Source organism: Mesorhizobium sp. L-8-10, assembly GCF_016756635.1.
GTDB lineage: Bacteria > Pseudomonadota > Alphaproteobacteria > Rhizobiales > Rhizobiaceae.
The window spans coordinates 7,780,604-7,837,295 of sequence record NZ_AP023263.1 but is presented as its reverse complement, the minus strand read 5'-3'; the positions used below and the strand labels follow the sequence as shown (position 1 = coordinate 7,837,295).

54 protein-coding genes and 1 pseudogene (2 of these 55 cut by a window edge) are annotated in these 56,692 nt (G+C 64.4%); 37 read left to right on the top strand and 18 right to left on the bottom strand.

Features of this window, described 5'->3' with window-relative positions:
- Together JN280_RS36410 and JN280_RS36405 are read right to left on the bottom strand one after the other, a co-directional pair.
- Positions 1-625, bottom strand: the 5' end (the start) of a protein-coding gene (locus tag JN280_RS36410; protein WP_202309028.1) for a sensor histidine kinase. 749 nt of this gene lie to the left of the window's left edge; only the first 625 of its 1,374 coding nucleotides appear in the window; the start codon lies at positions 623-625; its stop codon lies off the left edge, out of view.
- Positions 622-1,296 (bottom strand): response regulator transcription factor, encoded by a 675-nt coding sequence (locus JN280_RS36405; protein WP_202309027.1) that lies wholly within the window; start codon positions 1,294-1,296, stop codon positions 622-624. The genes JN280_RS36410 and JN280_RS36405 overlap by 4 nt, the downstream gene beginning before the upstream one ends.
- Positions 1,297-2,112: 816 nt before the next feature.
- Here JN280_RS36405 and JN280_RS36400 point away from each other — a divergent pair.
- Genes JN280_RS36400 through JN280_RS36390 form a run of 5 tightly spaced genes read left to right on the top strand, consistent with a single transcriptional unit; the run spans position 2,113 to position 4,280 of the window.
- Positions 2,113-2,712: a class I SAM-dependent methyltransferase gene (locus tag JN280_RS36400; RefSeq protein ID WP_202309026.1), complete on the top strand. Its 600-nt coding sequence runs from the start codon at positions 2,113-2,115 to the stop codon at positions 2,710-2,712.
- Entirely contained in the window at positions 2,709-2,873 is a 165-nt protein-coding gene (locus JN280_RS39860; protein WP_244742606.1) for a hypothetical protein, read from the top strand. The genes JN280_RS36400 and JN280_RS39860 overlap by 4 nt, the downstream gene beginning before the upstream one ends.
- On the top strand, positions 2,858-3,175 hold the full coding sequence (locus tag JN280_RS39855; protein WP_244742603.1) for a hypothetical protein: 318 nt from the start codon (positions 2,858-2,860) through the stop codon (positions 3,173-3,175). The genes JN280_RS39860 and JN280_RS39855 overlap by 16 nt, the downstream gene beginning before the upstream one ends.
- The gene (locus tag JN280_RS39850) at positions 3,175-3,330 is read left to right on the top strand and encodes a hypothetical protein (protein ID WP_244742600.1); all 156 of its coding nucleotides are present in this window, start codon (positions 3,175-3,177) and stop codon (positions 3,328-3,330) included. Before JN280_RS39855 ends, JN280_RS39850 begins: the two co-directional genes overlap by 1 nt.
- Positions 3,331-3,371: 41 nt before the next feature.
- Positions 3,372-4,280: a LysR substrate-binding domain-containing protein gene (locus JN280_RS36390; RefSeq protein ID WP_202309025.1), complete on the top strand. Its 909-nt coding sequence runs from the start codon at positions 3,372-3,374 to the stop codon at positions 4,278-4,280.
- A 526-nt stretch (positions 4,281-4,806) separates the two neighbouring features.
- Here JN280_RS36390 and JN280_RS36385 read toward each other — a convergent pair.
- The 5 genes and pseudogenes from JN280_RS36385 to JN280_RS36365 form a co-directional block, all read right to left on the bottom strand.
- Positions 4,807-5,079, bottom strand: a pseudogene (locus tag JN280_RS36385) (TSUP family transporter); the annotation flags it as partial.
- A gap of 245 nt (positions 5,080-5,324) precedes the next feature.
- On the bottom strand, positions 5,325-6,842 hold the full coding sequence (locus JN280_RS36380; protein ID WP_202309024.1) for a tripartite tricarboxylate transporter permease: 1,518 nt from the start codon (positions 6,840-6,842) through the stop codon (positions 5,325-5,327).
- Positions 6,843-6,845: 3 nt separating this feature from the next.
- Positions 6,846-7,346, bottom strand: a complete 501-nt coding sequence (locus tag JN280_RS36375) for a tripartite tricarboxylate transporter TctB family protein (RefSeq protein ID WP_202309023.1) — start codon at positions 7,344-7,346, stop codon at positions 6,846-6,848.
- 38 nt (positions 7,347-7,384) lie between these two features.
- The gene (locus tag JN280_RS36370) at positions 7,385-8,383 is read right to left on the bottom strand and encodes a Bug family tripartite tricarboxylate transporter substrate binding protein (RefSeq protein WP_202309022.1); all 999 of its coding nucleotides are present in this window, start codon (positions 8,381-8,383) and stop codon (positions 7,385-7,387) included.
- 29 nt (positions 8,384-8,412) lie between these two features.
- Positions 8,413-9,996, bottom strand: a complete 1,584-nt coding sequence (locus tag JN280_RS36365; RefSeq protein WP_202309021.1) for a sulfatase — start codon at positions 9,994-9,996, stop codon at positions 8,413-8,415.
- Between the two features lie 98 nt (positions 9,997-10,094).
- Between JN280_RS36365 and JN280_RS36360 the strand changes: the two genes are divergently transcribed.
- The 21 genes from JN280_RS36360 to dhaK all read left to right on the top strand — a co-directional run bounded on the left by JN280_RS36360 (position 10,095) and on the right by dhaK (position 31,234).
- Positions 10,095-10,988, top strand: a complete 894-nt coding sequence (locus JN280_RS36360) for a LysR family transcriptional regulator (protein ID WP_202309020.1) — start codon at positions 10,095-10,097, stop codon at positions 10,986-10,988.
- A 374-nt stretch (positions 10,989-11,362) separates the two neighbouring features.
- Complete coding sequence (locus JN280_RS36355; protein WP_202309019.1) at positions 11,363-12,517, top strand: ABC transporter substrate-binding protein; 1,155 nt, start codon at positions 11,363-11,365, stop codon at positions 12,515-12,517.
- Positions 12,518-12,736: 219 nt separating this feature from the next.
- A complete protein-coding gene (locus JN280_RS36350) occupies positions 12,737-13,735 on the top strand; it encodes an ABC transporter ATP-binding protein (protein ID WP_202309018.1) in 999 nt (332 codons plus the stop codon).
- Complete coding sequence (locus JN280_RS36345; RefSeq protein WP_202309017.1) at positions 13,732-14,700, top strand: ABC transporter permease; 969 nt, start codon at positions 13,732-13,734, stop codon at positions 14,698-14,700. Before JN280_RS36350 ends, JN280_RS36345 begins: the two co-directional genes overlap by 4 nt.
- Positions 14,690-15,505: an ABC transporter permease gene (locus tag JN280_RS36340; RefSeq protein WP_202309016.1), complete on the top strand. Its 816-nt coding sequence runs from the start codon at positions 14,690-14,692 to the stop codon at positions 15,503-15,505. Before JN280_RS36345 ends, JN280_RS36340 begins: the two co-directional genes overlap by 11 nt.
- Positions 15,506-15,567: 62 nt before the next feature.
- A complete protein-coding gene (locus tag JN280_RS36335) occupies positions 15,568-16,995 on the top strand; it encodes a gamma-aminobutyraldehyde dehydrogenase (RefSeq protein WP_202309015.1) in 1,428 nt (475 codons plus the stop codon).
- Between the two features lie 59 nt (positions 16,996-17,054).
- Positions 17,055-17,546, top strand: coding sequence for an ester cyclase (locus JN280_RS36330; RefSeq protein ID WP_202309014.1), 492 nt, complete (start codon positions 17,055-17,057; stop codon positions 17,544-17,546).
- Between the two features lie 145 nt (positions 17,547-17,691).
- Complete coding sequence (gene gabT / locus JN280_RS36325) at positions 17,692-18,972, top strand: 4-aminobutyrate--2-oxoglutarate transaminase (protein WP_202309013.1); 1,281 nt, start codon at positions 17,692-17,694, stop codon at positions 18,970-18,972.
- 672 nt (positions 18,973-19,644) lie between these two features.
- Positions 19,645-20,970, top strand: coding sequence for an ABC transporter substrate-binding protein (locus JN280_RS36320; protein WP_202309012.1), 1,326 nt, complete (start codon positions 19,645-19,647; stop codon positions 20,968-20,970).
- Positions 20,971-21,035: 65 nt separating this feature from the next.
- Complete coding sequence (locus JN280_RS36315; protein ID WP_202309011.1) at positions 21,036-22,034, top strand: carbohydrate ABC transporter permease; 999 nt, start codon at positions 21,036-21,038, stop codon at positions 22,032-22,034.
- Positions 22,031-22,978, top strand: a complete 948-nt coding sequence (locus JN280_RS36310) for a carbohydrate ABC transporter permease (protein WP_202309010.1) — start codon at positions 22,031-22,033, stop codon at positions 22,976-22,978. The genes JN280_RS36315 and JN280_RS36310 overlap by 4 nt, the downstream gene beginning before the upstream one ends.
- Before the next feature lie 232 nt (positions 22,979-23,210).
- Entirely contained in the window at positions 23,211-23,408 is a 198-nt protein-coding gene (locus JN280_RS36305) for a hypothetical protein (RefSeq protein ID WP_202309009.1), read from the top strand.
- Positions 23,409-23,411: 3 nt separating this feature from the next.
- Positions 23,412-24,509 carry an ABC transporter ATP-binding protein gene (locus tag JN280_RS36300; RefSeq protein WP_202309008.1) on the top strand — a complete coding sequence of 366 codons (1,098 nt, stop codon included), beginning with the start codon at positions 23,412-23,414 and terminating at the stop codon, positions 24,507-24,509.
- Positions 24,502-25,518: an ABC transporter ATP-binding protein gene (locus JN280_RS36295; protein ID WP_202309007.1), complete on the top strand. Its 1,017-nt coding sequence runs from the start codon at positions 24,502-24,504 to the stop codon at positions 25,516-25,518. Before JN280_RS36300 ends, JN280_RS36295 begins: the two co-directional genes overlap by 8 nt.
- A gap of 259 nt (positions 25,519-25,777) precedes the next feature.
- Positions 25,778-26,653: a sugar phosphate isomerase/epimerase family protein gene (locus JN280_RS36290; RefSeq protein ID WP_202309006.1), complete on the top strand. Its 876-nt coding sequence runs from the start codon at positions 25,778-25,780 to the stop codon at positions 26,651-26,653.
- Positions 26,650-27,258: a dihydroxyacetone kinase subunit DhaL gene (dhaL, locus tag JN280_RS36285; RefSeq protein WP_202309005.1), complete on the top strand. Its 609-nt coding sequence runs from the start codon at positions 26,650-26,652 to the stop codon at positions 27,256-27,258. The genes JN280_RS36290 and dhaL overlap by 4 nt, the downstream gene beginning before the upstream one ends.
- Positions 27,255-27,644 carry a dihydroxyacetone kinase phosphoryl donor subunit DhaM gene (gene dhaM / locus JN280_RS36280; protein WP_202309004.1) on the top strand — a complete coding sequence of 130 codons (390 nt, stop codon included), beginning with the start codon at positions 27,255-27,257 and terminating at the stop codon, positions 27,642-27,644. The genes dhaL and dhaM overlap by 4 nt, the downstream gene beginning before the upstream one ends.
- A gap of 39 nt (positions 27,645-27,683) precedes the next feature.
- Positions 27,684-27,986 carry an HPr family phosphocarrier protein gene (locus JN280_RS36275; RefSeq protein ID WP_202309003.1) on the top strand — a complete coding sequence of 101 codons (303 nt, stop codon included), beginning with the start codon at positions 27,684-27,686 and terminating at the stop codon, positions 27,984-27,986.
- 207 nt (positions 27,987-28,193) lie between these two features.
- The gene (locus tag JN280_RS36270) at positions 28,194-29,792 is read left to right on the top strand and encodes a phosphoenolpyruvate--protein phosphotransferase (RefSeq protein WP_202309002.1); all 1,599 of its coding nucleotides are present in this window, start codon (positions 28,194-28,196) and stop codon (positions 29,790-29,792) included.
- Complete coding sequence (locus JN280_RS36265) at positions 29,789-30,220, top strand: hypothetical protein (protein WP_202309001.1); 432 nt, start codon at positions 29,789-29,791, stop codon at positions 30,218-30,220. The genes JN280_RS36270 and JN280_RS36265 overlap by 4 nt, the downstream gene beginning before the upstream one ends.
- 27 nt (positions 30,221-30,247) lie before the next feature.
- Positions 30,248-31,234 carry a dihydroxyacetone kinase subunit DhaK gene (gene dhaK / locus JN280_RS36260; RefSeq protein WP_202309000.1) on the top strand — a complete coding sequence of 329 codons (987 nt, stop codon included), beginning with the start codon at positions 30,248-30,250 and terminating at the stop codon, positions 31,232-31,234.
- A 181-nt stretch (positions 31,235-31,415) separates the two neighbouring features.
- Here dhaK and JN280_RS36255 read toward each other — a convergent pair whose 3' ends face one another.
- From JN280_RS36255 to JN280_RS36225, 7 genes are all read right to left on the bottom strand, one after another.
- On the bottom strand, positions 31,416-32,654 hold the full coding sequence (locus tag JN280_RS36255) for an adenylate/guanylate cyclase domain-containing protein (protein ID WP_202308999.1): 1,239 nt from the start codon (positions 32,652-32,654) through the stop codon (positions 31,416-31,418).
- A gap of 258 nt (positions 32,655-32,912) precedes the next feature.
- Positions 32,913-33,176 (bottom strand): formate dehydrogenase subunit delta, encoded by a 264-nt coding sequence (locus JN280_RS36250; RefSeq protein WP_202308998.1) that lies wholly within the window; start codon positions 33,174-33,176, stop codon positions 32,913-32,915.
- Complete coding sequence (gene fdhD / locus JN280_RS36245; protein WP_202308997.1) at positions 33,166-33,990, bottom strand: formate dehydrogenase accessory sulfurtransferase FdhD; 825 nt, start codon at positions 33,988-33,990, stop codon at positions 33,166-33,168. The genes JN280_RS36250 and fdhD overlap by 11 nt, the downstream gene beginning before the upstream one ends.
- A 34-nt stretch (positions 33,991-34,024) precedes the next feature.
- Positions 34,025-36,922 (bottom strand): formate dehydrogenase subunit alpha, encoded by a 2,898-nt coding sequence (gene fdhF / locus JN280_RS36240; RefSeq protein ID WP_202308996.1) that lies wholly within the window; start codon positions 36,920-36,922, stop codon positions 34,025-34,027.
- 11 nt (positions 36,923-36,933) lie between these two features.
- Complete coding sequence (locus JN280_RS36235; protein WP_202308995.1) at positions 36,934-38,490, bottom strand: formate dehydrogenase beta subunit; 1,557 nt, start codon at positions 38,488-38,490, stop codon at positions 36,934-36,936.
- The gene (locus JN280_RS36230) at positions 38,487-38,966 is read right to left on the bottom strand and encodes a formate dehydrogenase subunit gamma (protein WP_202308994.1); all 480 of its coding nucleotides are present in this window, start codon (positions 38,964-38,966) and stop codon (positions 38,487-38,489) included. The genes JN280_RS36235 and JN280_RS36230 overlap by 4 nt, the downstream gene beginning before the upstream one ends.
- Before the next feature lie 253 nt (positions 38,967-39,219).
- Complete coding sequence (locus JN280_RS36225; protein ID WP_202308993.1) at positions 39,220-40,119, bottom strand: LysR family transcriptional regulator; 900 nt, start codon at positions 40,117-40,119, stop codon at positions 39,220-39,222.
- Between the two features lie 422 nt (positions 40,120-40,541).
- On the opposite strand from JN280_RS36225, the gene JN280_RS36220 reads away from it, so the two are divergent.
- The 9 genes from JN280_RS36220 to JN280_RS36180 all read left to right on the top strand — a co-directional run bounded on the left by JN280_RS36220 (position 40,542) and on the right by JN280_RS36180 (position 51,265).
- Positions 40,542-40,742 (top strand): hypothetical protein, encoded by a 201-nt coding sequence (locus JN280_RS36220; protein WP_202308992.1) that lies wholly within the window; start codon positions 40,542-40,544, stop codon positions 40,740-40,742.
- A gap of 349 nt (positions 40,743-41,091) precedes the next feature.
- Positions 41,092-42,048 carry a helix-turn-helix domain-containing protein gene (locus JN280_RS36215; RefSeq protein ID WP_202308991.1) on the top strand — a complete coding sequence of 319 codons (957 nt, stop codon included), beginning with the start codon at positions 41,092-41,094 and terminating at the stop codon, positions 42,046-42,048.
- Positions 42,049-42,476: 428 nt separating this feature from the next.
- Positions 42,477-42,968 (top strand): hypothetical protein, encoded by a 492-nt coding sequence (locus JN280_RS36210; protein WP_342216144.1) that lies wholly within the window; start codon positions 42,477-42,479, stop codon positions 42,966-42,968.
- Positions 42,965-47,206 carry a YadA-like family protein gene (locus JN280_RS36205; protein ID WP_202308990.1) on the top strand — a complete coding sequence of 1,414 codons (4,242 nt, stop codon included), beginning with the start codon at positions 42,965-42,967 and terminating at the stop codon, positions 47,204-47,206. Before JN280_RS36210 ends, JN280_RS36205 begins: the two co-directional genes overlap by 4 nt.
- Before the next feature lie 5 nt (positions 47,207-47,211).
- Positions 47,212-47,787: an invasion associated locus B family protein gene (locus tag JN280_RS36200; RefSeq protein ID WP_202308989.1), complete on the top strand. Its 576-nt coding sequence runs from the start codon at positions 47,212-47,214 to the stop codon at positions 47,785-47,787.
- Positions 47,788-47,801: 14 nt separating this feature from the next.
- The gene (locus tag JN280_RS36195; RefSeq protein WP_202308988.1) at positions 47,802-48,482 is read left to right on the top strand and encodes a hypothetical protein; all 681 of its coding nucleotides are present in this window, start codon (positions 47,802-47,804) and stop codon (positions 48,480-48,482) included.
- An 11-nt stretch (positions 48,483-48,493) separates the two neighbouring features.
- Complete coding sequence (locus JN280_RS36190; RefSeq protein ID WP_202308987.1) at positions 48,494-48,973, top strand: DUF4189 domain-containing protein; 480 nt, start codon at positions 48,494-48,496, stop codon at positions 48,971-48,973.
- Positions 48,974-49,198: 225 nt separating this feature from the next.
- Positions 49,199-49,654 carry an invasion associated locus B family protein gene (locus JN280_RS36185; protein ID WP_244742595.1) on the top strand — a complete coding sequence of 152 codons (456 nt, stop codon included), beginning with the start codon at positions 49,199-49,201 and terminating at the stop codon, positions 49,652-49,654.
- Positions 49,655-49,663: 9 nt separating this feature from the next.
- On the top strand, positions 49,664-51,265 hold the full coding sequence (locus JN280_RS36180; RefSeq protein ID WP_202308986.1) for a methyltransferase regulatory domain-containing protein: 1,602 nt from the start codon (positions 49,664-49,666) through the stop codon (positions 51,263-51,265).
- Positions 51,266-51,390: 125 nt separating this feature from the next.
- Here JN280_RS36180 and JN280_RS36175 read toward each other — a convergent pair whose 3' ends face one another.
- The 3 genes from JN280_RS36175 to JN280_RS36165 form a co-directional block, all read right to left on the bottom strand.
- Positions 51,391-51,882 carry a hypothetical protein gene (locus tag JN280_RS36175; protein ID WP_202308985.1) on the bottom strand — a complete coding sequence of 164 codons (492 nt, stop codon included), beginning with the start codon at positions 51,880-51,882 and terminating at the stop codon, positions 51,391-51,393.
- A 21-nt stretch (positions 51,883-51,903) separates the two neighbouring features.
- Positions 51,904-52,113 (bottom strand): hypothetical protein, encoded by a 210-nt coding sequence (locus tag JN280_RS36170; protein ID WP_202308984.1) that lies wholly within the window; start codon positions 52,111-52,113, stop codon positions 51,904-51,906.
- 104 nt (positions 52,114-52,217) lie between these two features.
- Positions 52,218-52,631 carry a VOC family protein gene (locus JN280_RS36165; protein WP_202308983.1) on the bottom strand — a complete coding sequence of 138 codons (414 nt, stop codon included), beginning with the start codon at positions 52,629-52,631 and terminating at the stop codon, positions 52,218-52,220.
- Between the two features lie 214 nt (positions 52,632-52,845).
- Here JN280_RS36165 and JN280_RS36160 point away from each other — a divergent pair, with 214 nt between their 5' ends.
- A complete protein-coding gene (locus JN280_RS36160) occupies positions 52,846-54,027 on the top strand; it encodes an Mrp/NBP35 family ATP-binding protein (protein WP_202308982.1) in 1,182 nt (393 codons plus the stop codon).
- A 154-nt stretch (positions 54,028-54,181) separates the two neighbouring features.
- On the opposite strand, the gene JN280_RS36155 is transcribed toward JN280_RS36160, so the two are convergent.
- A complete protein-coding gene (locus tag JN280_RS36155) occupies positions 54,182-54,634 on the bottom strand; it encodes an SRPBCC family protein (protein ID WP_202315263.1) in 453 nt (150 codons plus the stop codon).
- 557 nt (positions 54,635-55,191) lie between these two features.
- Between JN280_RS36155 and JN280_RS36150 the strand changes: the two genes are divergently transcribed.
- Positions 55,192-56,692: the 5' portion of an IlvD/Edd family dehydratase gene (locus JN280_RS36150; RefSeq protein ID WP_202308981.1), read on the top strand. Its footprint extends 305 nt past the window's final position; the window shows 1,501 of its 1,806 coding nt (coding positions 1-1,501); the start codon lies at positions 55,192-55,194; the stop codon falls past the right edge of the window.

Below are 56,692 nucleotides of genomic sequence, written 5' to 3'. Positions count from 1 at the left end.
GTTCGGCGCGGGCCGCCGCCCGGCGAAGTCCAGTCAGGATGCCGCGCACCACCAGCGGGATCGTCACCAGCGACGCCAGCGCCATGATGCCGCCGATCGGCAGGATGACCTGCACGAAGAGCTCCGGCGTCACCGCCAGCAGCGCGGTGATGCGGAAGCGGCCTTGTGCGCCGGTGAAGATCTGCACCCGCCCGGCCTTGGTGTCGAACCATTGCACCACGGCCGCGGGCAGGGTGGTGCCGAGCTTCCACACCAGCTTGGCGCTGTCGATATGGTCGAGCGCTGCGGCCATCCTGGTGAACTGCGGCGGGACGGTGCCTTCCGACAGCCGGTGGCCTTCTTCGTCGCGGATGATGAACCAGAGGTCGGGGACCTCCTCGCGCAGCTCGGCAAGGTCGCTGCCGTCCTTCAGCACGAGTTCGCCATCGGCGTCGCGCCGCACCTGCTTTGTCAACACGTCGAGCGCGCGGCCCTCATAGTTCTGGGGAATCCAGCCAGTCACCAGGAAGGCCCCCAGGATCAGCGCGACCAGCAAGGTGAGAAGCACCACCTGCAGCAGCACCATGCGCCAGACCAGGCGCCATTTGAGCGAGCGTGGGCGCCTCAGCAAACGTCTGAAATTCATGGCGTCTCGCGCAGAAGGTAGCCGACGCCGCGCACGCCGTTGATGGTCAGCCCGCTGTCGGTATCGGCAAGCTTGCGGCGCAGGCGCGACACATGGGCGTCGAGCGCGTTGGACTGGATCTCGTCGTCGAGGCCGAACACCGCCTCCATCAGGGCGCCGCGCACCACCATGCGTCCCATTCGCCGAACCAGCGCCTCCAGCACGAGCAGTTCGCGACGCGGCAGCGGCAGCGCTTCGCCGCGCACCGAGGCCTCGCGGTGACCGAAATCGAACACCAGATGGCCGGCGCGGATCGACTGCGACTGGATCGAGGTCGGACGCCGCAGCAGCGCGCGCATGCGCGCCAGCAGTTCCTCGAAGGCGAAGGGTTTCGCCAGATAGTCGTCGGCGCCCATGTCGAGGCCTTCCACCTTGTCGGCGATATCGCCGCGAGCCGTCAGCATCAGCACCGGCGTCGCATTGCCCTTGCTGCGCAGTTTGGGCAGCAGCGACAGGCCGTCGCCGTCGGGCAACTGCCGGTCGAGCAGGATGGCGTCGTAGGTGTCGATGCTGACGAAATCCTCCGCGGCCTCCAGCGAGCCGGCATGGTCGACAACCATGTCGTGCCGCTTCAGGGCCGCGCGCAGTGCCGACACCATCTCGGGCTGATCTTCGACGAGCAAGATACGCATGTCTTATTCCTTACGCGTTGTGACCCTGCTCCGCGGGGGGCGCGCGGCACTCATGCGGATCCGGATTCCCGCCACGATTCGCGATCGGGCAGCTTCGGCCGTGGCCGGCCAAAGCATGTCTCCCGAAAGCGGGTACCGGTTTCGGGACAAAGACATGCGTCAAATCAAAGACCTACAGTGTGTTGCGTGAATCCTTTCACAGTACACGACAGAATGGTCGCGGGCGGCAACATATCCGCTTCGTCATCCACGGGCGAGCGCACGCAGCGAAGCGCAGGGCGCGATGACCCGTGGATCCATGCCGTGACCGACCCGAAGGCCGGAGACGGTCGAGGAAGAGGATGGCTCCCCTATCCACCTGCCCAAGCCCGCTTTGCACCGAAGCAGTCGTCCGCGATTTCACGGCATGGATTCTCGGGTCACCTCGCCCACGCTTCGCGTAGGCTCGGGCCCGAGAATGACGAAGATAGGGCGGCGCTGTTTCCGGGACGCCAAACCGCTGCGCACTTTTGCTGGAATTGATCCAGGCCTCGGGTAGCCGAGGGCGCCATGATGTGGTGAGTCCTAGCACTCCCGACCTTCGATGTATCCAGCATGTCATGCGGTCCCGACTACTGTCGCGTACCGTGATCCGTTTTCACGCAACACGCTGTAGCGAACCAACATTGCGGAAGCATTGCGCCGATCGTCGCCATGGAAGGCAGTCTGATGCCGCGAATGCGGGCCCGACGCAATGCCTCCGCAATGCAGCCGCTGCAAATGGCGCAGCGACGATGACGGGCGATTCGCCCAAGCCGGAATGCATGGGGATCGAAAATGTCGGCAAGCGATACCTTGTCCTTTCTCATGGCCTGGGCCGCCGCACCGCTGCGGGTCGGCTCGGTCGCGCCGTCGGGGGCGACCCTCGCCGCGTTGATGACGCATGAGGTCGATGCCGCGGCGGGCCCCGTGCTCGAACTGGGGCCAGGCACCGGCGCCTTCACCCGCGCTTTGTTGGCGCGCGGGGTTAAGGAGGAGGACCTGACACTCGTCGAGGCCGATGCGGATTTCGCGGCCCTGCTGCGCCGCCGTTTCCCCACAGCGCGTATCGTCGAATGCGACGCCGCGTCGATCCGCGCTCTGCCGCTCTTCGATCGGCCCGTGGTCGGCGCCGCCGTCAGCGGCCTGCCTTTCAGGCTCATCCCGCCGCGCAAGGCAATGGCGATCCTCGAAGGCGTCTTCGCCAATATGCGGGCAGGTGGCGCCCTCTACCAGTTCACCTATGGCCGCCGTTGTCCGATCGATCAGGTGGTTCTCGACCGTCTCGACCTCGAGGTGAGGCGCGTCGGCTCGACGTTGCGCAACTTCCCTCCTGCAACCGCTTATTGTATCTCGCGCATGAACACGACCGCGCGATGGGACTGGCGCTACGCATGATGGATCACCTGTCCTCCGTATTGGGCCTCGGCCTGTTCGGTGTCGGACTGCTGGCCCTTGCGGAAAAGATCCTGCCCGTGCCGCCCTCCCATGTCCTGCTGCTCTTCCTCGGCATGACGTCGGCTCCAACGGCCGTGCGCTGGCCGTGCCGCTCGCGGTGACGATGCCGGGCTCCGGCGTCGGCGCGCTGTTCCGGTACGGGCTGGGCCATCGGCTGGGAACCGAACGCGCCGACGCGCTGGCGGAGCGCTTCGGGAAATTCCTGCGCCTCGAAACCTATCGCAGGCTGGCGGACGCCTACCGGCGCAACCACTTCCGCGTCTCCCTGGCCGCGCAGCTCGTTCCGACGGTGCGCAACGACCTGCCGTTGGCGGCCGGGGCGCTGCGCCTGCCGCCTTCGCCGTCGCCAGCCTGCTCGGCATCCTTCTGTGGAATGCCGGTTTCCTTCTCGCCGGCTATCTGATGCGTGAGGCCGGCCGGAAGCCGGCCGAAGTCGGCTTGCGCATCATGGTCCTCGTCCTCGTCGTTGAGATCACCTTCCTGGCCTCGCTGCGGCTTGGCGCTTTCGGCCGGCTTCCCGTGGCGCGGCGCGCGCGGCTGACGCGCAGGATGGGCTGACGCCTCTTTCCAATCCGATCACGCCCGTGTTTAGTCGGGCGATGGCATTCACCCTCCGGCAGTTGCAGTATTTCGTGGCGGTGGCCGAGCAGGGCACCGTCTCGCGCGCCGCGCAGAACCTGTCGATCTCGCAATCCTCCGTCACCGAGGCGATCAAGGAGCTCGAAGGCGATCTCGGCGTCGAACTTTTCGAGCGTCACCCGCGCGGCCTCACCGTCACCCACAAGGGCCACCAGTTCCTGCGCCATGCCACCAAGATCCTGGCCGATGTCTCCGATGCGCGGCTGGCCTTCTCCCGCGACCAGGAGATCGTCGGCGGCAGGCTGCAACTCGGCGTCACCTCGCTGGTGGCGGGCTACGTCCTGTCCGATCTCCTCGCCCGCTACCGGCGCGCCTTTCCGGCCGTCGATGTCTCGGCCATCGAGGACAACGGCGACTATCTCGAGCATCTGCTGGTCGGCGGCGAGCTCGACGTGGCCGTCATGGTCATCTCCAATTTGCGCGACCGCATGGCGCTGCAGGCCGAAATCCTCGAGGTCTCGCCCTATCGCCTGTGGCTGCCGCTCGGCCATCATCTCGCCGGCGCCGACATCATCGGCATCAACGACATCGCGGCCGAGCCGCTGATCATGCTCACCGTCGACGAGATCGAGGAGAATACCGGCAAGCTCCTGATGGCGCTCGGCGCGCGGCCGCATGTCGCCTTCCGCACACGTTCCGTCGAGGCGGTCCGCAGCCTGGTGGCGACAGGCGCCGGCGTGGCGCTCCTGCCCGACCTCGTCTACCGGCCCTGGTCGCTCGAAGGCGACCGCATCGAATCCCGCGACATTTCCGGCGCGCTGCCGATGGTGCAGGTCGGCATGGTCTGGCGCCGCGGCTCCGGCCTGTCGCAGACCGCGCGCGATTTCATCGGCATCGCGCAGTCCCACCGGGCGGTGCGGCAGAGGTAGGGTGGAGCGACCACACGAAGCCACGCAGAACTGTCGAGGCTCGGTACTCATCGGTCAGGGCCAGAAGATAACGACAGCGGCGATGCAGATCGCCGAATACAAATGGACAAGTTCTCCTGCCAATGTTGATTCATGATTTTGGACTACACGAAATCCTGAACCGATACAGGACCGCAATGCGCCAAGGAGCAGACATCTCGTTCAGGAAGTCGCGACGTCTTGATCGGGGGCCGACTCCCGACAGTCCGGTTCGGATCGACAGCCCGCGACAAGCGGACACAACGTGACAAGCAACATGCGCACTTCCCCATTGTCGTGGACCCACCCGCAATGCTGGAGGGCTTTGCCTAACTTCGGGACTTCGAAAGCCGGGGCTACATGGTTGTCCCGAGGCATGACCCGCTGGTGCTGTGCAAAGGCCGCGCCCATCTGCCCGGCATCGCGCAACTTGGCTGACGTTTCCTGCCGACCTTGGCATGCTGCATGAACGCTCTGATGGTGAGGGCATTCACCGGACGAGGCGGTGCAAACCAGTTCTGATGAGATAGAGCGCCAGGTGCAGGTCAATGCCGCCGCGCCGATAGTGACTGAGCGCGCCCGATGTCGAGGCGGCCACCACCTGTCCGGTGACCGAGGCGACCGCCACCGAGGTCGGAACGCCCGAAAAGATCAGCAGCGGCGTCAGAAGGAACCCACCGCCGACGCCAAACAGCCCGGATAGAAAACCCACCGCACCGCCGATCCCGGCCAGGAAGAAAACGTTGAGCGAGAGTTCGGCGACCGGCAGATAGATGTTCATCGTGGGCCAGGGGAAGTCGTCGGGTGGTGCGAGACGTTGAAGACTGGGTTGTTGTGTCCCTGTTGTGCGAACTGACACCAACCGGGTTCTGAACCTGACTGCGGCACCCGCCAGAGGAGCAAGCAAGCTGGTCACCGCTTGCAGAGCGGCGGTTTGGCAGCAGCATGCCCATCGCGGCCAACGGCATCTTCGCGACCAAGGTCCAGATGGCCGTTAAAGTTGGAGTGGATTTCGGGTCAAGACAATCAACCCCCGGCTTCCGCCAAAGGTGTGGCATCGCGGCTGGTCCGACGGCGGATGGCCCAATAGACGGCACAAGCGATAAGAGCGCCATTCGCGACCACCAGAGCCAGCGAGACAGGCCGGTCGACGAATATCCAGTAACCCTCACGCGAAATCAGCAGTGCGCGGCGAAGATTGTTCTCCAGAAGCGGGCCGAGAATCACGCCGATCACCAGCGGCGCAAGCGGGTAACCAGCATTTCGCAGCGCCAGGCCCAACAACCCGAATCCCATCATCACCCACAAATCGAAAACCGAACTCTGCAGAGCGAATGTGCCGATGGCACAGAGGAGCAGAATGATCGGAATGAGATAGCTCTTCCGAAGCCGCAGGACCCAGACGAAGACAGGGGTCGCCAGTATTCCAACGACCAGCAGCGAGACGTTGGAAAAGAGATAGACGAGGAAGACGCCTCCAGCAATCTCGGGCTGCTGCGCAAACAGCGCCGGACCCGGAAAGAAGCCGAGGATGAGCATGGCCCCGATCAGTACTGCCGACGAAGCCTCGCCGGGGATACCGAGCGCCATTGTGGGCACGAGGGCGCCACCGACTGTCGCGTTGTTGGCGCTCTCAGTTGCCACCACACCGCCTTCCGCTCCCGCTCCGTAGCCTTCTTCAGGTCTGGAGAGCGCCTTGGCGACGGCATACGCGGCAAAGCTTGAGATTGTCCCACCCACGCCCGGAAGCGCGCCAAAGGCCGCGCCGATCGTCGAGGAGCGGAGCAAATTCTTCCAGTGTAGAAGCGTCATGCCTAGGGTCCGGAAGCCTGGCCGCACGAGGCTTACATTAGGCTTGTCGTTCAGGCCACCCGCATGAACCTGATGTGCCATCTCGGAGATCGCGAAAATGCCCACAACGATGGCGACGATGTGGAAGCCGTTCAGCAACTCGTAAATGCCGAAGGTGAAACGGAAGCCCGTCGAAAACTCGTCGGTTCCGATTGTTGCAATCAAGAGCCCCAGAGAGCCGGTCATGAGCCCCTTGAGAAGCGATCCGTCAGACACTACCGCGATGGCGGTCAGCCCGGTAAGGGCCAGCATCGCATATTCCGGCGGCGCGAAATTGGAAGCGAAATCGGCAAGAACCGGCGCTGTCAGGATCAGCACCAATCCGCCGAACAGGCCCCCGAGTGCCGAAGCCGAAATCGCAATTCCGATCGCGTCGGCTGCCCGGCCCTTCTGTGCAAGCGGATAGCCATCGAAAAGGGTGGCGGCGGCGAGCGGAGTTCCCGGAATTCGCAGGAGGATGGCTGAAATCGAGCCTCCACAGGAGCCGCCGACACCTATCGCAATAAGGAAGCCCATGGCCGAGACCGGCGGCAGGTCGACCGCGAAGGGCAACATCAAGACGATGCCCATGAGAGGTCCCAGACCGGGCAAGGCCCCGACTACGAGGCCGAACACGACGCCGAGGGTCGTGAGCAGCAGGGTCAAGGGTGTGAGAAACTGGTCGAGGCCAGCAGCAAGCGACTGCGTGAGCATGGATCACCAAGCAACATTGATGTGCAGGAAACCACCAGGAAGCACGATCTTCAGCCAAGCTTCGAACACATAGGCAAAACCGAACGAAATCAGGATGGCAGGAAGCAGGATCGCCAGAGGTCTTCGGATGCCGCTGAGCACCATCAGCGCCGCGAGCATGATCGGCGTCGCGATGTGGTAGCCGAGCACGTCGAGGCACCCGAGATAGACGGCGAAAATGACAACCAGTGCGGCGGGACGCACAAGCTGGCGCAACGGCACAGGATTGCCATCGTCGTCTGGAGCGATCCGGGAGCGGATCAGCTGGATCATCACTTGAGCGAAGGTCAAGATGCCGAGAACGATGGCGATCGTCTTTGGATAGGCAGCCGCGTTGTCATAGGGACCACCAGAGGCGATCCCCTGCGCGGCCATGTCCGTGGCGGCCTGTTGGAAAACCAGTCCGACCACGGCGACAAAGAGGATAACCACGAGCCATTCGGCCAGCGCCTTGTTGATGGTCACGGTTATCCTCCTCATCCTCCGTCTCGCTGCAGCACAATTCACTGCTTGGCGAGCTGTTCTTCTTCCCATTTCAGGGCGTTACCCATCGCTTCCAGCTGATCAGCCACCGGACTGACGATTTCGTCATATTTGTCCCAGTCCCATTTGAGGAATGAGAATCCCAGGGACTCAGCTTTGGCCTGCACTTCGGGCCTTTCAATCGCTGCCTTCATCGCCCTGCGCAGTATCTCAAGGCGATCCGGCGGGGTATCCTTGTGGACCAACCACCAGTTCCAGCCCAATGGTGCGAGTCCGCTCAGCCCCAGATCGATATCCAGATCCGCGATAGAAGGCGCTCCGCCAAACGCGGCCACACTTTCCGGCAGTTCGGACAGTACGATCAGGATGTTGTAATCCTTCGGGTTCTGCTGGAAGTCGCCAACATTGATGAACCCGAAATCAAGCACGCCGTTCTTGAGGTCGGACATGGCGTCCGCATTGGCGGTGTACGGGATATTTTGAGCCACACAATTGTAGCTCTGCAAGGCTTTGGCGGTAACCATGTGGGGCAGGTTGTTGCGCGATCCCGTCGTATAGCGCAACTCGCCGGGATGCTCCGCGCAGTAGTGCATCATGTCCTCGAAACTGGCCCAGCGGTCATTTCCCGCCGCCGTGCCCAGCGCAAATGCGTTCGAGAATGCGGCATGAAGCGGGACGAAATCGTTGTAGTTCCAATCGGCTTTCCCCAGCACAGGCTGCAGCACCAGCGGAGCGACGTAGCCGTCTATGATGGTGTAGCCGTCGGCCGGCTTGTTCATGGCGATGAGGAATGCCTTGGTCCCGGATGCGCCGGGTGTCGAGATGACCGGGATCGATACGCCGATCTCGTCCGACATCGCGTCGGCGAGTATCTGGCTGCTGGACATGGCGTTGCCCGGCCCCCAAGGGAAGATCAACTCGATCGTGCGCTGGGGAAAATCCTCTGCCTGGGCTGTCAACGGGACGACGGCAGCGGCGGCAATTGTGGCCAATGCCGGTATGATGGTGTTTCGGTTCATGCGCTCCTCCTTTGGTATTTTCTTGCGGATCACCGCCCGACGCGAATCGCTCCTTCGGCGCGTGTGAGGCCGTAATGCGCGTAGAGTTCCTGCGGCGCATCATGCGCTTCGAAATGCTCGGTGATTGCGATTGACAGGCGCGCTTCGATTTCGGGCGCCTTGATGGGTGTTGTCTGGCCCGGGTCGGATAGCAGGTCGTAAAGTACGTTTCCGGCATTCCAGTTGGCCAGGATGTTCATTCCGGATTCTCCAACCTTGTTCGACAGCGTGACGCGCAACATCGGCGCACCCTTCGTGAAATCGAACGCTTCGACCAACTCGGCAGTCGCGAGATCCCGGACTGAAAACAGCTCTTCCAGATGACTTGGCATCAGGGTGTAGACCGGAAGCGCAGACGGATCGTCGGTCAGCGGAAACCTGAAATAGGCGTATCGGCCGTCCGTCACGCACACGGGACCTCCGAACATCCCCAGGATCGCAGTGTCCCGCCCGGAGGGGCGCCCTTTCAGCAGAGGGAGCAGAGAATGTGCGCGCGATTCCTCAGGCGATGCGACTTCATGCAGTCCCAAAATCGTCGGCATCAGGTCGGTTGTCTGCGTGAGCGCAGAAACCCTCATACCGCTTTTGGGTCCGTTGTCAGGGCGCCAGACCATCAGGGGGATATGCGAGATCTCCTCGTAGTAAGGCATCCGGTTCTTTGCCCACCACTCGTGCTCGCCAAGCAGGTAGCCGTGGTCGGTCGTCAGGATCAGCGCAGTGTCTTCCCAGGCTTCGTTTGCATCCATCCAGTCAAGCAGTCGCCCGAAATGATCGTCGCACATTGCCACGACCGCTGCGTAATTCGCCCGGATTTCGGCGATCTCTTCGGCTGAATTCGTGCATCGCTCGTAGAGCGGCCAATCCAGAATGGGGCCCTCGTAACCCGTCGCAAACCTTGCCTTGTACTTGTCCGGTGCGTCGAAAGGTTCGTGCGGATCGAAGCACTCGATCTGAAGGAACCAGTCGTCGCTTTTGCTGTTCCTGTTCAGGAACTCGAACGCCCGCGCAAAGCATTTTGCCGTTGGATAGTCAGCATCTTCCCAGGGGTCGATCTTGTTAATCGCGTGGCGTGAACGCTTCCAGACATCCTTTGGCGACGTCCAGCGCGTGGCCGTACGGCCCTCCTCCATCGCTTCCGTCGGGTAGTGGCGAGGATCGAAGGCTTCGCGAATCCGCTCGACGGGGGGAACAGTCAACACCGTCAGGGGATCGTATTCCTGTCCGCGAATAAATTCCCAGCTGTCGAACGCCTGGGAGTAACCCCAGCCGCCATTCTCAAAATAGTGCAGATGATCTGAGATCAGATGAGTGTAGACGCCCGCGGCACTCAGGATCTGCGCGTAGGAATTGTCGAAGGGCTCGAGCGGCCCCCAGGGCCGGTGTGTGAAATTCAGCCGCCCGGTCTGCATGTCCCGGCGCGCAGGCATGCATGGCAAAGACCCAACATAATGGGTGTCGAAGGTGACAGCCCGTTCCGCGAACCGGTCGAAATTCGGCGTCGGAATCGCCTTGCTGCCATAGGCACCGAGCGCGGTCCTGTTCAATGAATCGAAAAGTACGAAGATCGTGCGCACATACTCCTCCCTTCGTACGGCGCCATTAACTTGTCAAAAGTCAGGGGTTCTGTAAAATCGATTTTTGAAGCCGCTATGATAGAAAAAAGGAATAGCTGGTGGACCGGAATTTGAGGGCGTTTCTGGCGATCGCCAAGGAGTCCAATCTCTCTGCGGCGGCTGACACGATTGGTTTGACTCAGCCGTCATTGACCAAGCGGCTGGCCAATCTCGAGGAAGATCTAGGCGGCAAACTCTTCGAGCGCCATCGTCGCGGGATGCGCCTGACTGCGGCCGGACGGCTCTTTCTTGTGCGTGCGCGCCGGATCGAACATGAGTACGATCAGGCCAGGGAGGAAATCCGTGCGCTCACTGGAATGGGGCTCGAAACGATACGGGTCGGCGCCGGCCCTCTATTTCACCTGCGCTATGCCGCACCGCTTTTCGCGCAGCTGCGCAGCCGGTTTCCGGCATTGGGTTTTGACCTTATCGCCGACCAGAATTCCGTCACGTTGCCGATGCTGCGTGACGGCCGCATAGACGTGGTGCTGGGGGCCATAGAGCCGTTGGAGCCGGACTCGCTGATAACCGCCATTCCGGTGGCCGAAGTCGAGCAGTCCGTCGTTATGGCGGCGGACGACCCTGCTGCGCAAAACGCAGTCCTGCGCCCGGAGGATCTGGAAGGCTTGAGCTGGGTGGCCTACAGCGGGGCGGCGGACAACATACCTCTGCTGCGCCGTTATTTCTCCGAACACAGTCTGAGCGCGCCACGTATAGTCGCGCATTCGACTTCGTTTGCCGCCGCACTCGACCTAACCCGCGAACTCGGAGCAAAGCTCATGGCTCCGCTGCAACTCGCAGAATATGTCGAAGCCGTGGGTCTCGTTGTCCGCCCGACGAATCCGCCGATCAGCCGGCTGTCAACCGGCGCCTATGTCCGGCAAAGTTCGATGAACATTCCGGTCATTCGACAGCTGCTGGAGGATTTGATGGATCTGGCCGGAAGATCATGAACGACGCGTGAGGCCTCGAGGACCAACTCGCGAACGAACTGAATTTCTCGCATGCCTGGGGCTGGCGTCCTGGTATCGGTGACGCATCGTCTAAGGACGTTTCGCGGTCGATCTGGGAAAGTTCAATTTGGGGGGCGCAGTTGTCCGTCCGCCGGCGTGAAGAGTTTCAGCTGCCGATGGGCGCCCGAAGTCCCCGAAGAACGAACCCGCGAGCCACCAGGCGCTCGGCCCTTTCTCCTTTCCAAATGATATCGGAAAAACCGATTCCGGCCTTCTCGCAAATGAAATTGCGAAACCGAACTTTTGCGCGCACTCTTCTCCCCAGGGATCATGCCGCCATGGAGAGCGGTTTTCCTCAAATGGGAGACGTCACGATGAAATCGTTCCTGAAATCCTGCACGGCGCTCGCGCTCGCGCTCAGCATTCCCGGCCAGGCCTTCGCCCAGCTGAAGGAAATCGGCGCGGCCGAAGGTCAGGTCAACATCATCGCCTGGCCCGGCTACATCGAGCGCGGCGAGACCGACAAGAAGTTCGACTGGGTCACCAAGTTCGAGGAGGCCAGCGGCTGCAAGGTCAATGTCAAGACCGCCAACACATCCGACGAGATGGTCGCGCTGATGAACGAAGGCGGCTTCGACCTCGTCACGGCGTCGGGCGACGCCTCGCTGCGTCTCGTCGCCGGCGAGCGCGTGCAGCCGGTCAATGTCGACCTGATCAAGAGCTGGTCGACCGTCGACGACCGCTTGAAGGACGCGCCCTGGCACACGGTCGACGGCGTCCACTACGGGGTCCCCTATATGTGGGGACCGAACGTGCTGATGTACAACACCGACGTCTTCAAGGAGGCGCCCAAGAGCTGGAGCGTGGTCTTCGAGGAAACGACGCTGCCGGACGGCAAGTCGAATGTCGGCCGGGTCCAGGCCTATGACGGGCCGATCCACGTCGCCGACGCCGCGCAGTACCTGATGCACAACAAGCCGGAACTCGGCATCAAGAGCCCCTATGAGCTCAATGCGGACCAGTACAAGGCGGCACTCGACCTCCTGCGCCAGCAGCGCAAGCTGGTCGGACGCTACTGGCACGACGCCTTCATCCAGATGGACGATTTCAAGAACGAAGGTGTCGTCGCGTCAGGTTCGTGGCCTTTCCAGGTCAACATCCTCAAGAGCGAGAACCAGCCGATCGCCTCGACCATCCCGGTCGAAGGAGCAACCGGCTGGGCCGACACGACGATGATGCATGTCGATGCCGCCAATCCGAACTGCGCCTATATGTGGATGGAACACACGCTGTCGTCCAACCTCCAGAGCGATCTGTCCGTCTGGTTCGGCGCCAACCCCTCGGTCCCCGCGGCCTGCACCGACGGGCGCGGCATGCAGACCAAGGAAGGCTGCACCACCAACGGCATGGACGATTTCGAGAAGATCAGGTTCTGGCAGACGCCGGTGTCGAAATGCGCCAGCCAGAGCGAATGCGTGCCCTATTATCGCTGGGTGTCGGATTATATCGGCGTGATCGGCGGGCGCTGACAGCGCCGCTTTGACCCGGTTCGGCGGCTTCGTGCCAGGAGCCGCCCTCATCCGCCTGGCCGCACCTTCTCCCTGGAAACGGGAGAAGGACGATGCGGTGCCGCCGAACCTCCTTCTCTCCGTTCGCGAGGAGAGGGTGAGCGGCTTTGCCGAACGGCGGGGGCGCAATAAAAGCCCGGCTGGCTCTGCGCAGCGGGCAAACGGCCTGTCGGATATGTCATGACCCCTGCTGTCTCCTTCCGCAAAGTCTCCCGCCATTTCGGCCAGGTGAGGGCAGTCGATGCCGTCGATCTCGACATCCGGCCCGGCGAGTTCTTCGCCATGCTCGGCCCGTCCGGCTCCGGCAAGACGACCTGTCTGCGCCTGATCGCAGGCTTCGAGCAGCCGACCTCGGGCCATATCGAGATATCGGGGGAAAGCGCCGTCGGCGTTCCGCCCTACCGGCGCAACGTCAACACCGTCTTCCAGGACTATGCGCTGTTCCCCCATCTGAACGTGCTCGACAATGTCGCCTACGGCCTGATGGTGAAGGGGGTCGGCAGGGCCGAGCGCCTGCGGGCCGCCGAGGACGCGCTGACGCTCGTGCAACTGCCGGGCTACGGCGCGCGCCGGCCGGGGCAGCTCTCCGGCGGCCAGCGCCAGCGCGTCGCGCTCGCCCGCGCGCTGGTGAACCAGCCGCGGGTGCTCCTGCTCGACGAGCCGCTCGGCGCGCTCGACCTGAAGCTGCGCGAAAACATGCAGGAGGAACTGAAGGCGCTGCAGAAGTCGCTCGGCATCACCTTCGTCTTCGTCACCCACGACCAGGGCGAGGCGTTGTCGATGGCCGACCGGGTCGCGGTGTTCAACGAGGGCCGCATCATGCAGGTCGGCACGCCCGAGGAGATCTACCAGAAGCCGCAGACACGTTTCGTCGCCGATTTCGTCGGTTCCTCCAACGTGCTGCCGCCCGATTTCGTCCAGCGCTGGTCCGGGCAGCGCCGCTGGGGCAGCCTCCGGCCCGAGCAGATCCGCATCCTGCGCCAGGCCACGGGCGACGGCGTGCCGGCGCGCGTGGTGTCGATGCACTATCTCGGCGCCGCCACCAGGATCGCGCTGGAGAGCGACGGGCTGAGGCTCCATGCCAGCATCCCGGCCGGCCAGGCCGTGCCGCAGGCCGGCGAGGGCGTGCTGCTTGCGTTCAACCGCGACCAGCTTCACCTGATGGACGAGCCGGCATGAGCATGGAGCTTGCTATTCCCGCCACCGGCGCGCCGGCGATACTGCCGGCCAAGGGCGGTTTCTTCGGCACGCTCTCGGATGCCTTCTGGCGGCGCCCGGGGCTGCTTCTTCTCCTGATGCTCACGCCGCCGGTCCTGTGGCTCGGCATCGTCTATCTCGGTTCGCTGTTCGCGCTGCTTCTGCAGAGCTTCTTCTCGATCGACGAGTATTCGGGCCTCGTCAATCGGGAGTTCACGCTGAAGACCTATGGCGAGCTGCTGCAGCCGTCCAACCTCGACATCATCCTGCGCACCGTCGTCATGGCGGCGCTGGTGACGCTCGCCTCGGCGGTGATCGCCTTTCCGATCGCCTATTACGCGGCGCGCTACGCTCGCGGCCGATGGAAGGCGCTGTTCTATCTCGGTGTCATGCTGCCCCTGTGGTCGAGCTACCTGGTGAAGATATACGCCTGGAAGCTGATCCTGGCCAAGGAAGGCATCCTGACCTGGCTGTTCGGCAAGCTGCATCTGAGCTGGCTGCTCGACGCCTGGCTGGCCTTGCCCGTCGTCGGCGGCAACTCGCTCTCGGTCTCCTTCACCGGAACCTTCATCGTCTTCGTCTATGTCTGGATGCCCTTCATGATCCTGCCGATCCAGGCCGCCCTCGAGCGGGTTCCGACCAATCTGGTCGAAGCCTCGGCGGACCTCGGTGCCTCGCCGCGCCAGACCTTCGCCAATGTCATCTTCCCGCTGGCGCTGCCCGGCATCGTCGCCGGCTCGATCTTCACCTTCTCGCTGACGCTGGGCGACTACATCATCCCGCAGATCATCGGCACCTCGCGGCTGTTCATCGGCCAGGCCGTCTATGCCCACCAGGGCACCGCGGGCAACATTCCGCTTGCCGCCGCCTTCTCCGTGGTGCCCATCGTGGTGATGGGGTTCTATCTGTGGGCCGCCAAGCGCATGGGAGCTTTCGATGCGCTCTGATCGCAACCGGTCCGCACCGCTCGGCCTGAAGATAGCCGCCGCCGCGGGCCTCGCCTTCCTGCATCTGCCGATCCTGCTGATCTTCGTCTATGCCTTCACCACGGAGGAGAGAAGCTATCAGTGGCCGCCGCCCGGCCTGACGACGCAATGGCTGGGCGTCACCTGGAACCGGCCGGACGTCTGGCAGGCCCTGGCGTTGTCGGTGAAGGTCGCGGCCATCTCCACGACGGTCGCCCTGGTGCTCGGCACGCTCTGCGCGGCCGCCGTCAGCCGCACGAAATTCTTCGGCCGCGAGACGATCTCGCTGCTCGTCATCCTGCCGATCGCGCTGCCCGGCATCATCACCGGCATCGCGCTGCGTTCGGCCTTCAGCCTCGCCGAGATCCCATTCTCCTTCTGGACGATCGTGCTCGGCCACGCGACCTTCTGCGTGGTCGTCGTCTACAACAATGCCGTCGCGCGCTTCCGGCGCACTTCGGGCTCGCTGATCGAGGCCTCCTACGATCTCGGCGCGGATGGTTTCCAGACCTTCCGCCATGTGATCCTGCCCAACATCGGCACCGCGCTTCTGGCCGGCGGCATGCTCGCCTTCGCGCTGTCTTTCGACGAGGTCATCGTCACCACCTTCACCGCCGGCCAGCAGCAGACCGTGCCGATCTGGATGCTGGAGGAACTGGTGCGTCCGCGCCAGCGCCCGGTCACCAATGTCGTCGCCATGGTCGTCGTGCTGGTCACGCTGCTGCCGATCCTGGCCGCCTACTACCTCACCCGCGACGGCGACCAGGTCGCCGGCATGGGCAAATAGACCTGTGGGCCATGACGGCGGCTGAGCGCCGTCACGGCCGAATTGATTGAAGGAGGATCCTCATGGAAACCGCAATGCTGATCGGTTCGAAATTCGAGAAGGGCACCGAGACCGAGGAGCCTATCCTCAATCCGAAGACCGGCGAAACCATCCTCAACCTTCCCGAAGCGAGCCAGGCGCAGATCGAGGCCGCGGTCGCGGCCGCCGAAAGGGCTTTCGTGGAGTGGTCGCGGACGACGCCCGCCCAGCGCTCCGCCTATCTCCTGAAGATCGCCGAGCGCATCGAGGCCGAGGCGGCGGAGTTCGCGGCGCTCGAAGCCCTGAACTGCGGCAAGCCGATCAACGCCGTGCTGAACGACGAGATTCCGGCGATCGTCGATTGCTACCGCTTCTTCGCCGGCGCCGTCCGCACGCTGCCCGGCGCCGTCGCCGGCGAATATCTGCCCGGCTTCACCTCCATGATCCGTCGCGATCCGATAGGGCTGGTCGCCTCCATCGCGCCATGGAACTATCCGCTCATGATGATGGCGTGGAAGCTGGCGCCGGCGCTCGGCGGCGGAAACACGGTCGTATTCAAGCCCTCCGAGCAGACGCCGCTCACGGCGCTGAAGCTGGCGAAGATCCTGGCCGAGGTGCTGCCGGAGGGCGTCGTCAATGTCGTGCTCGGCCGCGGCGAGAGCGTCGGCAACGCCCTGATCAACCACCCCAAGGTCAATATGGTTTCGATCACCGGCGACGTCGCCACGGGCAAAAAAGTGCTGCAGGCGGCCGCCAAGACGGTGAAGCGCACCCATCTGGAACTCGGCGGCAAGGCGCCGGTCATCGTCTTCGACGATGCCGATCTCGACGCCGTGGTGTCGGGCCTGCGCGCCTTCGGCTACTACAATGCCGGCCAGGACTGCACGGCCGCCTGCCGCGTCTATGCCGGCAAGGGCATCTATGACCGGCTTGTGGCGGACCTGTCGTCGGCCGTCTCGACCATCCGCTACGGCCAGGCCGACGACACCGAAAACGAGATCGGCCCGCTGATCTCGCAGCGCCAGCGCGACCGCGTGGCGAGCTTCGTCGAGCACGCGCAGGAGCAGAAGCACATCGAGATCACCACCGGCGGCAGGCCGGGCGAGGGCAACGGCTTCTTCTACCAGCCGACCGTGGTGGCGGGCGCCCTGCAGGAAGACGAGATCGTGCGGCGCGAGGTCTTCGGGCCGGTGGTCTCGGTCACCCGCTTCTCGGATGTGGACGAGGCCGTGGCCTGGGCCAACGATTCCGATTATGGCCTCGCCTCATCGGTCTGGACCAGGGATGTCGGGCGGGCGATGGCCGCGGCCGCGCGCCTGCAATATGGCTGCACCTGGATCAACACCCACTTCATGCTCACCAACGAGATGCCGCATGGCGGGCTGAAACAGTCCGGCTACGGCAAGGACATGTCGCTCTATGCGCTGGAGGACTACACGGCGGTGCGGCATGTGATGGTGGCGCATGGCTGAGCGGCCGATGCGCCGCACCGGGTAGGCGTGGCAGGGGCATCAACCGGAAGGAAACCGTCATGAAACGTCGTCAGTTCTTTGCCGTCGCGGCGCTCGCGGGTATGGCCGCCGCGCTGCCATTATCGTCCGCTCTGGCGGACGATACGGCGCAATCGGTGGTCGAAGAATATCTCGCCGCCTGGAACGCGCATGATTCCGCCAGGGCGGCGGCTTTCCTCGCCGACGATGTCGTCTATTACGATGCCTCGGTCGGCAAGCCGATCGAGGGCAGGGAAGCCGCCAAGGCCGGCGTCATCGACAACTTCCTGAATGCCGTCCCGGATGCGGCCTGGACGATGCGTGGAGCGCCGGTCATCCAGGGAGACCGCGTCTCGTTCGAATGGGAATTCGCGGGCACCAATACCGGCGCCTGGGCGGACGGCACGGCTGCGACCAACAAGAAGTTCAAGCTGGAAGGCGCTTCGATGTTCACCGTCAAGGACGGCAAGATCACGGTGCAGAATGACTATTACGATGCGCTCAGCTTCTACAAGCAGCTCGGCCTGATGTAGCCTCGGCGACTTCGCGGGCCCGCAGCCCGCTCCGGCCACGCAGTCCGCTGGCTTGGACGTCGCCGGTCGCAGGCCCTATACAGTCACCAGCCAACCCCCTAAGCGTTGCCGCCGACAACAGGCTGCCGCATCCGGAGAGACCATCATGACCAACAATGCCTCGCTTCAGTCCCGCCGTGTGGCCGCCGTGCCGCGCGGCGTCGGCACCGCATTTCCGGTCTTCGCCGAGCGCGCCGAGAACGCCGAGGTATGGGACGTCGAGGGCAAGCGCTACGTCGATTTCGCCGGCGGCATCGCCGTGCTCAACACGGGGCATCGCCATCCCAGGGTCGTGGCTGCGGTGCGTGAACAGCTCGACAAGTTCACCCATACCTGCTTCCAGGTCCTGCCCTACGAGCCCTATGTGGCGCTGGCCGAGCGGCTGAACGCGCTGGCCCCGTTCAAGGGCGACGCCAAGACCATCTTCTTCTCGACGGGCGCGGAAGCGGTCGAGAATGCGGTGAAGATCGCGCGCGCCGCGACCGGCCGTTCCGGCGTCATAGCCTTCACCGGTGCCTTCCATGGCCGCACCATGATGGGCATGTCGCTCACCGGCAAGGTGGCGCCCTACCGCAAGAAGTTCGGCCTCGGCTTGCCGGGCATCTATCACGTGCCGTTCCCGGCCGACGGCGTCACCGTGCAGGAGAGCCTGCGCGCCATCGAGTTCCTGTTCCGTGCCGACATCGAGCCGGGCCAGGTCGCGGCGATCATCATCGAGCCGGTGCAGGGCGAAGGCGGCTTCCATCCCGCTCCGGTCGAGCTGCTGGAAGCGCTGCGCAAGATCTGCGACGACCACGGCATCCTCTTGATTTCCGACGAGATCCAGACCGGCTTCGGCCGCACCGGCAAGATGTTCGGCATCGAGGCGAGCGGCGTCGAGCCCGATCTGATCACCGTCGCCAAGTCGCTGGCCGGTGGCTTCCCGCTGTCGGGCGTCATCGGCAGGGCGGCGATCATGGATGCGGCCGAGCCGGGCGGCCTCGGCGGAACCTATGCCGGCAGCCCGATCGCCTGCGCTGCCGCACTCGCCGTGCTCGACGTGTTCGAGGAAGAGAAGCTGCTCGACAAGGCGAACCGGCTCGGCGAGAAGGTCAAGGCCGCGGTCGCGAAGACCGCGCAGCGCAACGACACGGTAGCGATATCGGGGATACGCGGCCCGGGCGCCATGATCGCCTTCGACATCATGAAGAAGCGCGGCGGCACCGAGCCGGATGCCGATGCCACGAAGCGCGTCACCCAGGCAGCGATCGCCGACGGCCTCGTCCTGCTCTCCTGCGGCGTCCATGGCAACACGATCCGCATCCTCGTGCCGCTGACGGTCGAGGACGACGTGCTGGACGAGGGCCTCGCCAAGCTGGAAAAGGCGCTGATCGCCGCCAACGTGTGAGGCGAGGCGGCGGCCACGTCCGCCGCTCCCGCGCGCCTTTGCCAACCGGCCCGCAACTTCGACCGTCGCGCTGCCCCTTGTATCTGCCTGCCGGCATCTTGCGCTTGCGGCTAGGGGATGCACAGATCGCGGAATACCCCTCATCCGACCTCGCTTCGCGAGGCCACCTTCTCCCACAAGGGGAGAAGGTCGGAGCTTGGCGTTGTCGGCTCGGCAGATCGCCAATGTCGACGACTGGCAGAAGCGTTGCCGCAGCGTCCCCTTCTCCCCTTGTGGGAGAAGGTGGCCTCGCGAAGCGAGGTCGGATGAGGGGTATTCCGCGATGGTGCGTGCCCTAGTCCAGGGGTGGAAGCAACGTCCGAGGCTGCCTCCATATGCACTATTTGTTTAGCTGAGGCCGGACCGAGACCCTGGCAGTCATCCGCCGCACAGCCCACTGTTTCCCCACCACAATCCCCGAAGAACGTCACTATCACTGACCAAACTAGCACCACACCCTGCGCCGCACTTGCTGCGCCGCAGCATCGATTCCGCTTGCGATGTTTAGTGAAATTTGCATCACTAAACAAATTACTCAACATCGCTCACGCCCGGCCGCAAGGCTGGAACCTTGGAGGAAGGGTGACGATTCGAGGGCCGTCATCCCGACGGCCCGATCAACGGGAGGAACGCATGAAGACACTATCGAAAGTGACTTTCGGCCTGGCGTCGGCGCTGTTCGCCTCGACGGCCTACTCCAGCACGGCGACGGCCGACGAACTGACCTTGTGCTGGGCCGCCTGGGACCCGGCCAATGCGCTGGTCGAACTCTCTAAGGAGTTCACGGCGGCGACCGGGACCGAGATGAAGTTCGAATTCGTGCCGTGGCCGAATTTCGCCGACCGCATCCTCAACGAGCTGAATTCCGGCGGCAAGCTCTGCGACCTGTTGATCGGCGACTCGCAATGGCTCGGCGGTTCGGCCGAGAACGGCTACTACGTCAAGCTGAACGACTTCTTCGACAAGGAGGGCATCAAGATGTCCGACTTTGCCGATGCCACCGTCTATGCCTATTCGACCTGGCCGAAGGGCACGCCGAACTACTGGGCGCTGCCGGCCATGGGCGACGCCAATGCCTGGTTCTATCGCAAGGACTGGTTCGCCAGGCCCGAAATCCAGGCCGAGTTCAAGCAGGCTACGGGCCGCGACCTTGCAGTGCCCAAGACCTGGCCGGAACTAATCGAGACGGCGAAGTTCTTCCAGGGCAGGGAGATAGAGGGCAAGAAGGTCTACGGCGCCGCCATCTTCACCGAGCGCGCCTCCGAGGGCATCACCATGGGCGCCACCCAGGCGCTCTACGCCAACGGCTTCCAGTACGAGAAGACGTCGGGCAAATACGACATGGAGGGCGCGGTCAACTCCGCCGACGCGGTGAAAGGGCTCGAGGAATACAAGGAGCTCTACAAATGCTGCACGCCGCCCGGCTACACCGACGCCTATATGGGCGAGACGCTCGACGCCTTCAAATCCGGTCAGGCGGCCATGGCGATGAACTGGTTCGCCTTCTTCCCCGGCCTCTACAAGGACGAGAATGTCGGGGGCGACAAGATCGGTTTCTTCGTCAACCCGAAGGGAACGGCCGAGGCCTCCACGCTCGGCGGACAGGGCATCTCGGTGGTCGCCAACACCGACAATATGGACGGCGCGCTGGCCTACATCAAATGGTTCGCCCAGCCCGACATCCAGAAGAAATGGTGGGCGCTGGGCGGCTATTCCTGCCACAACGCGGTGCTCAACGATCCGTCCTTCAAGGACAGCCAGCCATTCGCGGCCGATTTCCTGGTCGCCATGAACCAGGTCAAGGACTTCTGGCAGGAGCCGTCTTACGCGCAGCTTCTGCAGGGGATGCAGAAACGGCTGCACGACTATGTCGTGGCCGATCAGGGTACGGCCCAGGAGGCGCTCGACAAGCTGATCGCCGACTGGACCGAAGTTTTCCAGGATGACGGCAAGATGTAGGGTGGGGGCATCCTCCCGAGCCCGTCCCGCGCCGTGATATGATGGCGCGGGACGGAGAGTTCGCCATGCAGGACAAGCCCAGCGGAAAGCCTCTCGTGACCGATACCAACCTCTCCATACTGGACCGGGCGGCGGCGTCCGCCGCGCGTGCCACGCCGGAACCGCTGGCGCGATCGGTCCGGGGCCTGTCGGACCGGATGGTCGCCTGGCTGTTCATCGCGCCGACCATCATCCTGCTGCTCGCCATCAACATCTTTCCGCTGATCTGGGCGATCCGCCTTTCCTTCACCAACTACCGCGCCAACCGGCCGAATGCCGAGGTCGCCAATGTCGGGCTGGAAAACTACCGGCGCATCCTGACCGACAGCGACATCTGGATCGCCATGCAGACGACGGCGCATTTCGTGTTCTGGACGATCCTGCTGCAGACGTTGATCGGCTTCACGCTGGCCTATCTGATCGACCGCAAGTTCCGCGGCCACGCCTTCTGGACGACCATCATCCTGATCCCGATGATGCTGTCGCCGGCCGTCGTCGGCAATTTCTGGCGCTTCCTCTACCAGCCCCAGATCGGGCTCTTCAATTACATCGTCTCCTTCTTCACCGGCATCGATCCGTCGTCCTTCGAGATGCTCGGCTCCGTCCGGCTGTCGCCCTGGTCGATCATCATCGTCGATACCTGGATGTGGACGCCCTATGTGATGCTGATCTGCCTGGCCGGGCTGCGCTCGATCCCGGACTACATCTATGAAGCCGCCGAGGTCGACCGAGCCTCGAACTGGCGCCAGTTCTGGTCGATCACGCTGCCCATGGCGCTGCCCTTCATCATGCTGGCGGTGCTCTTCCGCGGCATCGAGAACTTCAAGATGTTCGACATGGTGAACCTGCTGACCGGCGGCGGACCCGGCTCCACCACCGAGGTCGCCTCGATCACGCTGAAGCGAGAGGCCTTCGAGAAATGGCGCACCGGCATTTCGTCGGCCTTCGCCATCATCCTCTTCGTCGCGGTGTTTGGCCTGGCCAACATCTATGTGAAGGCCTTGAACAGGGTGAAGAGCCGATGAGCGCCTCGGCCCATTCCGTCGTCGAACCGAGCGCGACCTCCAGGCGCGTCGCCGGCGCCATCGTCATACTCTATGCGCTGGTGTCGATGGTTCCGCTTGCCTGGATCGTCATGACCTCGTTCAAGTCGCCGCCGGATTCGATCCACTATCCGCCCAAGATCGTCTTCACGCCGACGCTCGAAGGCTATTGCAACCTGTTCACCACCCGGACCCGGCAGACGCCGGACTATATCGAGAGCCTCGGCCCGGCGACCTCGACCTGCGACGCCATCACCCGCAGCCGCAACATGGTCATCGCCGGCCCCTCCAACTACTGGCCGCGTTTCCAGAACTCGATGATCATCGCCTTCGGCTCGACCTTCCTGGCGGTCTTCCTCGGCACGCTCGCGGCCTACGGCTTCTCGCGCTTTAAGGTGCCGCTCGCCGACGATCTCCTGTTCTTCATCCTGTCGACGCGCATGATGCCGCCGATCGCCGTCGCCATCCCCATCTACCTGATGTATCGCGAACTCGGCCTCTCCGACACCGCGCTTGGCATGATCCTGCTCTACACCGCCGTCAACGTGTCGCTCGCCGTCTGGCTGCTGAAAGGCTTCATCGACGAGATCCCGCGCGAATATGAGGAAGCCGCAATGATCGACGGCTACACGCGGCTCCAGGCGTTCCGCAAGGTCGTGCTGCCGCAGGCCACGACCGGCATCGCCGCGACCGCCATCTTCTGCCTCATCTTCGCCTGGAACGAATATGCCTTCGCCGTTCTGCTCACCTCGGGTGCGGCGCAGACCGCGCCGCCCTTCATTCCGACCATCATCGGCGAGGGCGGCATGGACTGGCCGGCGGTCGCGGCCGGAACCACCATCTTCCTGGTGCCGATCCTGGTCTTCACCATCCTGCTTCGCCGGCACCTACTGCGCGGCATCACCTTCGGAGCGGTAAGGAAATGATGTCGCCGATCTACCCCTCATCCGGGCCTTCGGGCCACCTTCTCCCACAAGGGGAGAAGGAGGAGCCTGGCTTCGACGGCTCCGTAAATCATCCGACGTTGACGATTTGCCGAGTCGCCGAAGCCGGGCTCCGGCCTTCTCCCCTTGTGGGAGAAGGTGGCCTCGCGAAGCGAGGTCGGATGAGGGGTCGCCTGGCGCCGTGGTCGACGCGCGTCATCACAGTGAGGCCCACATGAGCAACACGCTACCAAGCAAACGCTGGCCCCGCTCACTGCGCCGCGGCCCCATGGAGAGCATCGCGACCGCCGTCATCGGCATCGGCTTCCTGATGCTGTTCCAGCCCTTCGCGCTGCCGCTCTACACCTATTCCTTCGTCACGATGCTCGCCGGCACGGTGATGTTCATCGTCGTCTCGAAGTTTCCGGAGTAGGCGATGGCGGAGATCCGGGTCGAAAATCTCAGGAAGGAATTCGGTGCCTTCACCGCGGTGGAGAACTCCAGCTTCACCGTCGGCGACGGCGAGTTCTTCGTCATGCTCGGGCCGTCTGGCTGCGGCAAGACGACGACGCTGCGCATGATCGCCGGCCTCGAACTGCCGACGTCGGGCAGGATCCTGCTCGGTGGCGAGGAGGTCTCGCAGCGGCGTGCGCGCGAACGCGACATCGCCTTCGTCTTCCAGCTCTTCGCGCTCTATCCGCATATGAATGTGCGCCGGAACATCGGCTTTCCGCTCCTGGCGCAGGGCATGGCGAAAGCCGAGATCCGCCGGCGCGTCGAGGAGACGGCGAGCCTTCTGCGCATCGATCACCTGCTGGACAAGTCGGTCTCCGGTCTCGCCGGCGGCGACCGCCAGCGCGTCGCACTCGGCCGCGCCATCGTGCGCCGGCCCAAATGTTTCCTCATGGACGAGCCGCTCGGAACGCTCGACGCCGAGTTCCGCGACCTCATGGTTCACGAGTTGCGCGCCTTGCACGACCGCATCCGCGCCACCACAGTCTATGTGACGCACGACCAGATGGAGGCCATGGCCATGGCCGACAAGATCGCGGTCATGAACCACGGCGTCATCGAGCAGTTCGGCACGCCGCGCGAGATCTACGACCGGCCGGCCACCATGTTCGTCGCCGACTTCATCGGTTCGCCGCCGATGAATTTCCTGCCCTTTTCAGGCGGCTTGCCGAAGGGGTCGCGTGAGATCGTGGTCGACGGCGCCGCCGTTGCCGTGCCCGAACTGCGCGAGGATGCCGCCGCCGGCGATATGGCGCTCGGCATACGTCCCGAGCACATACGCTTCGACGACGGTTCGAAGCTGCGCGGTGCTGTCTACGGCACCGAATATCTCGGGACCACCCAGATCGTGGCGGTCGAGACGGCGCGGGGATTGATCAAGGCCCGCGTGCCGGCCGAGCTTCGGCTCGCCGTCGGCGAAAATGTCGGCCTGGCGCTGAATGCCGCCCGCTTGTCCCTGTTCGACAAGGCGTCCGGCCGGGCGGTCCGTACCGCGATCCATGACGAGGCAAGCCATGGCTGACATCAGGATCAGGGGCGTCGGCAAGGCCTTCGGCGAGCGGCAGGCGGTGGCCGGGCTGGATCTCGACATCGCCGACGGCGAATTCGTCGTGTTGCTCGGTCCCACCGGCGCCGGCAAGACCACGACGCTGCGGCTCGTCGCCGGCCTGGAGCGCCCCGATGCCGGATCCATCCACATCGCCGGCCGCGACGCCACGCGGCTCGAGCCGGCGGCCCGCGACGTCGCCTTCGTCTTCCAGCAATATTCGCTCTATCCGCATCTGTCCGTCTTCGACAATCTGGCTTTTCCGCTGCGTTCCCCTGCCCGGCGGATGAGCGAGGATGCGGTGCGCAGCCGGGTCGAGCACGTCGCGAGGCTCGTGCGCATCGACCACAAGCTCGCCAATCGCGCGACCAGGCTTTCCGGCGGCGAGATGCAGCGTGTTGCCATCGGCCGCGCGCTGGTACGAAAGCCGGCGATCTTCCTGATGGACGAGCCGCTCTCCTCGCTGGATGCCAAGCTGCGCGCCGAATTGCGGCTCGAACTGAAGCGCATCCAGGCCGAACTGGGCGCCACCGTGCTCTATGTCACCCATGACCAGATCGAGGCGATGACGATGGCCGACCGCATCGGCATCCTTGCCGACGGCGTCCTGGTCCAGATCGGCACGCCGCGACAGATCTATACCGAACCCGCCGACATCCACGTCGCGGCACGTCTCGGCCAGCCGGCGATCAACCTCCTGCCGCGCGGGCTGCTGCCGGACGGCGATGCGCCGGCGGCCGCCGCGACCATCGGCGCGCGCACCGAGCATCTGACGATTGCGAAGGCGGCGAACGGTCACGCCGACGGCGCCGTCGATCGGATCGAGCATCTGGGCGATCAGAACCATCTTCATCTGACGGTTGCCGACCGGAGGCTCATCACGCTCATCGATCCCGACACACCCTTGAGGAAAGGCGATCCCGTCACGATAAGGTTGCGTGCGCCGCTGTTCTTCGATGCGGCAGGCAGGAGGATAGAGGGATGATGATTGGAATCATGCGGATGGAGCGCGGAAGGGCGAAGGCGTTGCTGCCAGCGGTCTTCTTCCCGTTTACGGGGAGAAGATGCCGGTCCACCCTCAGCAGCTGCAGCGCAGCTGCTGCGGAGGACGGGCAGGCAGACGAGGGGCGGCACAATCGTTCAAGTCTCTCGCCGAACGGGCATCTGTCGGCGCTGCCCCTCATCCGGCCCTTCGGGCCACCTTCTCCCCGTGAACGGGGAGAAGGACGCGAAGGAGCGGTGCGATGAAAATCGGCTTCTGCATGTTCTTGTGGACCACCAGCGTCGGCAGGAAGCACGAGGCGCTGCTGAAGGACATCAAGGCGACCGGCTATGACGGCGTCGAGATCCCGGTCTTTGCCGGCTCGCCGGACGATTACCGCAGGCTCGGTGTCATGCTGGACCGGATCGGTTTGGAGCGCACCGCCGTCTCCGCGATGGGCGACCCGGCGATGAACCTCATCTCGCCGGATGCGGCCACACGCAGGGCCGGTATCGACTACATGAAATGGGCGATCGACTGTTCCGAGGCGCTCGGCGCGAAAAATCTCTCCGGCCCGCTTCATTCGGCGCTCGGGCACTTCTCCGGAGCCGGCCCGACCGCGGCCGAGAAGAAGCGCTCCCTATCCTCGCAGCGCGCCATCGGCGACCATGCCGGCAAGCGGGGCGTGACGATCGGCCTCGAAGCGCTGAACCGCTTCGAATGCTATCTCTTGAACACCATGGCCGATCTTTCGGCGCATATAGACGAGATCGGCCATCCGCATATCAGGGCCATGTACGACACGTTCCATGCCAATATCGAGGAGGCCGATCCGATCGCGGCCTATACCAGACACGTCGGCAACATTGTCCACATCCATATCTCGGAGAACGACCGCGGCGTGCCCGGGCGAGGCCACATCCCCTGGGCCGAGACTTTCGCGGCCATCCGCGGGAGCGGCTATGACGGCTGGCTGACCATCGAGGCCTTCGGGCGAGGGCTGAAGGACCTGGCGGCCGCGACCAAGGTCTGGCGCGATTTCGCCGAGAGTCCCGAAGCCGTCTATCGCGAGGGCTTCACCCATATCAGGAATGGCTGGCGGAAGGCCGCACCCGCCGGAAAGGTGATGACGGCATGACGGCGGCGGCCCTTGACCTCGAGGCACTGATCGCGGCAGCGGCGGACACCATCGCCGCCCATGCCGACGAACTGACCGCGCTCGACCAGGCGATCGGCGACGGTGATCACGGCGTCAATATGAAGCGCGGTCTCGAGGCTGTGCGGGCCGAGGCCGGGCAGTCTTCCATCAAAGCACTGCCCGACGCGCTGAAAGCGATCGGCACCCGTCTGGTCATGACGGTCGGCGGCGCCTCCGGCCCGCTTTTCGGCACCTTGTTCGTGGCGCTCGGCAAGGAACTGCCCGGGAATCCGGATCGTGCAGCCTTCGTTTCAGCCTTTGGAAAGGCGATCGAGGCGGTCGGTGCGCGGGGCAAATCGCAGGCCGGGCAGAAGACCATGCTCGACGTGCTCGTGCCCGTGCAGCAGGCGCTGGTATCCGGCAAGGCGGGCGCGGAGATCGCGGCGGTCGCCGACGCCGCGGCCGAGGCGACCGTTCCGATGAAGGCTCTCCGCGGACGTGCATCCTTCCTCGGCGAGCGCTCCATCGGCCATATGGACCCCGGCGCGCGCTCGACCGCGCTGCTCGTGCGGGCGATTGCGGATCATATCGGGAGCATCGCATGAACAATGTCGGCATCGTCATCGTCTCGCATTCTCCCAAGGTCGCCGAAGGTACGGCCGACATGGTGCGCCAGATGGTCGGCGAGGACGTGCCGCTCGCCTGGTGCGGCGGCGATCCGGAAGGCGGGCTGGGCACCAGCGTCGAGGCGATCATGGCGGCGATAGACCGGGCCTGGTCCGACGCCGGTGTCGCCGTCCTGGTCGATCTCGGCGGCGCCGAGACCAACAGCGAGATGGCCATCGAGATGATCGGCGAGCCGCGCGCGCAGAAGATCGTCATCTGCAACGCGCCGATCGTGGAAGGCGCGGTGATGGCCGCGACGGAAGCCTCCGGCGGGGCGTCGCTCAAGGAAGTCGTGGCCACCGCGCATGAACTGGCGCCGGCCTGAGCGTCCCGGTTCATGTGCCCCGGTCAGAGTTGAGGAGAAGTGATGTCGAAAGCTGAGGCCACGGTCCTGATCAACCATGCGGTGGGGCTGCATGCGCGCCCGTCGGTGAAGTTCACCAAGCTGGCCAAGACCTTTCCCGCGCGGATCGAGATGGCGCTCGCTCCCGATGGTCCGTGGATCGACGCCAAGAGCATCGTCAAGGTGATGGCGGCCAAAGCGCCGAAGGGCACGGAGCTTCATCTGCGCGCCGAGGGAGAACATGCCAGACAGGCGATCGAGGCCTTGGTCGCGCTGGTCGAGCGCGATTTCGACGAGAGTGACGTTCATGCGCAGTCGGCCTGAGTAGCAGGGCGCCGTTCGAAAAGAGAGACGCCGGTGGTTTCCGATACCCCCCTCTGCCCTGCCGGACATCTCCCCCTCAAGGGGGGAGATTGGCAGTTTCAATGTCGGCGATCGTCCTCCGGCGTCGCTGATTGGCGAAAGCCAAGCGGCAGGCGCATCTCCCCCCTTGAGGGGGAGATGTCCGGCAGGACAGAGGGGGGGGCTTAGATGCACCACGCCGGCGAGGAACCTGTCCGGCTCACCGGCACTCCGGCGTCGCCCGGTTATGCGGCCGGACCCCTGTTCCATCTCGGCCACGCCGCATCGGCCTACGCGGCCAAGGGAACGGCCGCTGGCGAGGCGGATGCATTGAGATCGGCGCTCGCCGAGGCCTCGGCGAGCATTGGCGACATGATCGCCAATGCTCCCGGGGAAGCGGCCGAGATCCTGGAATTCCAGCTCGCCATGCTCGAAGACGATGCCCTAGCTGCTCCAGCCTTCGCGGCCATCGAGGGCGGCGCCACAGCGGACGCGGCCTGGCGTGCTGCGCTCGATGCCGAGATCGCGGGTTACGAGCAGGCCGAGGACGACTACTTCCGGGCGCGCTCGGCCGATCTGCGCGACATCCGCGAGACGGTGCTGCGTGCGCTTGGCGGCGATGCCGGCCCGGTGGCGCCGCCAGGCGCCGTGCTCTGCGGCGATGATATCGCGCCGACGCTGTTCCTTGGTACCGACTGGAGCAAGGGCGGCGGCGTCGCCCTAGCCCGGGGCTCCTCGGCCAGTCATGTCGCCATGCTGGCCCGGGCACGCGGTGTGCCGATGGTCGTCGGGCTCGGCGATGCCGTCGCGGGCTTCGCGGGGCTGGCCTTGCTCGATGCCGAACATGGCGGCATCGTGCTCGGCCCGGGCGCGGACGACCTCGCTGCCTACCGGGCCTCCGCGGAAGCCTTCGGCGCGGCGAGGCTGCGTGCCGGAGAGTTCCTGTCCCGCCCGGCAGCCACCCGAGACGGCACCGCCGTGCGCGTCCTGCTCAACGTCGCCCATCCGTCCGACGTCGATGCGATCGAGGTCGGCCATTGCGACGGCGTCGGCCTGATGCGCACCGAGTTCCTTTTCGGCAACGCGCTGCCCGACGAGGAGACCCAGCTTCGCGCCTATCGGAAAGTGCTGGAATGGGCGAAGGGCAAGCCGGTGACGATCCGGACCGTCGATGCCGGCGGCGACAAGCCGGTGCCGGGCTTCACCGTAGCGGAGGACAATCCCTTCCTCGGCCAGCGCGGCATCCGCCTTTCCCTTGCCCGACCGGACGTGTTCCGGGTGCAGATCCGCGCCTTGCTGCGCGCTGCCGTCCATGGCGACCTCAAGGTCATGTTCCCGATGGTCGCCGTCGCCGACGAATACGCCAGGGCACGCGCGCTGTTCTTGCAGGAGGCGGCGATGCTGTCGGCCGCGGGGGGCGCGCACCGGATGCCGCCGCTCGGCATCATGGTCGAGGTGCCGTCCGCCGCGATCGCGCCGGAGGCCTTCGCCGATGCAGCCTTCTTCTCGATCGGGTCCAACGATCTCACCCAATATGTCATGGCCGCCGCGCGCGACAATGGTGCGGTCGCCGCGCTGAACTCGGTACGCAATCCCGCGGTGCTGCGGTTGATCGCCGGTGTCGCCGCCTTCGGCCGTCAGCACGGCATTCCCGTCAGCCTGTGCGGCGACGCCGGCGGTGATCCCGCGGCGATCCCCGCGCTGCTCGAGGCCGGCCTGCGCGACCTGTCCGTCGCGCCTGCGCAACTCGCCGCCGCCAAGGCGGCGGTCGCGGGCGTCTCGCTATGAACTGGCCGCCCGCGACCGAGCCATCTGCGGGGCCGGACGACGCCATCCGCGCCTACAAGGGCGTGTTGTCGGCTGTCCTGGAACAGCGCCCCTCCGGTACCCGCCAGCGGCTTGCCGACGCGCTGGGCAAGCACCGCAGCTTCGTCACCCAGATCTCAAGCCCCGCCTATCCGACGCCGATCCCGGCACGCCACCTGCCGCTGATCTTTTCGGTCTGCCATTTCGGCGCAGCCGAGCGCGACGCCTTCCTGGCCGCCTATCGGATCGCCCATCCCGGCAAGGCACCGCTCGCGGCCGGTGTCCGCAAGGTCCGCCACATCTCGCTCACCGTGCCCGACCTCGGCGACGACAAGCAGAACGCGGCCCTCGACCGGGCCATCTACGATTTCATCCACAGGATCACCAGCATAGCGGGCAAGGGCGGCTGAACGCCGCCCCGAAACGGGAGGATTGCCGTGAAGAAGTTCCTGAATTCGGTCGACACTGTGCTGACGGAGAGCCTCGACGGCTTCGTCGCCGCCCATTCCGACATACTGGTCCTCGGTGAGGGCCACAAATTCGTCCGCCGCCGGGAACTGAAACCCGGCAAGGTGGCGCTGATCTCGGGCGGGGGCTCCGGCCATGAGCCGCTCCATGCCGGCCTCGTCGGCCACGGCATGCTCGACGCTGCCTGTCCGGGACAGGTCTTCACGTCGCCGACGCCCGATCAGATGGTCGAGGCGGTCGCCGGTGTCGACACCGGCGCCGGCTGCCTGTACATCGTCAAGAACTACGAAGGCGATGTCATGAACTTCGACATGGCGGCCGAGATGTCGGAAGGCGTGCTCCAGGTCGTAACGAATGACGACGTGGCGGTCGAGGATTCGCTCTATACGACCGGCCGCCGCGGCGTGGCCGGGACGCTCGTCGTGGAGAAGATCGTCGGCGCCGCTGCCGAAGAGGGCAGGGCGCTCGCCGCTTTGAAGGCGCTCGGCGACAGAGTGAACGCCTCGACCCGTTCCATGGGCGTGGCCCTCACCTCCTGCACCGTGCCGGCCGCCGGCAGGCCGACCTTCGAAATCGGCGAAGGCGAGATGGAGTTCGGCGTCGGCATCCATGGCGAGCCGGGCCGGCGGCGCGACCAGCTGAAGAGCGCGGACGCGATCGCCGAGGAGATCTGCACGGCGATATCAAATGACCTTGGTGCCGCCGCACGCGGCAAGGCGTTGCTCTTCGTCAACGGCTTCGGCGGCACGCCGTCGATGGAGCTCTATCTGATGTACAACGCCGCGCGGAAGATTTTCGAGACACAGGGCGTGACGGTCGTTCGTTCGCTGGTCGGCTCCTATGTCACGTCGCTCGACATGGCTGGCTGCTCGATCACGCTTTCGATGCTGGACGAGGAGACGGCGAAGCTCTGGGATGCGCCGGTCCACACGGCCGCGCTGCGTTGGGGTATGTGATGCCGTCGGTCTTGTTCTTGACCGTTACGGCAAGCCCCTGCCATGATAGTGGCGCTGAAAGTCGTTTTGCTTCAAGCAGATAATGGATTCGGCGAAGTTCGGGCACTGCCCCTCATCCGCCTGCCCGTCCTCCGCAGCTGCTGCGGAGGACGGGCAGGCGGATGAGGGGCGGCACCGCCAGTCAAAGGTTATGATGTTCCTCACGGCCGCAATAGGTGAACAGCTTCTGCGGCCCCTCGAAGCCCTTGAACTCGACCGTCGCCGCAAGCTTCGCGTCGACGCAGAGATTGGTTGCGATCTCCTCGGAGACGACGTGCCGCAGGTCGAGCACCGCCGCCGCATCGAGCAGTCGGGCCGCGTAGTTTATAGGGCCCCCGATCGCAGTGAAGTCGAGCCGGTTCGCACCGCCGATATTGCCATAGTGGAAGCTGCCTGCGTGGAGCGCGGAGCGGAAGGCGATCTTGCCGGCGTGCGGGCTTGCGGCCAGCAACGTCTCGCCTTCGAGGATGGTCTCGCTCGCGGCCTTCACTGCGTCGGCGCGTGTCGTCTTGCCGTTATAGGGAAAGATCGCGAAGAAGCCGTCGCCGAGGAACTTCAGCACTTCGCCGCCATGCTTTTCGACCGGGGGCACGACTATGTCGAAGGCGTCGTTGAGCATCGTGACGATCTCGGGGCCGGACATGGTGTTGGAAAGCTCGGTGAAGCCGATCAGGTCGGTGAAGAGGATCGCCGCCTCGATCTCCTCTCCGTCGCCGCGATGGATGCTGCCGCCCAGGATCTGGTCGCCGCTGTTGCGCCCGACATAGGCCGAGAGGATAGACGCCGCGTTGATGCGCAGCACATAGGTCTCGGCGAGCCTGGCGAGCGGCCTGCGGATGAGCTCGATCGCAGCGATCGCTTCGAGACTGAAGCCCTGGGGAGCCTTCGTCGAAAAGGTGGCCGCGTGGATTTCGCCGTCGGTGAAGACCAGCGGCATGGCCATGTAATCGGTGAAGCCCTCGTCCCTGAGCTCGGAAAGGATCATGAACTCCGACAGGGCATCCGGATCGTTGAGCCGCCGGCGGATCGAAACTTGCTCCGAGATCACCTTCGGCAAGGGGTTGCGTGTGTACTCCACAGTGCTGGAGACGCCGATGGGACCATCGGTGATCGTTACCCCGTCCTCGGCCGTCCATGCGATGCGGCGTCCTTCGATATTGGGATGCAGCAGGTTGACGAAGAGCGCGAAGCGTCCGATCGGCACGCCGGCGGCGACAAGGCGCCGGCAGATGTCGTCGATACGGCTGCCTGGCCGGGCCGTCTCACCCCGGCTCGGGGGGGCGCCGTCGATCATCCAGGCGATCAGCGCGTCGATCGCGGCGTGGTCGATGTCGCCATGGCTCATCATGGCTGGCCCGGGAACGGCAACGATCTCGTTCATGCATTGCACCTCGACCGCATCGGCACGAGAATCGTGCCCGATCTTCGGAAAGCACGATGCGTAGACTTGAGAAACGACGTAGCGTCCTTTGTGCGTCCAGGTGGACGCACCGCGCTCTATCGGGAAAGATAGGGGCGGGGCGCGCCGGAGAAAAGCCGGCTACGCAGATACGATCGAAAAGAACCGTATCGGACGGAGAATCGAAACAATTGTTCAGGCGCTGTCGCCGGGACGGATCCCTTCCGTGCGGCCGACGCCTCAGGCCGCCGGCTTCTCCGCCGGGGCGGGTCGCCGGATGCCGGCCACCGCGTCGAGCACCAGGGGCTTCAGCCCCTTGCCGCCGGCCTCGACGATCTCGAAGAACTGGCGGCGCATGCGCGGGTCCCAGAAGTCGTTGATATGCTTGGCCACGCCCGCCGCCGCCTCGTCATGCGGCATGGTCTCGAAGAAGGCCGCGATCTGGTTCGCCATGTAGACCAGCTTCTCCTTGGTGTTCATGGCGTGGTTCTCGTCATGCGACATGTCTGGAGGCCTCGTCGGATACGCGTTCGGGATGTGTGAAGACGTCGAATTCCTCGCCGCGCACCAGGGCGACGAGGGTCATGCCGGCGGCCTCCGCGGTGCGGATGGCGAGCGCGGTGGGCGCGGAAACCGCGATGATGAAGGGCGCGCCGATGGCCGCGGTCTTCTGCACCATCTCGACCGAGACGCGGCTGGTCACGACGACGCCGCCGCCTGTCCCGTCCATGCCTGACTTCGCCAGCGCGCCGGCCAGCTTGTCGAGCGCATTGTGGCGGCCGACATCCTCGCGCGCCGCGACGATGCCCTTGCCGGGCATGTAGAACCCCGCGGCATGGACCGCGCCGGTTTCGGCATGCAGCGGCTGCACCTTGGAGAGCAGCCTGACGGAACGGGCGATGTCGTCCGCGGCGAGCGAGAGGCCTGAGGCGCCGACCGCGTCGACCGAACGCATCGCCTCCTCGATCGATTCGATGCCGCACAGGCCGCAGCCGACCGGGCCTGCGAGCCGGCGCCGCCGCGCCGCGAAGCGCGTGTTGGCGGCGTCCTTCAACCGGATCTGGATGTCGATCCCGGCGCCGAGATCCTCCACCTCGATCGCCTCGATCTCGCCGGGCGACGAGATGATGCCTTCGGTCAGCGAGAAGCCCAGCGCGAAATCCTCGAAATCGGCCGGGCTCGCCATCATCACCGCATGGGTGGTGCCGGCGTAGGACAGTGCGATCGGGGTTTCTTCCGGCACCATGCGGTCGGCGATGCGGGTGCCGCCGGTCCGGTGGGCCAGGCGAGATGCCTGGGCGAGGGGCGGGCGCATCATGGCGCCCCCTCTCCCTGAGACCTCGGCTCTCTTCTCACTCCGCCGCCTCCAGCTTGCCCTCGATGCGACGGCTGCGACGGGAGAGCGCTTCATATTCTTCCTGCCAGTCGGTCGGGCCGTTCGACGGGCCGACCTGCACGGCCGTCACCTTGTATTCGGGGCAGTTGGTCGCCCAGTCGGAGAAATCCGTGGTGATGACGTTGGCCTGCGTGTCGGGATGGTGGAAGGTCGTATAGACCACGCCCGGCGCGACGCGCTCGGTGATCAGCGCGCGCAAGGTGGTTTCGCCGGCCCGGCTTTGCAACCGCACCCAGTCGCCGTCGCGTATGCCGCGGTTCTCGGCGTCGAAAGGATGGATCTCCAGACGGTCTTCCTGGTGCCACACCACATTGTCGGTCCGCCGCGTCTGGGCGCCGACATTGTATTGCGACAGGATGCGGCCGGTGGTCAGAAGCAGCGGGAAGCGCGGCCCCGTCTTCTCGTCGGTCGCCACATATTCGGTGCGGATGAACTTGCCCTTGCCGCGCACGAAGCCGCCGATATGCATGACCGGCGTGCCGAGCGGCGCCTTCTCGTTGCAGGGCCACTGAACCGAGCCCTCGCGCTCGAGCAGGTCGTAGGAGACGGACGCGAAGCTCGGCGTCGTCCTGGCGATCTCGTCCATGATCTCGGACGGATGCGAATAGGTCCAGTCCAGGCCCATCGCCTGGGCGAGCTTCTGCGTCACCTCCCAGTCGGCGAGGCCGTTCTTCGGCGCCATCACCTTGCGCACGAGGTTGATGCGGCGCTCGGCATTGGTGAAGGTCCCGTCCTTTTCCAGGAAGGTCGAGCCTGGCAGGAAGACATGGGCGTAGTTGGCGGTCTCGTTGAGGAAGAGGTCGTGCACGACCACGCATTCCATCGCTTCGAGCCCGGCGGCCACATGGCTGGTGTTGGGATCGGACTGAAGTATGTCCTCGCCCTGGACGTAGATGCCCTTGAAGCTGCCGTCGATCGCGGCATCGAGCATGTTGGGGATGCGCAGGCCCGGTTCCGGATCGAGCTTCACGCCCCACAGGCTCTCATAGATGTCGCGCGTGGCGTCGTCGGACATGTGGCGATAGCCCGGCAGCTCGTGCGGGAAAGAGCCCATGTCGCAGGCGCCCTGCACATTGTTCTGGCCGCGCAGCGGGTTCACGCCGACGCCGGGCCGGCCGATATTGCCGGTCAGCATGGCGAGATTGGCGATCGCCATGACCGTGGTCGAGCCCTGGCTGTGCTCGGTGACGCCCAGGCCGTAGTAGATCGCGCCGTTGCCGCCGGTCGCATAGAGCCTGGCCGCGCCCCGGATCAGCTCCGCCGGCACGCCGGACACCTTTTCCACCGCTTCCGGACTGTGCTGCGGCTCGGCGACGAAGGCTGCCCAGTCCTCGAATTCCGACCAGTCGCAGCGCTCGCGGATGAATTTCTCGTCATAAAGCCCTTCGGTCACGATCACATGGGCGAGCGAGGTGACGACGGCGACATTGGTGCCGGGCTTCAGCGGCAGATGATACTGCGCCTCGACATGGGCCGAGCGCACGATGTCGGTACGGCGGGGGTCTATCACGATCAGCTTGGCGCCCTGGCGCAGCCGCTTCTTCAGCCGCGAGGCGAAGACGGGATGGCCGTCGGTCGGGTTGGCGCCGATGATCACGGCCACATCGGTCTCTTCGACGCTGTCGAAGTCCTGCGTCCCGGCCGAGGTGCCGAAGGTCGTCTTGAGGCCGTAGCCGGTCGGCGAATGGCAGACGCGCGCGCAGGTGTCGACATTGTTGTTGCCGAAACCCTGGCGGATCAGCTTCTGCACCAGATAGGTCTCTTCGTTCGTGCAGCGCGACGAGGTGATCCCGCCGATGGCCCCGCGCCCATATTGGTACTGGATGCGCCGGAACTCGCCGGCGACGTGCCTGAAGGCCTCGTCCCAGCTGACCTCGCGCCATGGATCGCTGATCTTCTCGCGGATCATCGGGTTGAGGATGCGGTCCTTGTGGCTGGCATAACCCCAGGCGAAGCGGCCTTTCACGCAGGAATGGCCGCGATTGGCCTTGCCGTCCTTGTAGGGCACCATGCGCACGACCTCTTCGCCGCGCATCTCTGCCTTGAACGAGCAGCCGACGCCGCAATAGGCGCAGGTCGTCACCACCGAGGAGGTGGGCCGGCCCATCTCCAGCACCGACTTTTCCCGAAGCGCGTCGGTCGGGCAGGCCTGCACGCACGCGCCGCAGGAGACGCATTCGGACTCGATGAAATTCTCCGACATGCCCGCCGAGACGCGCGATTCGAAGCCGCGCCCCGTGATCGTCAGCGCGAAAGTGCCCTGCACCTCCTCGCAGGCCCGCACGCAGCGCGAGCAGACGATGCATTGCGAGGGATCATAGGAGAAATAGGGGTTGGAATCGTCGCGGGCGATATAGTCGATATTGAGCGAGCCGTTGCCCGGCGCGACATGGTTGCGGCCCTCGATGCCGTAGCGGTTCTCCGTCAGGCCGACCGCCTTCGCCACCTTGTCGAACTCCGTGCCTTCGAAGCCGGCATCCGGGTTCCAGCCCTTGGGATGGTCGGAGATATAGAGTTCCATGACCCCGCGGCGGACCTGGTCGAGCCGTTCGGTCTGCGTCTTCACCACGATGCCCTCGGCGACCGGCGTCGTGCAGGAAGCCGGCAGGCCGCCGCGGCCCTCGATCTCGACCAGGCAGACCCGGCAGGAACCGAAGGCGTCGAGCATGTCTGTCGCGCAGAGTTTCGGGATCTCGACGCCGGCATCCATGGCGGCGCGCATGATCGAGGTGCCTTCCGGAACCGTCACCGTGCGGTCGTCGATGGTCAGCGTCACCGTCTTTTCGGACTTCGACGCGGGCGTGCCGTAGTCGACTTCCTCGACGAGCGATTTGATGTCGAACAAGGCGTTCATGTCATCCGCTCCTATTCCGCGGCCTCGGCGACAGGCGCCGGCTTGAAATCCTCGGGGAAATGGGTGAGCGCGCTCATCACCGGATAGGGAGTGAACCCGCCCAGCGCGCACAGCGATCCGAACTTCATCGTGTTGCACAGGTCGGTGACGAGCTCGATCTGCTTCTGCGGCTCGATGTTGCTCGCCAGCCGGTCGAGCGTCTCGACGCCGCGCATCGAGCCGAGCCGGCAGGGCGTGCACTTGCCGCAGCTCTCGATCGCGCAGAATTCCATGGCGAAACGCGCCTGCTTCAGCATGTCGACCGTGTCGTCGAAGACGACGATGCCGGCATGGCCGATCAGCCCGTCCCTGGCCGCGAAGGCCTCGTAGTCGAAGGGCGTGTCGAACAGCGCGCGCGGGAAATAGGCGCCCAGCGGCCCGCCGACCTGCACGGCCCTGACCGGCCGTCCGCTGCGCGTTCCGCCGCCGATATCGTCGACGATCTCGCCGAGGGTGAGGCCGAAGGCGGCCTCGAACAGGCCGCCATGCTTGACATTGCCGGCGATCTGGATCGGGATCGTGCCGCGCGAGCGGCCCATGCCGAAATTCTTGTAGAAGGCCGCGCCCTTGTCGAGGATGATGGGCACCGAGGCGAGCGAGATCACGTTGTTGATCACGGTCGGCTTGCCGAACAGGCCCTTGTGGGCCGGCAGCGGCGGCTTGGCGCGCACCAGCCCGCGCTTGCCTTCGAGGCTTTCGAGCAGCGAGGTCTCCTCGCCGCAGACATAGGCGCCGGCGCCGACGCGCACCTCCATGTCGAAGGCCTTGCCCGAGCCCAGCACGTCCGCGCCGAGCACGCCAGCCCGCCGCGCCGCGGCGATCGCCGCGTTCATCGTGGCGGCCGCATGCGGATATTCGGAGCGGATATAGACGTAACCCTTGGTCGCTCCGACCGCGATGCCCGATATCGCCATGCCTTCGATCAGGACGAAGGGATCGCCTTCCATGATCATGCGGTCGGCGAATGTCCCGCTGTCGCCCTCGTCGGCATTGCAGACGATGTATTTGCGCTCGGCGGCAGTATCGAGCACGGTCTTCCATTTGATGCCGGTCGGGAAGCCCGCGCCGCCGCGGCCGCGAAGGCCCGATTCCGTCACCGTGGCCACGATCTCGGCGGGCGTCATGGCGATCGCCCTGGTCAGCCCCACAAGGCCGCCATGGGCGCGGTAGTCGTCGAGCGACACGGGATCGATGATGCCGCAGCGGGCGAAGGTCAGCCGGGTCTGGCGGGCGAGGAAGGGGATCTTCTCGGGCTTGCCGAGCCAGCGCTTGTGCTGGCCGCCGGCGAGGAAGTCGGCGTCGAACAGCGACTTCACCTCCGAAGGCATGACCGGCCCATAGGCCACCCGGCCCTTGTCGGTCAGCACCTCGACCATCGGCTCCAGCCAGTAGAGGCCGCGCGAGCCGGTGCGAACGATGCGCGCCTTCTGCCCGCGCTCGGCGAGCTCGGCCTCGATCGCCTTGGCGACCTTTTCGGCTCCCAGCGCCAGCGCGCCGGAATCGCTGGGGATGTAGAGCGTGACGGTCATCCCTGCACCTCCGCCACGATGGCGTCCAGCTTGTCGGCGTCGAGGCGTCCGATCACCTCGCCGTCGAGCATCGCCGAGGGCGCGCAGGCGCAGAGCCCCAGGCAATAGACCGGCTCCAGCGTGACCGCGCCGTCCCCGGTCGTCTCATGGAAGCCGATGCCGAGCAGCTTCTGGATGCGTTCGGCCATCGCGTCGCCGCCGACCGACTGGCAGGCCTCGGCGCGGCAGATCTTCAGCACATGGCGGCCCGCCGGATGGCGGCGATAGTCGTGGTAGAAGGTGACGACGCCATGCACCTCGGCCCGCGAGAGGTTCAGCGCATCGGCGATGACGGGCAAGGCTTCCTGCGGCACGAAGCCGAATTCTTCCTGGATGCCGTGAAGGATCGGCAGCAACGGGCCTTCGAGCCCGTGATGCGCAGCGACGACCTGCGCCGTCCGCGCTTCGATTTCGGTACTTGCAAGCTGCATTCCCACGCAGCGCCCTCCCTGAAGTCGGTACCGCGTGTCCGGCACCTCATAGTTAGGAAGCCAAAGGAAACGTCGCAAATCAATAATGCGGTTTCGTTGCTTGATAGAAATTTTCTATCAAGCCTGGCTCTGTTGCCAGCGGTCGATACGATCGACCGCTGGAGCGCGCGACTGCGCGCCGCGCCCGTTGGCGCGAAGCCAAGCGGCCCGGAGGGGCCGCGCCGGCGATTGAGGCCATTGGGACGAGAAGGGTTCTATCTCAACGGGATGGCTTGAAGTTGCTCGCCAGCGTCATCGCCTCATCCAGAAGCGCCGAGACCAGCGGCGTATGCGGCTCGCGCGGCGCCGCAACCAGGCCGACCGTGTGGCTGGCATCGGGCTCGACGATGGGGATGGCGCGGATCGGCTCGGCGAAGCCGAAGGTCTCGGCCAGGTTGAGCGGCATGATCGACGACCATTTGCCGGTCCGGATATGCGAGAAGAGCACGATCATCGAATTGGATTCGAGAGTCGGGCGCACCTGAACGCCTGCTTCGGCCAGATGCTGATCGATGATGCGGCGGTTCTGCATGTCGGGGGTGAGCAGGCAGAGCGGCAGGCGGCTCACCTCGGTCCATGTCACGGTGCGGCTGTCGGAGTGGGGATTTCCCGCGGCGGTGATGAGCTGGTAGCGCTCGGCATAGAGCGGGACGCTGGTCACCCGGCCCAGTGGCTCGTTGTCGAGATAGGTAATGCCGACGTCGATGTCGAAATTGCCGAGCAGCGACAGTACTTCGATCGAGGTTCGCGACAGCACCGAGAAGGTCACACCGGGGTGCTTCTCGCGGAACGGCGTGGTCAGCCGGGCCACCATGGCGAGCGCGGTCGGAATGGCCGCGATGCGGATGCGGCCGGAAAGCCCGTGGCGCGCCGCACGCATCTCCTCCTTCATGGTGCGCGTGTCGCCGACGATGCGGCGCGCCCATTCGAGCACCTGCCGCCCTTCCGGCGTCAGCCCCTGGAAGCGCGAGCCGCGCTGCACCAGCATCACGCCGAGCTGGTCCTCAAGCTGTTTTATGGCGGCCGACAGCGTCGGCTGGGTGATGCCGAGCTGCTCGGCGGCCCGGCCGAAATGCTCCTCCTTGGCGAGTGCGATGAAGAATTCCAGCTTGTCGATCATGGATGCCAACCGTCGTGACGGGAAGACAGGGTCGTCCGAATCGCGTTCGCTGGCAATGCCAGGGTGCCCGGCGTGAAAATGGCCCAGGCAAAAATTGACCGGCGAAATCGGCCTGCAGACTCGCGGCGGCCGAGCGCTGCCGAATCGTCTCGCCTGTGAGACGGAGGCCTCCTGTGCGCTTCCCTGGGGACCCGCTGCCGCATTTGGGTCATCCTGGCGCGGCATGTTGCGCCTCGAGCTGAGAACGTGGCACGGCGCCAATTGGAAAAGAGACCCCGGTCAGGCCGCGTTGCCGTTGTCGTCCGACGGTGTTTCCGCGACGTCACGGTTCCCTTAGGGCCAACTTTCGTCCTTTCAGGAATACGGTATGTTGAAGAGTATTTCGATCCGCAAAACATATAAATGATTGGGGAGACCGTTTGTTGGTAGCGTTCGACTTCGGAAGTCCTCCGGCTGGCGATGCCGATGGCGATCTGCTGGCCGAATGCGAACGCCAATTGTGTCCGATTCTCAACGAAATCGTGCAATCAGCGGTAGAGGCAGGCTGGAGCCGGGAGGATGTTCTTCTGACCCTGGTCGAGCTTTCGTGGGACATGTATGAGAAAACTCGCGGCGGCTCCTGACGAAGGTGCGCTGCAGTGAGGCCGATTGCCTGTCACTGTCCGCCCGACTGCGAAAACTGTGCTTCAAATCTGAGCTATGAGTATGAATCAAGCCGACTTTGATTTAGTAGTGTCGCCGATTTTGATTTAGCAATATCTAAAATAGCCGCCGCTGATGTAGGGATCAAAAATATTTGTTCAGAGATTTTTTACCCGCTGCCAACAATGCCCTTTCCAATGCCGGGCGTCGCCTTTAGGTTGCGACGGGGGTTTACGGGGCTTGAAGGAGGCAACTCAGGCGTCGATTTGAATTACCGGCTGCGTCTCAGGCAGCGGAAATTCGGTTGGCCGGCAACACGCTGAGGCGGGAATGCGGCACAAGAGCGATGTCCTGGAAAGCGGCAGTTCCGGGACAGATTGGCAACGGGCAAATGAGATTCTCGATGTCATTCCCAATGAGGCGGGGCCGCGGCTGACAACCTTCCGAGGCGGCGCAGTCTATTCTCGTCGGCCGCCGGGATCGCAGACCGTGCTGGCCGAGACCCATTTTGCGGCGGTCATGCTTGCGCCGGCGCCGGGGAACCGGGCGTCGCTGGGGAGCGACAGGATGCAGGAGTACGATGCTCCGACTGGAGCGCTCGTTATCCAGCCGGCGAATGTCGAAGGCCGGGCCGTCTGGTCGTCCGCAAGGGAAAGCGTGATCGTCGCCATCAGGCCCGAGAGCCTGCTCGAACTCGCCGCCCAGGAGTTCTCCATGGGCGATCCCGAACTCCGGCCGCCCCCCTTCGGGACCATCGATCCTGCCGCACTGCATCTCGCGCAGTTGTTGAAGGCTGAATTGACGCGCGCGGTGCCCCCGAACGAGCTCTACGTGGATTCGCTGGTCACCATGTTCGGCGTTCATATTCTCCGGAACTATACGGGAATGGGTAATCCGGTGCCGGGACCGAAGGGCGGACTGTCGAACCGCAGCGCAAGGCGGGTGCAGGAATTTCTGGAAGCGAATTTTTCGTGCAAGATCTCGGTGGCCGAGCTTGCCGCCGTCTCCGGTCTTTCGCCGCGCCATTTCATACAGGCGTTCACCAGGAGCTTCGGCGAACCGCCGTACAGACATATACTGCGCCTGCGCCTGGGCTTCGCCGAAAGACTGCTCGTCAAGGGCGAACTGCCGATTGCGGAGGTCGCTCATGTGAGCGGGTTCTCGAGCCAGAGCCATTTGACGACCGTTATGATGAAATACCGCGGAATGACGCCGATGCAGATGCGGCGAGAGGGGCAAGCATCCATTCGAGATTCCGGGGCCACGGCGAGCCTGCCCTCGGGTTGAAGCGGCTGTCGGGTTGGCCCTGACGCACGGGCGCCGCGCCTCGGCGCTGCACTTTCCTGAAACAGAATCGGAACTTTCTGGAATACCGCGCGCCAGAAGTATGTCTTCCTTGCTCTCATGGAATCGTCCGGGGGTCCGGAGCTTTCCGCCAGGCATCGATGCGGCGTCGGAATCACCGACGTGATGCCTCGGCGGCGCGACCAGGCATCGCGGCACGAAGCTTCGTCGGACGGTTGCACATCCGAGGAGGCCTTCATGCGAAAGCCAGTTTCGCTGTGCGATGCTGCGCGTTGTCCGGAAAACCAGTTTGCCGGTGCGGCGAGGCTTCACGCTACCGCCTCTGCCGGTGCGGCAAAGATGGCCGGTGCACGTTCCATCGCATGTCGCCGATATCGGGACGCGACATGGCGCCCCAGGCAGAAAATCGCATGCCGTCGTTCGAGCCTCGCGAAAGGCCTTCGAACGCTCCGAGCGCCAGCGTTTCCATTCGCGAAACGCCGATGAACATGCAGTTTCCGGAATTCGAGTTGTTCAGTCCCAAGGTCGAGGCGGCCTGGACTGCCTTGCGGCGCCAGTACGCCAGCCGGATCACCGACCCGGAGATCGATCATCTCTTTGCCTGTTTCGTGCTTGGATTGACCTCTCCGGCTTACGCAGAGCAGGAACCGGCTCTTCATTTCGATCTCTGTCGCGCGTTGGTGGCGGTCGAGCTGCCGCCGGACCGGGCCCGCACTGCATTGCACGCAGTTCCGGAACCTACGCAGCCATGGGTCGCGAGCGCTTGCGCGCTGATCGAGAGCCAGGGTGCGAAGATCGGACGCATCCTTCAGGAAAAAACGTCGAATTTCGAAGACCTTTCAACCGCCGGGGCGAATGCGGCAACAGGAAGCCCGGGCAACACCGAGGAAAACGCAAAATGACTGCAGGCATTGAGGGGGAATCCCGTCGCGGATTTGTCGGCAACTGGGTTTCGGACGGCGGCGACAGCCGCTCGCAGCGCCGCAGGCTGATAGCGGTGCTGCGCATGGCCCATCGCGTGCTCGGCATGAAGCGCAGCCGGCTGGGGCTTGGCACGCTGGGAGCCGGCACGGCAGTCGGGGCGCTGGTCGGCGGCATTGGGATCATGATTCCGCAAACGGCTTTCGCGCAGGTCGCGATCGGAAATGGCACTTTGGCCAACCCGGCTTGCGGCCTGGCCACGAGTGCCGTGGCTCAGGCCACCGCGATCGGCTGTGGAGCCACCGCGACCGGGACGAGCGGTTCGGTCGCGATCGGCTACGATGCCGATGCGACAGGGTTCTACGGGATCGCCCTCGGCCTGAATTCGCGAGCCACGGGCGATGGCGGCATGGCGCTGGGCGCCAACACGGTCGCAGGCCACATCAATGCGGTTGCGCTCGGCGTCAACGCCAGTGCGACCTCTGCCGGCGCCAGCGCCTTGGGCACCGCCGCCATTGCTTCGGGATCGAACTCCACCGCGGTCGGTGTCGCCTCCACGGCTAGCGCACTCTTTGCGTTCGCCGGAGGTCGGCTGGCGGTTGCCAGCGGGGCGCGCGCCACTGCGCTCGGGTTTCAGGCGAATGCGTCGGGAATAGATGCCTTTGCCCAAGGCAGCTCCGCCGTCGCAAGCGATCAGAATGCTATCGCGATCGGCTTCCAGGCGACCGCGTCCGCGATCAACGCCATCAATATTGGCGGGCGCACTGTTGCGGGAACGGGAGCTCTCGCACAGAGCGCCATCGCCATTGGCACAGATGTGACGGCATCGGTGGCCGACGCCACCGCGATAGGACGCCAAAGCGTGGCATCGGCCCAGTTTGCCACTGCAATCGGGACAAGTTCCCGTGCGACGGGGACAAGCTCAGCAGCGCTCGGACCGAATGCCAATGCTTCGGCCAACTTCGCGCTGGCTCTGGGCAATGCGACCGTGTCGAGTGGAATCGGCTCGATCGCGATGGGTTCGGGAGCCCAGGCCACGGCTCTTACCGCCACGGCGATCGGCAACAACGCCAATGCTTCGGCGCTCAACGCGATTGCGATGGGCACCAGCACCGTCGCCGATTCTGAAGATGCCGTCGCCATCGGCAACGGCTCAACCGCGACCGGCGGCAAGGCGGTCTCCATCGGCTCCGGCAACATCGCCAATGGCGACGGCGCGGTGGCGATCGGCGATCCCAACACCGCGACCGGCGACGGCGCGATCGCGAGCGGCAAGGACAACACCGCTACCGGCAACGGCTCGGTCGCGATGGGCAACACCAATATGGTCGGCGGCGGCGGCCAGGCGATCAGCACGCCCGGCACGGCGGCGCAGGGCGCGGTCGGCATCGGCTATCAGAACACCGTCATCGGCCAGGGCAGCGTCGCGATCGGCAACACCAGCAGCGCGCTGGCGGCGGGCGCGGTCGCGTTCGGCGACACCGCGGTCGCCAACAACGCCGGCGATGTCGCTTTGGGCTCGGGCTCGGTGACGGCCGTCGCGGTCGGCACGCCGAGCGCAACGATCAACGGCACGACATACAACTTCGTCGGCTCGACGCCGACGTCGACCGTGAGCGTAGGCGCGGCAGGTGCGGAACGCACCATCACCAATGTCGCCGCGGGACGGATCAGCGACACTTCGACCGACGCCATCAACGGCTCGCAACTCTATGCGACCAACCAGGCGGTCGACAGCCTCGGAACCACCGTCAACAACATCAACAATGGCGGCGGCATCAAATATTTCCACGCCAACTCCACGCTGCCGGATTCCCAGGCGCTCGGCACGGATTCCGTCGCCGTCGGCCCGAACGCCGTGGCCAACAATGCCGGTGACGTGGCGATCGGCCTGAATTCGGCGTCGGGCACGACGACTGCGGTTGCCGGCGCGACGATCGGCGGCACGAATTACACCTTTGCCGGAGACACTCCGGCCGGCGCCTTCTCGGTCGGTTCGGCGGGCGCCGAACGCCAGATCCAGAACGTCGCGGCGGGTCAGCTCTCGTCCGCTTCGACCGATGCCGTCAACGGGTCGCAACTCTTCGCGACCAACCAGCAGGTGACGGCGAACACGACCGACATCACCAATCTCGGCAATACGGTCAACGACATCGCCGGCGACACGTCGACGGCCTACACGGACGCCAATGGCGACGGCATCCGCTATGTGCGCACAAACGACAGGACGCTCCCGGTCACCGATTCCTTCGCGCAAGGGATCGGCTCGAGCGCCGTCGGCTACCAGGCAACGGCCGCCGCCGACAATTCGCTCGCGCTCGGCCGCGGCAGCCAGGCCACGATCGACGGCGGGGTAGCTCTCGGCTCCGGATCGATCTCCGATCGCGTACTGGCGCCGGCCACGGGCCAGATCGCAGCCGGTCCATCCAACTTCATCGAATACAACACGACCGACAAGACGCTGCTCGGGGCCGTGTCGGTCGGCACGGACACTTCCTATCGGCAGATCACCAATGTCGCGGACGGCACGAACGCCCAGGATGCGGTGACCATTCGCCAGCTCCAGGGCGCCATCGCGTCGGTGGCGGTGACCTCGACCAAATATTTCCACGCCAATTCGATTGCCGGGGATTCCCTTGCCGTCGGCGCAGAGTCGGTGGCGGTCGGTCCGACGACGGTGGTCAACGCAGACAACGGCATCGGCATCGGCAATGGCGCGATCGTCGACCAGGTCGCTCCGGGCGGCACGGCGATCGGGCAGGGCGCTCATGTGATGCTGGCCGACGGCGTCGCGATCGGCACGGAATCGAAAGCCGCCGGGATTCAGTCCGTCGCTTTGGGCGCAGGCGCCGAAAGCAACCACATCAACAGCGTCGCGATCGGTGCTTCGTCTATGACGACGGTAGGCGCTCAAGCCAGCTACACGGCCTTCGGCCTGACGGCGGCGCAAAGCTCGTTCGGCGAAGTGTCCTTCGGATCGGCCGGATCGGAACGCAAGCTCACCAACGTCGCCGCCGGTTCGGCGGACACGGATGCGGTGAATGTCAGTCAGTTGAGGGGTCTCGGCACACAGATCACGAATCATCTTGGCGGGAACTCGGTCGTCAATCCCGACGGCACGATCACCGGGCCGACCTACAACATCCAGGGCGGCAGCTACACGACGATCTATGACGGCTTCACCGCCGTGGACAATGCGATCAGCAACATCAACAATGGCGGGGGCATCAAATATTTCCGCGCCAACTCGACGCTCGCCGATTCCGCGGCCACCGGTACCGACAGCGTTGCCATCGGACCGGAAAGCCTGGCGAGCGGAACCGACAGCCTGGCAGCGGGCCATGGCGCCGCGGCGACCGGGCAGGGCGCTGTCGCGCTCGGCGAAGGAGCGCAGGCGAACAACGCCAATGACGTTGCGCTCGGCTCGGGTTCCGCGACGGAGGCGGCGGTCGGCACATCCGGCGCCACCATCAGGGGCAAGCACTATGACTTTGCCGGCGCTGCTCCGGTTGGAACGGTAAGCGTCGGTGATCAAGGCGCGGAGCGCACGGTCACGAATGTCGCGGCCGGTCGCATTTCGGCAGACAGCACCGACGCCGTGAACGGGTCGCAGCTTCATGCCACCAACTCGGCGATCGAGGACCTGCAGGGCGGCATCGGGAACATCAACAACAGCGCGGTCTTCTATGACGTCAATCCCGACGGCACCAAGAAGAACAGCATCACGCTGCAGGGCGGCGATGCGAATGCGCCGGTGGTCATCTCGAATGTCGGCAAGGGGGTGGCGCCTACGGATGCCGTCAATGTCTCCCAATTGAACGAGGGGATCACCCAGTCCAAGTCCTACACCGACAACCGTGTCAGCTATGCAATCGATACCGCCAACGACTACACGGATAAGATTGCAGAGACGACGTTGAACGAAGCCAACGACTATACCGATCAGAAGTTCAACCAGTTGAACCAGCAGTTCGACGAGGTCCAGGACGAGGCGCGGCAGGCCGCCGCCATAGGACTCGCTGCGGCAGCGCTCCGCTTCGACGATCGGCCCGGCAAGGTGAGCGTCGCAATGGGCGGCGGCTTGTGGCGAGGCGAGGGAGCGGTCGCCTTCGGTGCCGGCTACACCAGCGAAAACGGTCGGGTCCGAGCCAATCTGTTGGGTACGACCGCCGGTGGACACTGGGGCGCCGGCGCCGGTGTCAGCTTCACTCTGAACTGACCGCAATGCTCACACGGGCGATCTCCGGCGCCGCAACCTTCATGGCTTGCCTGTTCCTGTCTGGCCCCCACGCGACCGGACAGGAGGCAAATCCTTCTGGCTGGCGAATAAAGCCGTCCGAGGTCGCAGCACCTCCGGATGTGAAGCCGGGCGGTTACCAGAGGATCATCCGGCCTTTCGAGAACTGGACGCTGATCTGCGACGAAAACCTGGAGAAACGTCAAAGGGTCTGCAACGTCACCCAGATCATCGAGAACCAGGCGGGAGAGATCGCCTTCAGCTGGTCGCTCGCGGCCACGCAGGAAGGCAACCCCTATATGATCCTGCGCACGGCGCCCGTCGCCAGGAGCGACGGCCTTGTCTCGCTGGCGTTCGAGGGGCGCAAGGAGCCGGTCAAGGTCCAGCTTGACGGATGCAACGAAGCGGTTTGCATCGGCATGCTGCCGATCGGCCCCATCATGCGCGAGCAGATTTCGAGAAGCGCGGCACCGACGATCTCCTACCCGACCACTGATGGACGAACCATCAGCGTGACCGCGACCCTCAAGGGCCTTTCTACCGCCGTTGAGGCGATCAATTGACGAGGGCACTCCCCATGAACCAGCAATCGATCCACGACAGGATAATGTCCCGCAACCAGAGCGGTGATGCCGTCCACAGCGAGGTCGACGACCGGAAGGAGCTGCGGCGAAACTGGCTGAAGACGGCGGCCTTCTCGTTGCTGGGCATCGCGGTTGTGGGCGCTGCCGGTTACGCGGCGATGCGCTACGACGCGATCGGAAACTTCGTTTCGCAGCCGGCGGTTGCGGAGACGAATGAAGCCGGTCAAGGTCTTGCCGATACGCCCTTCCTGCAGCACGCCAAACAGGCCGGCTTGCAATCCTGTTCCTCCGTCTATCCTGTCCTTGGGGAATTGCTGACCACGGGTTCCCAATACAGCATCCAGTCGAACTGGAATCCCGAGACGCCGGACAAGCATGCGGTACAGGCCCTCGTGGGCATGAACTATGCCACGCCGGGGTACAGCGGTCCGGCGGCGGGCGTCGTGTTCGCCGCGCCTGGCGCATCGGTTTGCGAAGGCACCATGGTCCGGGTCGCACCGTTTGCAGCTTCATGCGCAGAAATTCCGGCCATGCTGCCGCAGGGAACCAAGCTTGCAAACAACCTTGGACAAATCAGCGTCTATGAACTTGCCAACGGCGGGGGCAACGCAATGCTCCTGCCTACCGGAAACAACTGCGTCGTGATTTCCGTGGCCGTGGCGGCGGGTAAGTGAGGAGGGACAAGATGAAATTCAGGTCTACCTTTGCAACCCTGGGGTTTCTGCTCGCATATACGGGGCAGGTCGCGTCCGCTGATCTCGCGGTCGGGATATCGGAAGCACCCGTTCCCCCTCCTCAGGAGGAGCGCGGCATCTGGGCGGCGATCGCCTATTCCGACATCGACGAAAAGCACGGTTTCTTCTGGGGCGCCGACAAGCGGCAGGAAGCCATGGACATAGCGTTCGAGCATTGCGAGAACGCGGGCGGCGAGGCTTGCAAAGTCGTCGAGGTCTTCCGGAATCACCGGCATTGGGACGATGACGACGATACCGGTTTTCCATACAATCATTGCGGCGCTCTCGCGATCGGCAAGGAAAAGCTCGATCGCATGAGCCCGTGGGGCGTGAAGTCGGCGCCAACGCGGCGAGAAGCCGAGGACCTTGCCGTTCAAGCCTGTGAGACATCGGGCATGGAGTGCAAGGTCCGTGAATGGGTATGCACTTGACGCCTCGGCGCGGGAAAAGTGCGTCAGCTCATCGCTGATACCTGGCGACCCTCGAAACGGAAAGAGGCACGCTTGCCTTTCTCGACATCCACGTCAGCAGGGCGACCGAACCGGACGGGGCCCTTTGCTCTCGCTGCGTCGTCGCTCGAGCACGCTTCGGGAGCATCGCGTCCCGGGCGTGCCCTTCCCTGTTTGATCGCCATGTTCATGTCTGCGACGACAGCCATGGCCCAGTCGCCCGACGGCCTGTCAGCCTTGCAGGAGACGTATCAGGACTGGCGGGTTTCCTGCGTCATGCGCGACAAGGTGCCTGCCTGCGCCATTTCCCAGGATCAGACACAGCAGAACGGACAGAGGCTTCTTGCCATCGAGGTGCAGGCGCGTCGCGACGGCACAGCCAACGCAACGCTGCTCCTCCCCTTCGGTATCGTCCTCGACACCGGGGTGACGCCGAATATCGACGATCGGCCGCCGTTGCCGCCGGTGCGGATCCGCACATGTTTGCCGAATGGATGTATCGCCTCGTATCCCATGGATTCCGCGACTGTTGCGAAGCTGCGGGCTGGCTCCCGTCTGAACCTCGGGGTTGTCGCCGATTCGGGCCAGAAACTGAATTTCCCGATATCGCTGCATGGCTTCTCGGCAGCGCTCGACCGGATTGCCGCCCTGGGTCTGCGATAGATGAAGCCGGTGAGCGAAACGGTCAGCTTGGTCAAGTCGGTGTATGACGAGCTGCCGTACACGTCGCATCCCTTCCCGCAAACGGCTCCCGAAAACCTGGCTGCGGTGGCGCATCTGTTCGGGCTGGAAGCGCCCGATGTCGCCACCGCGCGAGTTCTGGAACTCGGCTGTTCGTCGGCGGGCAACCTGATACCGTTCGCGGCAAGAAACCCTGCGGCAGAACTCGTCGGCATCGATCTCTCCGGCGTTCAGATCGCACTGGGAAAGGAGCGGGTAGATGCTCTCGGCCTTTCCAACATCCGGCTGATCGAGGCCGATCTGGCCGCACTGGATTCGAAGGGCCTTGGCAGCTTCGATTTCGTCATCTGCCACGGCGTCTACAGCTGGGTTCCGGCGCATGTGCGGGAGGCCATTCTCCGCATCTGCAAGGAGAACCTCGCGCCCGACGGCATCGCCTATGTCAGCTACAATGTCTATCCCGGCTGGAAGGCCAGGGAGATCGTGCGCGACGCCATGATGCTGCGAGGTGCGGCGCGTGCCACCCCGGCCGAGCGGCTCGGCTACGCGAAGGGGATGCTCGACTTTCTCGAGCGGTTGGCCCCCAGGGGCAGCATACTGGCCAAGACCCTTGAGCACACGCTGCCCGAGTTGCGCACGCAGCAGGATAACTATCTTGCCCACGAATATCTCGAACCGTTCAACGCCCCCTGCTACTTTCAGGACTTCATAAGAGATGCAGGCGCACACGGGCTGGCCTATCTGGCAGAGGCTCAACCTTCGACGATGTTCGCCAGCAACTATGGCCAGGATGTCGCAGAGCCGTTGCTGAAGGAATGCGGCCACAGCCAGGTCCTTCTGGAACAATATCTCGATTTTGTCGCCAATCGGACGTTCAGGCAGACCTTGCTCGTCCACGATCGGCAAGCGGGCGATATCCGCTATCGGATCGATGGTGAGCGAATGCGAAAACTGCATTTCGCAGCCCGGCTGTCTTGTCAGGACGGCCGGATAAGGCTGGACAGTTCCCGCCAGGTGTTCGGGACGAATACGTCCAGCCTTGCAACCGAAAAACCGGCAGTGAAAGCCGCTGTCAAGGTGCTCTCCGATAGCTGGCCGGAAACGGTCTCCTACAATGACCTGGTGGAGCGCACGGGAGCCCTGCTCGGCGCTGCCTCCGAGCAGGAGCTGATGCCCGTGATAGACGAGCTTTTGGACCACCTCGTCATCAAGGGCTTGGCGCGGTTCCGTATCGCGCCGGTGCGCATCGGCGAGCGAGCCGAGGGCCGCATCGCGATCGAGCCTGCGATCCGTCGCGCGGCTGAAATCTCTCGCGATTGCGCCATCCCTGCGATCTTCAATCGATGGCATGAGCCCGTCCCGCTGGGTCTGGTGGCCACTCTGCTCCTGCCCGAGCTTGACGGAAGCCATGATCGTGCCGATTTGGAACGAGCCCTGCAGGACCATGTAAGATCGGGAAAGGTGAGATTCGAGCGAGGCGGCGAGCCGGTACGCGAAGCCGGTGAGATCTCGAAATGCATCGCCGAGCATGTCGACGCGACGATGCGTCAGTTGCTTGAAGCCAAGCTCGCCGTTCCGCCTATCGCAAGCTGATTGGTTCGCTCGTCAATCCTTTCGCGCCGCCGCATCATGCGGTCCTTGCTGGAGGGACGGCGCATAGCGCATAGGAGCAGCCCGCCTTTGCCGATCTTTCGCTTTCGCCGCACGGCGTTTCCCTGTCAGCCGAACCCCCCGCCAGGCCATTTCCCGCGAAAGTTGCCGATTTGTGTGCCGGTCGTGTCCTCGCCCTGCATCCCATCGGTGACATACGACATGACAAAGCCGGCAAACTCCTTCTGAACCTCTTCATCTTCCAGAGGGTAGCCTGCACTTGACGCTCGTTTGGCGAATCGGGGGATCTCGCCAAAAGCATTCTGCACGGGCCCCTTGAGCCGGCCATACTGTCGAGCGAGGTAATCTTTGATTTTCTGCTCGAAAAGCTCCAGCGAAATTGTTCCCAAAATACGTTCCCGGGCATTGTTGACGTCATCTTGCGTCATTGTCGGGATAACGCTGGTGATAAACTTAGATCTGCTTTGAAAGCCGGATTCTTTTAGATTCCTTCTGCGAACTGCATCCGTGGCCGCTGTTAGCAGGTTGTCAGATGCATTTTTCAGACCCGGGGTGGGTGTTCCGGAAATCGGCGGATCCACGTCGAAGATGCCAAGCATGATCGGTCCTTTCGCATGCTCTCAATGCGCAGATTTGATTGGCGCAATTTGATTGCGGTGTGGGGTGCGGCATTCATCGAAAGCCGCGGCAGCCAACGCAACCGACAGGTTCGTCGCCGACGTGAACCGGTCACGGTTGTGGAACGCTTTCACGACCTGCCCTTCCTCGGTTGCAGATTGATGAAACTGCACAACTCGAAGGGCGTCAAGGACAGCAATCGGCGATTCCATGCAGTTTCTTCACGCTGCCATGCCCAAATCCGGCGATAGACGGGCCGCGCCTCGCTGCCTCCACTTTCATGCGACACGCTGGCGCGGCCCGCTTGCGAAGGGGATCAGCCGATCATGCCGTGATTGATCATCCAGGGCGTGCCGTATCTGTCCGTCACCATGCCGAACTTCTTCGCCCAGAAGGTCGGCTCGAACGGCATCGTAACCGTTCCGCCGTCCGCGAATGCGTTGAAGATGCGCTCGGCGTCCTTCTCGTCGTCGATCTCGATCGAGATGCTGAAGCCCTTCTTCGTGGCGTCACCCATCTCGGGCGGCGAATCCGCGCCCATCAGCGACTGGCCGCCCGCGATCAGATGCGCATTGATGATCTTGTCCTGCCAGTCCTTCGAGACATGTTCGCCGGCAGGCGTCTCGGCATGGCTGATCATGGCCACGATCTCGCCCTTCAGCACCTTGGCATAGAATTCGAAGGCTTCCCGGCATCGGCCGTCGAAGCTGAGATAAGGTACGAACTTCATCTTGTCCTCCTTGATGGGGTTGTCGGGCGGGCAGGCGTCCTCCCGCTCCGAACCGACGACGATCGGCGAAGCGGGAAATCGACACAGCTTCGGATTTTTTCGTGACAACCGATCCAGCGCCGGCAGGCGCGACGCCGAGCGTCGCCTGTCATGCTTGGTTCCGCGATCGGAATGCACTATCTCACGGTCACGAAGAGCAATCAGGCAAGGCATCATGTCCGTCACCAAGGAAACCGTCATCGCCAGCCTCCGGACGGTCAACGGACCGGACTTCACCGGCAACATCGTCGATCTCGGGCTGGTCTCGGAGATCTTCATCGCCGACCAGAAGGTGTTCTTCTCGATCACCGTACCGGCAGCGCGCGCCCAGGAGATGGAACCGCTGCGCGCCGCCGCCGAACGTGTGGTGCGCGCCATTCCGGGTGTGGCCGGCGCCGTTGTCGCGCTGACGGCCGAGAAGAAGGGCGGGGGCATGGAGAGCGCGCAGCCCCGGCCGGCGCCGCGTCCGTCAGCCCCCGCGCAGCCGCGGCCGGCACCGGCCGCGAGGCCCGCGCCGCATGCTCCGCCCTCGGAGGCGAGGGGCAAGCGCGGCGTGCCGGGCATCGATGCGATCATCGCGGTGGCGTCGGGCAAGGGCGGCGTCGGCAAGTCGACCACCGCCGTCAACATCGCGCTCGGCCTGAAGGCCAACGGGCTGCGGGTCGGCTTGCTCGACGCGGACATCTACGGTCCATCGATGCCCCGCCTGCTGAATATCCACGGGCGGCCCGAGACGGTCGACGGCAAGACCCTGAAGCCCATGGAGAATTTCGGCCTCAAGGTGATGTCGATGGGCTTCCTCGTCGACGAGGAGACGCCGATGATCTGGCGGGGGCCGATGGTCATGTCGGCGCTGACCCAGATGCTGCGGGAGGTCCAATGGGGCGAGCTCGACGTGCTCGTCGTCGACATGCCGCCCGGCACGGGCGACGCCCAGCTCACAATGGCGCAGCAGGTCCCGCTCGCCGGCGCCATCATCGTCTCCACCCCGCAGGATCTCGCCCTCATCGATGCCCGCAAGGGTCTCAACATGTTCAAAAAGGTCGATGTGCCGCTGCTCGGCATCGTCGAGAATATGAGCTATTTCGTCGCCCCCGACACCGGCAAGCGCTACGACATCTTTGGCCATGGCGGCGCGCGCAAGGAGGCCGAACGCCTCGGCGTCACCTTCCTCGGCGAAGTGCCGCTGGTCATGGGGATTCGCGAGACCTCCGATGCGGGGGCTCCGGTCGTGGCGTCGGAGCCCGACGGAACCGAGGCCCGTATCTATCGCGACATCGCGACGCGGGTCTGGGATCGTGTCAACGCCGAACGCGGTGCTGCCGAGGCGGCAACGCCGAAGATTGTATTTGAATAAGCGAATGGAGCGAATAGCGAGTAGCCAATAGCGAATAGGGGAAGAAAAGCTTGCGGCCCAGGACAATGCCTGCGATGCCTTCGCTACTCGCTACTCGCTACTCGCTACTCGCTACTCGCTACTCGCTACTCGCTACTCGCTACTCGCTACTCGCTCATTTCCCACTCACCCGCTCGTTGAAGCTCGAGAAGAACTGTCCCGCCAGCTTCTTCGACGTCGAGGTGATCAGCCGGCTGCCGAGCTGGGCGATCTTGCCGCCGACATCGGCCTTGGCGGCATAGGTCAGCACCGTCGTGTCCTCCCCATCGGGCGTCAGCGTCACGTCGGCGCCGCCCTTGGCGAAGCCTGCGATACCGCCCTTGCCTTCGCCCGCGATGGTATAGGAATGCGGCGGGTTGAGGTTCTTCAGCGTCACCTCGCCGTTGAAGGTCGCCTTGATCGGCCCGATCTTGAGCACCACGGTCGCCGCCAGATCGGTGTCGGACTTCTTCTCTAGGCTCTGGCATCCGGGGATGCAGTCCTTGAGCACGTCCGGATCGTTCAGAGCTTCCCAGACTTTCTGCACGGGTGCCGCGATCCGTTCCTCGCCTTCGATGACCAGAGCCATGCCGAATTCCTCCACTAGCATCTTGGAGGCGTAGCGAAACACGTCGGCCTTGTCCATCGCACCAAAGTGCTGGATCGGTCTCGCCTTCTGGATCGGCGGGAGCATCAAGGCGTCCGGTACATGGTGCGTCCTTCGAGGCTCGCTGCGCTCGCACCTCAGGATGAGGGACGTAGTGCCCGCCTTCCTCGTTCTGAGGTGCGTAGTGCCAGCTTCACTTGTCCTGGGCGTGCAGTGCCAGCCTCGCTTGTCCTGGGTGTGTCGTGCCAGCCTCGCTTGTCCTGGGTGTGTAGTGCCAGCCTCACTTGTCTTGGGTGTGTCGTGCCAGCCTCGCTTGTCCTGGGTGTGTAGTGCCAGCCTCACTTGTCTTGGGTGTGTCGTGCCAGCCTCGCTTGTCCTGGGTGTGTAGTGCCAGCCTCCCTCATCCTGAGGTGCGAGCGCAGCGAGCCTCGAAGGACGCACCAGAGAAGCATGCTATTTGTCGGACAAATAGGGCAAGCCCCACTTGCCGCCGACCGGCCGTTGGCCTAACCATGCGGGTCGGATTCCTGGAGGGCCATATGTCCGGTTCAAAGCAGCCAAAGAAGCTCAGGTCGCGGGAGTGGTTCGACAATCCGGACGATCCCGAGATGACCGCGCTCTATATCGAGCGCTATCTCAACTACGGCCTGACGCGCGGCGAGTTGCAGTCCGGCAAGCCGATCATCGGCATCGCCCAGACGGGATCGGACCTGTCCCCCTGCAACCGTCACCATATCGAGCTCGCCAGGCGCGTGCGCGCCGGCATCGAGGCGGCGGGCGGCATTCCGTTCGAATTTCCGTGCCACCCGATCCAGGAATCGGGCAAGCGTCCGACCGCCTCGCTCGACCGCAACCTCGCTTATCTTTCGCTGGTCGAGGTGCTTTACGGCTATCCGCTCGACGGCGTGGTACTGACCATCGGCTGCGACAAGACCACGCCGGCATTGCTCATGGCGGCGGCGACGGTCGACATTCCGGCCATCGCCTTTTCCGTCGGCCCGATGCTCAACGGCTGGCAGGGCAACGAGCGCATCGGCTCCGGCACCATCGTCTGGAAGTCGCGCGAGCGCTTGGCGGCCGGCGAGATCGACGCGGAAGGTTTCATGGCGGCCGTCACGGCCTCGGCGCCGTCGGTCGGCTATTGCAACACGATGGGCACGGCCTCGACCATGAATTCGCTGGCCGAGGCGCTCGGCATGCAGCTTCCGGGTTCGGCCGCCATCCCCGCGCCCTATCGCGAACGCGGACAGATGGCCTACGACACCGGCCGCCGCATCGTCGAAATGGTGCATGAGGAGATCAGGCCGTCCGACATCATGACGCGAGAGGCCTTCGAGAACGCCATCGTCGTCAATTCGGCGATCGGCGGCTCCACCAATGCGCCGATCCACCTCAATGCCGTCGCCCGCCATCTCGGCGTTTCGCTCGACAATGACGACTGGCAGGCGGTCGGCCACCGCATTCCGCTGCTGGTCAACATGCAGCCGGCCGGCGCCTATCTCGGCGAGGATTTCTATCGCGCCGGCGGCGTCCCCGCGGTCGTCGCCGAACTGCTTAAGGCCGGCCTGTTGCCTCACCCGGATGCCAGGACGGTCAATGGTCGCACCATCGCGGAGAACTGCAGCCAGGTCCGGAGCACCAACGCCGAGGTCATCCTTCCCGTGGCCCAGCCGATGATGATCGATGCCGGCTTCATCAACCTGAAGGGCAATCTCTTCGATTCCGCCATCATGAAGACCAGCGTGATCTCGGAGGAGTTCCGGGAGCGCTATCTGTCGGACCCGCGCGATCCCGAAGCCTTCGAGGGCAAGGCGGTGGTCTTCGACGGGCGCGAGGACTATCACGCCCGGATCGAGGATCCATCGCTCGGCATCGACGAACACACGATCCTGTTCATGCGTGGCGCCGGGCCGATCGGCCACCCCGGGGCTGCGGAGGTGGTCAACATGCAACCGCCGGCCGCCCTCATCAAGCGTGGCGTCAAATCGCTGCCCTGCATCGGGGACGGGCGCCAGTCCGGCACCTCGGGCAGCCCGTCCA

What these genes read in the sequence shown, in the direction of transcription:
- JN280_RS36405 (WP_202309027.1), bottom strand. Translation starts at nt 1,296, where the DNA reads ATGCGTATCTTGCTCGTCGAAGATCAGCCCGAGATGGTGTCGGCACTG.
- JN280_RS36400 (WP_202309026.1), top strand. Translation starts at nt 2,113, where the DNA reads ATGTCGGCAAGCGATACCTTGTCCTTTCTCATGGCCTGGGCCGCCGCA.
- JN280_RS39860 (WP_244742606.1), top strand. Translation starts at nt 2,709, where the DNA reads ATGATGGATCACCTGTCCTCCGTATTGGGCCTCGGCCTGTTCGGTGTC.
- JN280_RS39850 (WP_244742600.1), top strand. Translation starts at nt 3,175, where the DNA reads ATGCGTGAGGCCGGCCGGAAGCCGGCCGAAGTCGGCTTGCGCATCATG.
- JN280_RS36390 (WP_202309025.1), top strand. Translation starts at nt 3,372, where the DNA reads ATGGCATTCACCCTCCGGCAGTTGCAGTATTTCGTGGCGGTGGCCGAG.
- JN280_RS36380 (WP_202309024.1), bottom strand. Translation starts at nt 6,842, where the DNA reads ATGCTCACGCAGTCGCTTGCTGCTGGCCTCGACCAGTTTCTCACACCC.
- JN280_RS36370 (WP_202309022.1), bottom strand. Translation starts at nt 8,383, where the DNA reads ATGAACCGAAACACCATCATACCGGCATTGGCCACAATTGCCGCCGCT.
- JN280_RS36355 (WP_202309019.1), top strand. Translation starts at nt 11,363, where the DNA reads ATGAAATCGTTCCTGAAATCCTGCACGGCGCTCGCGCTCGCGCTCAGC.
- JN280_RS36350 (WP_202309018.1), top strand. Translation starts at nt 12,737, where the DNA reads ATGACCCCTGCTGTCTCCTTCCGCAAAGTCTCCCGCCATTTCGGCCAG.
- JN280_RS36345 (WP_202309017.1), top strand. Translation starts at nt 13,732, where the DNA reads ATGAGCATGGAGCTTGCTATTCCCGCCACCGGCGCGCCGGCGATACTG.
- JN280_RS36340 (WP_202309016.1), top strand. Translation starts at nt 14,690, where the DNA reads ATGCGCTCTGATCGCAACCGGTCCGCACCGCTCGGCCTGAAGATAGCC.
- JN280_RS36335 (WP_202309015.1), top strand. Translation starts at nt 15,568, where the DNA reads ATGGAAACCGCAATGCTGATCGGTTCGAAATTCGAGAAGGGCACCGAG.
- JN280_RS36330 (WP_202309014.1), top strand. Translation starts at nt 17,055, where the DNA reads ATGAAACGTCGTCAGTTCTTTGCCGTCGCGGCGCTCGCGGGTATGGCC.
- gabT (WP_202309013.1), top strand. Translation starts at nt 17,692, where the DNA reads ATGACCAACAATGCCTCGCTTCAGTCCCGCCGTGTGGCCGCCGTGCCG.
- JN280_RS36320 (WP_202309012.1), top strand. Translation starts at nt 19,645, where the DNA reads ATGAAGACACTATCGAAAGTGACTTTCGGCCTGGCGTCGGCGCTGTTC.
- JN280_RS36315 (WP_202309011.1), top strand. Translation starts at nt 21,036, where the DNA reads ATGCAGGACAAGCCCAGCGGAAAGCCTCTCGTGACCGATACCAACCTC.
- JN280_RS36310 (WP_202309010.1), top strand. Translation starts at nt 22,031, where the DNA reads ATGAGCGCCTCGGCCCATTCCGTCGTCGAACCGAGCGCGACCTCCAGG.
- JN280_RS36305 (WP_202309009.1), top strand. Translation starts at nt 23,211, where the DNA reads ATGAGCAACACGCTACCAAGCAAACGCTGGCCCCGCTCACTGCGCCGC.
- JN280_RS36300 (WP_202309008.1), top strand. Translation starts at nt 23,412, where the DNA reads ATGGCGGAGATCCGGGTCGAAAATCTCAGGAAGGAATTCGGTGCCTTC.
- JN280_RS36295 (WP_202309007.1), top strand. Translation starts at nt 24,502, where the DNA reads ATGGCTGACATCAGGATCAGGGGCGTCGGCAAGGCCTTCGGCGAGCGG.
- JN280_RS36290 (WP_202309006.1), top strand. Translation starts at nt 25,778, where the DNA reads ATGAAAATCGGCTTCTGCATGTTCTTGTGGACCACCAGCGTCGGCAGG.
- dhaL (WP_202309005.1), top strand. Translation starts at nt 26,650, where the DNA reads ATGACGGCGGCGGCCCTTGACCTCGAGGCACTGATCGCGGCAGCGGCG.
- dhaM (WP_202309004.1), top strand. Translation starts at nt 27,255, where the DNA reads ATGAACAATGTCGGCATCGTCATCGTCTCGCATTCTCCCAAGGTCGCC.
- JN280_RS36270 (WP_202309002.1), top strand. Translation starts at nt 28,194, where the DNA reads ATGCACCACGCCGGCGAGGAACCTGTCCGGCTCACCGGCACTCCGGCG.
- JN280_RS36265 (WP_202309001.1), top strand. Translation starts at nt 29,789, where the DNA reads ATGAACTGGCCGCCCGCGACCGAGCCATCTGCGGGGCCGGACGACGCC.
- JN280_RS36255 (WP_202308999.1), bottom strand. Translation starts at nt 32,654, where the DNA reads ATGAACGAGATCGTTGCCGTTCCCGGGCCAGCCATGATGAGCCATGGC.
- JN280_RS36250 (WP_202308998.1), bottom strand. Translation starts at nt 33,176, where the DNA reads ATGTCGCATGACGAGAACCACGCCATGAACACCAAGGAGAAGCTGGTC.
- fdhD (WP_202308997.1), bottom strand. Translation starts at nt 33,990, where the DNA reads ATGATGCGCCCGCCCCTCGCCCAGGCATCTCGCCTGGCCCACCGGACC.
- fdhF (WP_202308996.1), bottom strand. Translation starts at nt 36,922, where the DNA reads ATGAACGCCTTGTTCGACATCAAATCGCTCGTCGAGGAAGTCGACTAC.
- JN280_RS36235 (WP_202308995.1), bottom strand. Translation starts at nt 38,490, where the DNA reads ATGACCGTCACGCTCTACATCCCCAGCGATTCCGGCGCGCTGGCGCTG.
- JN280_RS36225 (WP_202308993.1), bottom strand. Translation starts at nt 40,119, where the DNA reads ATGATCGACAAGCTGGAATTCTTCATCGCACTCGCCAAGGAGGAGCAT.
- JN280_RS36215 (WP_202308991.1), top strand. Translation starts at nt 41,092, where the DNA reads ATGCGGCACAAGAGCGATGTCCTGGAAAGCGGCAGTTCCGGGACAGAT.
- JN280_RS36210 (WP_342216144.1), top strand. Translation starts at nt 42,477, where the DNA reads ATGCCGTCGTTCGAGCCTCGCGAAAGGCCTTCGAACGCTCCGAGCGCC.
- JN280_RS36205 (WP_202308990.1), top strand. Translation starts at nt 42,965, where the DNA reads ATGACTGCAGGCATTGAGGGGGAATCCCGTCGCGGATTTGTCGGCAAC.
- JN280_RS36200 (WP_202308989.1), top strand. Translation starts at nt 47,212, where the DNA reads ATGCTCACACGGGCGATCTCCGGCGCCGCAACCTTCATGGCTTGCCTG.
- JN280_RS36195 (WP_202308988.1), top strand. Translation starts at nt 47,802, where the DNA reads ATGAACCAGCAATCGATCCACGACAGGATAATGTCCCGCAACCAGAGC.
- JN280_RS36190 (WP_202308987.1), top strand. Translation starts at nt 48,494, where the DNA reads ATGAAATTCAGGTCTACCTTTGCAACCCTGGGGTTTCTGCTCGCATAT.
- JN280_RS36185 (WP_244742595.1), top strand. Translation starts at nt 49,199, where the DNA reads ATGGCCCAGTCGCCCGACGGCCTGTCAGCCTTGCAGGAGACGTATCAG.
- JN280_RS36175 (WP_202308985.1), bottom strand. Translation starts at nt 51,882, where the DNA reads ATGCTTGGCATCTTCGACGTGGATCCGCCGATTTCCGGAACACCCACC.
- JN280_RS36170 (WP_202308984.1), bottom strand. Translation starts at nt 52,113, where the DNA reads ATGGAATCGCCGATTGCTGTCCTTGACGCCCTTCGAGTTGTGCAGTTT.
- JN280_RS36165 (WP_202308983.1), bottom strand. Translation starts at nt 52,631, where the DNA reads ATGAAGTTCGTACCTTATCTCAGCTTCGACGGCCGATGCCGGGAAGCC.
- JN280_RS36160 (WP_202308982.1), top strand. Translation starts at nt 52,846, where the DNA reads ATGTCCGTCACCAAGGAAACCGTCATCGCCAGCCTCCGGACGGTCAAC.
- JN280_RS36155 (WP_202315263.1), bottom strand. Translation starts at nt 54,634, where the DNA reads ATGGCTCTGGTCATCGAAGGCGAGGAACGGATCGCGGCACCCGTGCAG.